Origin of the sequence: Mycobacterium sp. 852002-53434_SCH5985345 (assembly GCF_001667155.1) — a bacterium.
GTDB lineage: Bacteria > Actinomycetota > Actinomycetes > Mycobacteriales > Mycobacteriaceae > Mycobacterium.
This window is the reverse complement of sequence record NZ_LZIE01000039.1, coordinates 54235-107566: the sequence shown is the minus strand read 5'-3', so window position 1 is coordinate 107566 and position 53332 is coordinate 54235. Positions and strand designations below refer to the sequence as shown.

Here is a 53332-nt window from a genome sequence, read left to right as displayed (position 1 = left end):
CCACCGAGCCCATCGTGGTGCACCGCGGCGACCGCATCGCCCAGTTGCTCGTGCAGCGGGTCGAGCTGGTAGAGCTGGTCGAGGTGTCGTCGTTCGACGAGGCCGGCCTCGCCGACACATCCCGTGGCGACGGTGGCCACGGTTCCTCCGGCGGACATGCGAGTTTGTGATGGCACTCAACAGACGTTCCAGCAACGACGACAGCGACGAGTCGGTGGACGCAGTCGCCGATCCGATCGACGAAGAGTTCGACGAAGAACTCGACGGCCCGTTCGACATCGACGATTTCGAGGACCCGTCGGTCGCGGAGCTCGCGCGCCTGGACCTGGGCTCGGTGCTCATTCCGATGCCGGAGGCCGGCCAGCTGCAGGTCGAACTGACCGAGACCGGCGTTCCGAGCGCCGTGTGGGTCGTCACGCCCAACGGCCGCTTCACCATCGCGGCCTACGCGGCGCCGAAGACGGGCGGCCTGTGGCGCGAAGTGGCCAGTGAACTCGCGGATTCGCTGCGCAAGGACTCGGCCAAAGTCAGCATCAAGGACGGCCCCTGGGGTCGCGAAGTGGTCGGCTCCGCCTCCGGTGCGGTGCGCTTCATCGGAGTCGACGGCTACCGGTGGATGATCCGCTGCGTCATCAACGGCCCCCACGAGACCATGGAAGCCCTCGAGCAGGAGGCGCGAGCGGCGTTGGCGGACACCGTGGTTCGCCGCGGTGACACACCGCTTCCGGTGCGCACGCCGTTGACCGTGCAGCTGCCCGAGCCGATGGCGCAGCAATTGCGGGAAGCCGCGGCCACCCAGCAGGCCCAGGAGGCGGAGGCGCAACAGGCCCAACAAGGCGAGGAGCAGGAGGGGTCCAACCAGCCGGCGGCGCGCCGCAGCGTCGACGGTTCGGCCATGCAGCAGCTGCGCACCACCTCCGGGGGCTGAACCAAAGCCGCTAGCTCAGCTCGGCGAGGGCGGCCAGGCATGCCGCGCCCAGCGCGGCGGGGTCCGAGCCGATCTGGTCGAGCGTCACCGTCCGCAGCGCGGCCCGCGGCGCGGCGGCGACCCACTCCACACCGACCTGGAGTGGGTGGATGGGATCGTCGACGGCGGATGCGACAGCCAGTGGCACGGCCAGCCGGGCCAGCTCGGCGTGGTCGGGCGCCACATGGCCGGCGGCTTCGTCCATGGCGTCGGGCAGTTGTGGCCACTGGGCGCGCCACGACCGCGCCAGCTCGTCGGCCAGCCACGGCGGGCTGGACGCCCGCATCTGGTTGGTCGTCGCCTCCAGTCCGTCGGCACGGAGCTGCGATGCCGTGTGCCGCGCCGCGAGTGCCGCGGGCGCCGTTTCGGGTTCCCCGGCCCAGGCCGGCAGCGCGGCCAGGACGGCCACCGCCCTGTCCGGGTGCGCCAGTGCCCAGGCGACCGCCACCGCCGCGCCGATCGAGACGCCGCCGACGGCGATCGGGCCCGTGCGCGCGACGGCATCCAAAGCGGACAGGTAGCCGTCGATCAACCGATCCGGGTTGGGCGGCGGGGTCACCAGCAGGGCACCGGCCTCGCGCAACGGGCCCGAAAAAGCCCGGCGAACGTAGTCGTCGTCGGACCCCGTGCCGGGCAGCAAGACGGTCGTGACACCCCGCAGATCGACAGTCATCCCCTGATATTGCCCCGGCGTTCAGTTGTGCCCAACAGCGGTGTTTGAGTCGGTTGGCGCGCGGGAACCAACAGGTCTACGGTGTCCGTTGGCATAAATGGAAGCGCCAAGGCTTATCGGCATTGTCAGGAGGGGCCATGGGGGCCCAGGGATATCTGCGCCGGCTCACCCGCCGCTTGACGGAGGCTCCGGAGCAACGCGACTCGGAGGAGTTGTCCGACGAGGTCGCACTCACCGGCGCGCAACGAGTCATCGATTGCGAGCGTGGCCAAGAGGTCACCATGGTCGGCACGCTGCGCAGCGTGGAATGTAACGGCAAGGCCTGTGCGGGCGGTGTCCGCGCCGAGCTGTTCGACGGCAGCGACACCGTCACTTTGGTCTGGTTGGGCCAGCGCCGGATACCCGGCATCGACTCGGGCCGCAAGCTGCGGGTGCGGGGCCGGCTGGGCAAGCTGGAGAACGGCACCAAGGCCATCTACAACCCGCACTACGAAATTCAGCGGTGACTCGACCCGCCGATCGGGGGTCGAGTCCGGGACCGCATGAGTCGGGCTCGCCCGAACCCGCGAGCGCCAGCCGCATCACACCGGAACGTCTGCTGGGGCAGGTGGGTGGCGTCAGCGGTGTCATCTATTCGTCGCTGCCCGTTGTGATCTTCGTCATTGCTTCGAGCGTGTCCGGCTTGCTCGTGGCGATCGGGTCCGCGCTGGCCGTCGCCGCGCTGGTGTTGGTATGGCGGTTGATCCGGCGCGAATCGCCGCAGCCGGCATTCTCGGGCTTCTTCGGCGTCGCCATCTGCGCGCTCATCGCCTACATCGTGGGGGAGTCCAAGGGTTACTTCCTGCTGGGCATCTGGATGTCATTGGCGTGGGCGGTGGTGTTCGCCGTGTCGGTCGTCATCCGACGGCCTCTGGTCGGCTACGCGTGGAGCTGGGCCAGCGGGCGTGGTCGCGGATGGCGCGACGTGCCCCGGGCCGTCTACGCGTTCGACATCGCCTCGGTCTGCTGGGTGCTGGTGTTCGCCGCCCGGTTCGTCGTCCAGGGCCTGCTTTATGACGCCGACCAGACCGGTTGGCTGGCGGTCGCGAGGATCGCGATGGGGTGGCCACTGACCGTGGCGGCCGCGCTGGCGACGTACGCGGCGATCAAAGCGGTGCAGCGCGCCCTGCCGGCGGTCGGTGACACCGACGTCCAGGTCGACGCCGATCCCGTCCGCGACTAGCCCTCGAGCGGCGGGCCGTCCGGCAGCAGGAGCTTGCGCAGGTCCTCTTCGACCTCCGCGACCGCGACGAAGAGCAGCTCGTCGCCGCCCTCCAGCGGCTCATCCGCCTCGGGCACGATCACGCGCGGGCCGCGCAGGATCGTCACCAGCGAGGCGTCCCGGGGCAGTTGCAGGCGGCGCACCGGCTTGCCGCCCCAGGGCGTGTCGTCGGGCAGGGTGATCTCGACGAGGTTGGCCTGCCCCCGACGGAATTCCATGAGCCGCACCAGATCACCGACGGCGACGGCCTCTTCGATGAGCGACGCGAGCATGCGCGGCGTGGACACCGCGACATCCACGCCCCAGGCGTCGGTGAACAACCACTCGTTGCGGGGATCGTTGACCCGGGCCACGACCCGCGGCACCGCGAATTCGGTCTTCGCCAGCAAGCTGAGCACGACGTTGGCCTTGTCGTCGCCAGTCGCGGCCACCACGACGTCGAAGTCCTGTAGGTGCACCGATTCCAGCAGGCTCAGCTCGCAGGCATCGCCGAGCCGCCAGTGGGCGGCGGGGATGGCGTCGACGTCGACGTGATCGGGGTTGCGCTCGATGAGCGTCACGTCGTGGCCGTTGCCGATGAGTTCGCGACTGACGGAGCGGCCGACCGCGCCGGCCCCGGCGACAGCTACCTTCATGGTCGCCGCTCCTTAAACCCGGCTGCGCCGGCTTCTTCGTCGTCGGCGGTCTTCATATTCGCCGCTCCTTAACCGAGGTCTTCACTGGGTGGCATGGCCGCGATGGCGATGGCCTCGGCCGCGCGGCCGGAGATCGCGGCGACGTAGACCTGATCGCCGGCCTGGATGACCGTCTTCGGTTCCGGCAAGACGCCGGCACCGAACCGGATCAGGAACGCGACGCGGGCGCCGGTGGCCTGCTCGAGATCGGTGACCCGGTGCCCGATCCACTCCTCGTGCAGGACGACCTCGGCGACGACCACGGTGCCGGTCGGGTCCCGCCATTTCGCGGTCTCGGTGTCGCGGAGCAGCGCGTTGAGCAGGCGGTCGGTGGTCCAGGGCACGGTGGCGATGGTCGGGATGCCGAGGCGTTCGTAGACCTCGGCGCGCTTGGCGTCGTAGATCCGGGCGACGACGCGCTTGACGCCGAAGGTCTCCCGGGCCAGCCGCGCCGAGATGATGTTGGAGTTATCCCCGGATGACACGGCGGCGAATGCGTCGGCCTCCTCGATGCCGGCCCGCAGCAATACGTCCCGGTCAAACCCCTGCCCCAACACCCGCTCCCCGGCGTACTCGGGGCTGAGCCGGTTGAAGGCGGTGCTGTCGCGGTCGATGACCGCGACATCGTGGCCGATCCGCGATAACCCGTCGGCCACCGAGGAACCGACGCGGCCGCAGCCCATCACCACTACTCGCACTTTCCGATCCTCTCGGCTGCGTCCTGCGTCCCCGATCGGCAACCGACGTCGGCCAGCCGATTTCGGGTCGGCAAACATTCTCGAATACGAAGCTACCGCCAAACCCTTGTGGGCTTACTCTTGGCTCTCGTGTCCAAACTTTCAACCGCAGCGCGTCGGTTGCTAATTGGCCGGCCGTTTCGCAGCGACCGGCTGAGTCACACCCTGCTGCCCAAGCGGATCGCCTTGCCGGTGTTCGCCTCCGACGCGTTGTCCTCGGTGGCGTACGCGCCCGAAGAGGTCTTCCTGATGCTCTCGGTGGCCGGCCTGTCCGCGTACGCGTTGACGCCCTGGATCGGCCTCGCCGTGGCCGCGGTGATGCTGGTCGTGGTGGCCAGCTACCGGCAGAACGTGCACGCCTACCCGTCGGGCGGGGGCGACTTCGAGGTGGTCACCACCAACCTCGGTGACACCGCCGGCCTGGTGGTGGCCAGCGCTCTGATGGTGGATTACGTTCTCACCGTTGCCGTTTCGACGGCGTCGGCGATGTCTAACATCGGCTCCGCCATCCCGCTGGTGGCTCAGCACAAGGTGTGGTTCTGCGTGGCGGCCATCCTGCTGGTGATGGCGCTGAACCTGCGCGGAATCCGGGAGTCCGGGCTGGCGTTCGCCATTCCGACCTATGCGTTCATCGTCGGCGTCTTCATCATGATCGGCTGGGGCCTGGTCCGGATCTTCGTGCTGGGCAACCCGCTGCGCGCGGAGTCGGCCGGCTTCCAGATGCACGCCGAGCACGGCCAGGTCGTCGGCTTCGCGCTGGCATTCCTGGTGGCGCGGTCCTTCTCCTCGGGCTGCGCGGCGCTGACCGGTGTGGAGGCCATCAGCAACGGCGTTCCGGCCTTCGAGAAGCCCAAGTCGCGCAACGCGGCGACGACGCTGCTGATGCTGGGGGCGATCGCGGTGGCCCTGCTGATGGGCATCATCGTGTTGGCCCAGCAGATCCGCGTTCAGCTGGTCGAGGATCCCGCCACACAACTGGCCGGCGCCCCGCCGGGCTACTACCAGAAGACCCTGGTCACCCAGCTGGCGGAAACGGTGTTCGGCAGCTTCCACATCGGCTTCCTGCTGATCGCCACGGTGACCGCGCTCATCCTGGTGCTGGCGGCCAACACCGCGTTCAACGGGTTCCCGGTGCTCGGCTCGGTGCTGGCGCAGCACAGTTACCTGCCGCGCCAGCTGCACACCCGCGGGGACCGGTTGGCGTTCTCCAACGGAATCCTGTTCCTGTCCGGCGCCGCGCTGCTGGCCATCATCGCGTTCCGCGCCGAGGTCACCGCCCTGATCCAGCTGTACATCGTCGGGGTGTTCATTTCGTTCACCCTGAGCCAGATCGGCATGGTGCGGCACTGGACCCGATTGCTGCGCACCGAGACCGACCCGCGTGCGCGCCGCAAGATGATGCGCTCCCGGGTCGTCAACACGGTCGGATTGCTCTCCACCGGCGCGGTTTTGTTGGTCGTCCTGGTGACGAAGTTCGTCGCCGGCGCGTGGATCGCGCTGTTCGCGATGGGTTTGCTGTTCGGGATGATGAAGATGATCCACCGGCACTACGGCACCGTCACCCGGGAACTGGAGGAGCAGGCCGCCGCCCAGCACGACGTGGTGTTGCCCAGCCGCAATCACGCGCTGGTGCTGGTATCCAAGCTGCATCTGCCGACGCTGCGCGCGCTGGCCTACGCCCGGGCGACCCGCCCCGACGCCCTCGAGGCGGTCACCGTCAGCGTGGACGACGGGGAAACCCGCGAGTTGGTGCACCAGTGGGAGGAAAGCGACATCAGTGTGCCGCTCAAGGTCATCGCCTCGCCGTACCGCGAAATCACCCGCCCCATACTGGATTACGTCAAGCGGGTCAGCAAGGAATCGCCGCGCACCGTCGTCACCGTGTTCATCCCCGAGTACGTGGTGGGCCATTGGTGGGAGCAGGTGCTGCACAACCAAAGCGCGCTGCGGCTCAAGGGCCGGCTGTTGTTCATGCCCAACGTAATGGTGACTTCCGTTCCGTGGCAACTGAATTCGTCGGAGCGGCTGCAGACGCTGGAGCACCACGTGGCTCCGGGGGACACTCGTCGGGGAATCTTCGATTGACCCGCGAATCCCCCCGCGCACCCGCGGCGGTGCTGCCCCCGCACGAGGAGCTCACGTTGGTCACCGGCGCCCCGGCCAACGGCGGCAGCTGCGTGGCGCACCACGAGGGGCGCGTGGTGTTCGTCCGTTACGCGTTGCCGGGTGAGCGGGTGCGGGTGCGGGTCACCGCCGACCGTGGATCTTATTGGCACGCCGAGGTTGTCGAGGTGCTCGAGCCGTCGGCCGACCGCGTCGAGTCGCTGTGTCCCATCGCCGGGGTGGACGGTGCCGGGTGCTGTGACCTCGCGTTCGTCGCCCCGGAGGCGGCCCGCGCGATCAAGGCGCAAGTGGTGGTCAATCAGCTGGAGCGGCTGGGCGGACACCGCTGGAATGGCGAGGCGGAACCGCTGTCGGACTCCGGGCCGACGGGTTGGCGCACCCGGGTCCGGCTCGACGTGGGCGCCGACCGCCGCGCCGGGTTTCACCGGTATCACAGCGACGAGCTGGTGACCGACCTGCGCTGCGCGCAGTTGCCGGCCGGCATGCTCGACGGAATCGCCGAATCCGACTGGCCGCCGGCCGCCCAGCTGCACGTCGTCGTGGACGACGACGGTGCGCGCCACGTGGTGCGCACGCTGCGGCAGGGCAGGAAGACCGCGACCAAGGTCGTCGAGGGCAGCTACGAGGCGGTGCAGCGCGTCGACGGCCGCAGCTGGCAGATCCCGGTGACGGCCTTCTGGCAGGCGCACCGCGGCGCGGCGACGGTGTACAGCCGCCTGGTCGCCGACTGGGCCCAGCCCGGCACCGGCGCGACCGCGTGGGACCTGTACGGCGGCGCCGGCGTTTTCGCCGCGGCGCTCGGCGCGGCGGTCGGGGAGTCCGGTCGGGTGCTGAGCGTCGACACCTCGCGCGCGGCCACGCGCGCCGCCCGGGCCGCGCTGGGCGACCTGCCGCAGGTGCACGTCGTCACCGACTCGGTGCGGCGGGTGCTCAACGCGCAACGATCCGGCGCCGATGTGGCGGTGCTGGATCCGCCGCGCGCGGGGGCCGGGCGCGAAATCGTCGATCTACTGGCCGCCGCCGGCGTCCCGCGGATAGTGCACATCGGTTGCGAGGCAGCATCTTTCGCCCGCGACATCGGGCTCTACCTCGGCCGCGGCTATGCCGTCGAGAAGATCAAGGTGTTCGACGCGTTCCCGCTGACTCATCACACCGAATGCGTCGCGCTGCTGACCGCTGGCAATTAGAAGAAGGGCGCCGCAGCCGATAGACTCCATCGCGGTGTGCCGGGAAGTCTGGTCGGCGATGTCCCTGTCGACCAACCGAAAGGCACGAGTGCCTACCGACAAAGCGCCGTCGCGTCTGCGGGTGCCGCGATCGTGAACGATGGTCTGCGGTTCGCGCTCATCATCTTGTTCTCCAGTGCGGTAGGTCTGGTCGCTGTCTTGGCGAACCGCCTGACAGAGCGGGTCAAGGTCCCCGTTCCACTGCTCGTGCTCGTCGGGACGGCAGCGGTGGTGCACTCCGTGCCCGCGGTGCAACCACCGTCCGAGCGGATCGTGCAACAGGTAATCACCATCGCCCTGGTGCTGGTGCTGTTCGACGGCGGAATGCATATCGGGCCTTCTCGTTTCCGCGCGGCGGTGGCCCCCATCCTGTCGGCCGGCGTCGTGGGCACCGCCCTCACCGCCGCCGGCGCAGCCTTGGTCCTGCACTACGCATGCGGAATCAGCTGGTTCCCCGCGGTGCTCGTCGCAACCGCCGTAGCCCCCACCGATCCGGCCGTGGTGTTTTCTGTCCTGGGCAAACGCGAGATCAGAGGCCGCAGCAGCACCATCTTGGAGGGCGAGTCAGGCGCCAACGATCCTGTGGGCATCTCGTTGATGTCCGGCCTGATCGCTGCCGGCGGCCTCAGCGCGGCCGGATTCGCCAGCGTCGGAACTCAATTCGCTCTGCAGATGGCGATCGGCCTGGGCGTCGGGGTGATCGGCGGCCGCGCCTTGCTCGTCTTCATGCGCCGCGTGGCGCTGCCGAGCGAAGGTCTCTATCCGCTACGAACGCTGGCATCCATCCTGATGCTGTACGGCATCGCCACGCTTGCACACGGATCGGGATTTCTGGCGGTGTTCGTCGCCGGCATCGTGATCGGCGACGCTCGCGCGCCCTACAAGCCGGAGATCAAGCGATTCCACGCCGCCTTGGCCGGTCTGGCCGAGATCGTCGCGTTTGCCATTTTGGGTTTGACCGTCGACCTCAACGTGCTTACCCATCCCGATGTCTGGATTCCCGGGCTCGTCCTCGGTGTGGCCCTAACATTGGTGATTCGCCCGTTGGCGGTGGGTTCCTGCCTGGTTCCAGTCCGACTGCAGCGAAACGAACGCGTCTTCATCCTGTTCGCCGGCCTCAAAGGGGCGGTGCCGATCCTGCTCGGCGAGTTGCTGCGCGCCGCGCACATTCCCAACGCCGAACGCCTCTACGGCATCGTCGTCGTCGTCGTGATCTTCTCGGTTCTGGTGCAAGGCAGCTCGGTGCCCGGCGTCGCAAGACTGCTGGAACTGCCCATGCGCACCGTGCAGACCCAGCCATGGGAGATAGGTGTGCGGCTCGCGGACGAACCGGAGGGGGTCCATCGCTTCAGCGTTGCCGCGGGCTCTGCCGCCGAGGGGTGCACGGTCGAGGGGCTCAGTGACCGTGTCGGCGACATCTGGGTGAGCATCGTGGTCCGCACCACCGGCCTGGTGCCGGTGCGGGGCGACACCGAACTTCAGACCGGTGACGAGGTCGTCGTGCTGGCGGATCCCGAGCTGCGCGACACCCTGGCCGAGCTTTTCGGGCCCTCGTAGTCCGGCCCTCGTAGTCCGGCGACATCAGGCTCCCTGCTGTTCCGGCGCTCGCTGCGTAGACTATCGGGATGCTGGAACAGATCCGCGGGCCCGCTGATCTGCAACACCTGTCCCAACAGCAGCTGCGCGAACTGGCCGCCGAGATCCGCCAGTTCCTGATCCACAAGGTCGCTGCGACCGGGGGACACCTCGGGCCCAACCTCGGCGTCGTCGAACTGACGCTGGCGCTGCACCGGGTGTTCGACTCGCCGCATGATCCGATCGTCTTCGACACCGGTCACCAGGCATACGTCCACAAGATGCTGACCGGGCGCTCGCAGGACTTCGAAAGCCTGCGCAAAAAGGGCGGGCTGTCGGGCTATCCCTCGCGCGCGGAGAGCGAACACGACTGGGTCGAGTCCAGCCACGCCAGCGCGGCGCTGTCGTACGCCGACGGCCTGGCCAAGGCGTTCGAGCTGACCGGCCACCGCAACCGGCACGTGGTCGCCGTGGTCGGCGACGGCGCGCTCACCGGCGGCATGTGCTGGGAGGCGCTGAACAACATCGCGGCGTCGAAGCGGCCGGTGATCATCGTGGTCAACGACAACGGCCGCAGTTATGCGCCGACGATCGGCGGCGTCGCCGACCATCTGGCCACCCTGCGGCTGCAGCCGGCCTACGAGCACGCCCTGGAGAGGGGCCGCGAGGCGGTGCGCTCGATGCCGTTCTTCGGCGAGCTCGCCTACCGGTTCATGCACAGCGTCAAGGCCGGCATCAAGGACTCCCTGTCACCGCAGCTGCTGTTCACCGACCTCGGGTTGAAGTACGTGGGACCGGTCGATGGCCACGACGAACGCGCGGTGGAGATGGCGCTGCGCCACGCGCGGGGCTTCGGCCGGCCGGTGATCGTGCACGTCGTCACCCGCAAGGGCATGGGTTTCGGCCCGGCGGAGGACGACGAAGCCGAGCAGATGCATTCCTGCGGCGTCATCGATCCGGTCACCGGGCAGGCCACCAAAGTCGCCGGTCCCGGTTGGACCGCCACCTTCTCCGACGCGCTGATCGGCTACGCCAGGAAGCGCCGCGACATCGTGGCCATCACCGCGGCGATGCCCGGTCCGACCGGCCTGAGCGCCTTCGGGCAACAGTTCCCGGATCGCTTGTTCGACGTCGGAATCGCCGAGCAGCACGCGCTGACGTCGGCCGCAGGGCTGGCGATGGGCGGCATGCACCCGGTGGTGGCCATCTATTCGACGTTCCTCAACCGGGCCTTCGACCAGATCATGATGGACGTGGCGCTGCACAAGCTGCCCGTCACCATGGTGCTCGACCGGGCCGGGATCACGGGTTCGGACGGCGCCAGCCACAACGGCATGTGGGACATGTCGATGCTGGGCATCGTTCCCGGCATGCGGGTGGCCGCGCCCCGGGACGCCACCCGGTTGCGCGAGGAACTCGGCGAGGCGCTCGACGTCAACGACGGGCCGACGGCGCTTCGGTTCCCCAAAGGCGATGTGGGAGAAGACATTCCGGCCCTCGAGCGGCGCGCGGGTGTCGACGTGCTCGCCGTCCCGGCCGCCGGGCTGAACCACGACGTGCTGCTGGTGGGTGTCGGCGCGTTCGTCCCGATGGCGCTCGAGGTCGCCAAGCGGCTACACAACCAGGGGATCGGCGTTACGGTGATCGACCCGCGTTGGGTGCTGCCGGTGTCCGAGGGCGTGATCGAGCTCGCCGGGCAGCACAAGCTGGTCGTCACGTGCGAGGACAACGGCGTCAACGGCGGCGTGGGGTCGGCGGTATCGGCGGCCCTGCGGCGCGCGGAGATCGACGTGCCGTGCCGCGACGTCGGCCTGCCGCAGCGGTTCTACGAGCACGCCTCGCGGGGTGAGCTGCTGGCCGACCTGGGGCTTACGGATCAGGACGTGGCCCGCCGCATCACCGGATGGGTGGCCGCGCTGGGTAACGCCGTCACCGAAGCGGAGATCCGCGAGCACCTCGACTAGCGGCGATCGGGAGCGCGGCGGAGCCGGGCGAACCGGGTCGCCGCTATCGGGACTAGTCGCTTTCGGCCTCCGGCTCGTCGGGCGGTTGCAGCGCCCGGGCCAGAGCGGGATCCACCAATTCGCGCTGCCAGCGCCGGGCCTGCCCGGCCCGCAGAAACGTCTCGACGGCCTCGAAAGGGTCGGGGGCGGGCTCCCAGTCCCAGCACAGCCGTCGCACCAGGTCGGGCGAGACCAGGTTCTCGGTGGGGACGTGCACCTGCTCGGACACCTCCGACAACGCCGCCCGCGCCGCCTCCAGCCGTGCGGCCGCCTCCGGTTTGCGCCTGCTCCACCGCGCCGCCGGCGGGGGCCCGTTTGGCGGTTCGGCATCGACGGGCGGGTTCTTGGTTTGCCGGGCCGACTCCAGCGCCCCCAACCACGTGGCGGCGCTGCGACGTTGATTGCGCCCACCGAACACCGGCAAGGCGGTGAGGTCCTCGATGGTCTTCGGGTCGGCGATGGCGGCCTCGATGATGGCCGAGTCCGGCAGGATGCGTCGCGGTGCGATGTCGCGGCGCTCGGCGATGCGGTCGCGCGTCAGCCACAGCTCGCGGACGGCGGCCAGGGCGCGCTGGTCGCGCACCCGATGGATTCCCGACGTCCGCCGCCACCGGTCCCGCCGTGTGGCCGCGCTGGGCTCCCTGGCACCTGCCACCCGTAGGAAATCGAATTCCTCTGCGGCCCAACCGGTTTTGCCTTGATCGGCCAGCACATCGGCGATCGCGGCGCGCAGCTCGATGAGCAGTTCCACATCCAGCGCCGCGTAATTGAGCCATTCGGCGGGCAGCGGGCGTTTGGACCAATCGGCCGCCCCGTGCCCCTTGGCCAACCCGGAACCGAGCAGCCGCTCCACCATGGTCGCCAGGTTCACCCGTTCGAAGCCGGCCAGCCGCCCGGCGAGCTCGGTGTCGTACAGCGCGGGGGGCCGCAAGCCGACCTCCGCGAGGCAGGGCAGGTCCTGGTCGGCTGAATGCAGGATCCATTCGTCTTCGCTGAGCACCTCGGCGACGGGCCGCAGGGCCTCGAGCGGCTCGGCGCCGTGACTGACGGGGTCGATGAGCACGGTGCCTGCGCCGGCCCGCCGGATCTGAATCAGGTAGGCCCGGTTGGAGTACCGGAAACCCGAGGCCCGCTCGGCGTCCACCGCAAACGGTCCGCGACCACGGTCGAGCAGCTCCGCCGCCTCCTGGATCTGGCGGACGGTCACCGAGAGGTCCGGGATCCCTTCGGCCGGGTGCAGCAGGGGCGTGGGCGCGGATTCGGTGTCGTCGGGCGCCGTGCTGCCGGCCCCATGGGCCGCCGGTTCGCACATGTCAGGCGCGTGACCGCGAGCTCAGATCGGTTACGCCGGTCGGCGGGAGACCCGCCGCGTGTTCCAGTACCTCGCAGAAGGCCTCGACATGGACGCCGACTTGCGGCGTGGTCGCCGTCCACGACGCCCGCAGCTCCAACTGGTGGGCGCGCGGGGGTCCCGAAATGTCGCCGTAGCGCACCGAGGTGGTGGCGGTGACCGTGCCGCCGAGGGCGGTGACCTGCTCCATCCGCGACTCGAGCGCGTCGACCAGCCAACTCCACGCCACCTCCGGGAGCAGGGGGTCGACGGCCTCGCTGGGGTCCAGGTCGGCCTGGATGTAGGCGACCAGGCGGATGGTGCCGTCCCACGCGTCGGCGCCTTCCGGGTCGTACAGCAGGATCAGGCGACCGAAGGCGTCGCCGTCGGATCGCTCGGGGACGATTTCGCGGTCGGGATGCTTGACCTCGGCCCCCAGCGCGTAGCTGTAGGGCGCCAGTCGTTGCGGCGGGCGGATGGGGCCCAGCTCGATTTCCGGGCGGACGGTGACGCCGTTCATCGCCGCTACCGCCTCGCGGAATGGCTCCGGTTCAGCTGAGGTCACTTGGCGCCGCTCCTGTTCATCCCGGCCACTCTGCGTCGTCGCGGCCCGGGTCATCTGTGCCGCTCCTCCACATCGCTGCCGTCCCCCGCAAGCGGGAGGTGCCCCCACTGCGTCGTCGCGGCGCGGGTCACAGGGTCCGACGGTAGCGCTATCGGGCGACACGCGGAACCAGGCGCGCCGACCGCTACCAACCCGTTACCCGACCTCAACGGCCGGTATCTCCCCTGCTCAGGAGCCATTTCCGCCGGTAAATCGGGCCGGCCGCTTCTCGCGGTGCGCCGCGAGCCCTTCCTGCACGTCGGGGCCGCTGAAGCTGAGGAATTCCAGGCCGAGCGAGGTCTCGAAGGTGGGCGCGAACATGCGGTACCAGGAGTTGAGGCTGTGCTTGGTCCAGCGGATGGCGTCCTGTGCGCCGCGGGCCAGATCCTCGGCGATCCGCGTCGCCGTGGACAGCACGTCATCGTCGTCGACGCAGGTGGACACCAGCCCGATGCGCTCGGCTTCCTCACCGAGCAGCGTCTCGCAGGTGAGCAGGTAGTACTTGGCCTTGGCCATGCCGACCAGCAGCGGCCAGCAGATCGCTGCGTGGTCGCCCGCGGCCACGCCCAGCTTGGTGTGCCCGTCGATGAGTTTCGCGGTGCGGCCCGCCACCGAGACGTCGGCGAGCAGGGCCACCACCAGGCCCGCCCCGACGGCCGGGCCGCGGATGGCCGAGACGACCGGCTTGTCGAAGTTGACCATGTTGAGCACCAGGTCGCGCGCTTCCCGCATGATGCGCATCCGGCCCTCGTAGTCGCCGATGGTTTCGGCGATCAGGTCGAAGCTGCCGCCGGAGGAGAAGGCCTTGCCCTCGCCGCGGACCAGCACGACGCGCACGTCGGGGTCGCGGGCGATCGCCGGCCAGATGTCGGCCAGGTCCCGGTGCATCTGCGGCCCGACCGAATTGAGGCCGGGGGCGTCGAGAACCAGCGTCAGGATGCCTTCGAGACCGGTTGCGTCGCCGACCTCGCAGCGCAGGCTGGGGAACTCGTCGTAATTCACGGGCGGGTGGCTGACTGGCACGGTCGTCGATATTACGCAGCAGCGCCCTCGTGGCAGCATTGAGGACAATGAGTACTCGCCGCGACCTCCCCGAGTCGCCGTATCTGGCCGCCGTCACCGGTGGCAAACCCGGCCGGATCCCGGTGTGGTTCATGCGGCAGGCGGGTCGTTCGCTGCCCGAATACCGGGCGCTGCGGGCCCAGACCGACATGTTGTCGGCCTGCTTCGACGCCGAGCTGGTCTGCGAGATCACCCTGCAGCCGGTGCGCCGGCACGACGTCGACGCGGCGATATTGTTCTCCGACATCGTGGTGCCGCTGCTCGGCGCGGGCGTCGACCTGGACATCGTCGCGGGTGTGGGGCCGGTGATCGCGTCACCGGTGCGCACCGCGGCTGACGTCGATGCGATGAAACCCCTTGACCGCCAACGGATTCAGCCGGTGTCCGACGCTGTCACGCTGCTGGTGGCCGCGCTCGGCAGCGTCCCGCTGATCGGGTTCGCCGGCGCGCCGTTCACCCTGGCGTCTTATCTGATCGAGGGCGGCCCCAGCCGTCACCACGCCCGCACCAAGGCGATGATGCTGGCCGAACCGGATTGCTGGCATGCGCTGATGGAAAAGCTGACCGACATCACCGTGGGCTTCCTGCGGGCGCAGCTGGAGGCCGGGGTGGACGCCATTCAGGTGTTCGACTCGTGGGCGGGCGCGCTGTCGCTCGCCGACTACCGCACCTACGTGCAACCGCACAGCGCCCGGGTTTTCGGCGCGCTGGCCGACTATGGCGTGCCGATGACGCACTTCGGGGTCGGCACCGCCGAACTGCTGGGGGCCATGTCAACGGTAGGCACGACGGTGGTGGGCGTGGACTGGCGGACCTCGCTCACCGACGCGGCCACCCGGGTGGCACCGGGTAACGCGCTGCAGGGCAACCTCGATCCGGTGGTGTTGCTAGCGGGCTGGCCGGCCGTCGAACGGGCTGCCCGGGCCGTGGTCGACGATGGGCGCCGCGCCGTCGACGCGGGAGTGACCGGTCACGTGTTCAACCTCGGCCACGGCGTGCTGCCTGAGACCGACCCCGGTGTGCTGACCGATCTGGTGTCACTGGTCCACTCCCTATGAGTTCGTATTGCGTTGTCGGGGGCGGTATTTCGGGTCTGACGGCGGCATACCGGCTGCGCACGGCGGTGGGTGACGACGCGGCCATCACCCTGTTCGATCCCGGGGACCGGGTGGGCGGGATCTTGCGCACCGAGCAGGTCGGCGGGCAGACCATGGACCTGGGTGCCGAGGCGTTCATCCTGCGCCGGCCCGAGATGCCCGCGCTGCTGGCCGAGCTGGGCCTGTCGGGGCGCCAGCTGGTGTCCACCGGCGCCCGGCCGTTGATCTACAGCCAGCAGACGCTGCACCCGTTGCCCACCGGCACGGTGGTCGGGATTCCGTCGTCGGCCGCCTCCGTGGCGGGGTTGGTCGACGAAGCGACCGTCGCGCGCATCGAAGCCGAACCCGGGCGTCCTTTCAGCTGGCGACCCGGCAGCGATCCCGCGACCGCCGAACTGGTGGGCGAGCGGTTCGGCGATCAGGTCGTGGCGCGGTCGGTGGATCCGCTGCTGAGCGGGGTGTACGCCGGTTCGGCGGCCACCATCGGGCTGCGCGCGGCGGCCCCCGGCGTCGCGGCCGCCTTGGACCGCGGGGCCACCAGCCTGACGGACGCGGTCCGGCAGGCGCTGCCGCCGGTGAACGGCGCACCCGTGTTCGGGGCGCTGGACGGCGGGTACCAGGTGCTGCTCGACGCGCTCGTCGAGCGCGGCCGGCCGCACCGGGTCCGGGCCGCGGTGCAACGGCTCGAACCGGCCGGCCCCGGGTGGTCGGTGCTGGATGACACCGGCGCCCGATGGCACGCCGACGCGGTGATCCTGGCCGTCCCGGCCCCGCGGGTGGCGCGCCTGCTCGCCGATGTCGCCCCCACGAGCGCCGCTGCCGCGGGCCGGATCACCAGCGCGTCGTCGGTGGTGGTGGCGCTGGCGGTGCCGGGCGACACGCCGTTCCCGCGGTGTTCCGGCGTGCTGGTCGCCACCGGCGAGCCGTTGCGGAGCAAGGCGATTACGCTTTCGTCGCGCAAATGGGGCGCCCGCGGGGACACCCAGCTGCTTCGGCTGTCGGTCGGGCGCTGCGGCGACGACGTGGCTGTCAGCATCTCGGACGACGAACTGCTGGGCTGGGCGTTGAGCGACCTGGTCGACGTGTTCGACCTGGCCGTGGACCCCGTCGATGCCCGCGTGCAGCGCTGGATCGAGGCCATGCCGCAGTACGGACCCGGCCACGCCGAACTGGCGGCCGAGATCCGCGCGGGTCTGCCCCCGACGCTCGCCGTGGCCGGCAGCTACCTCGACGGCATCGGCGTGCCGGCATGCATCGGGGCGGCCGGCCGCGCGATCGAGGCCCTCGACGTGGAAGTGGCACGATAGGTTCCATGGCCAAGCTCGACTACGACACCCTCAACGCGACGATCCGCTACCTGATGTTCTCGGTCTTCTCCGTGCGGCCGGGCGAGCTCGGAGAAGAGCGCGATGCCGTCATCGATGACGCGTCGCGGTTTTTCAAGCAGCAGGAGGAGCGCGGGGTCGTGGTGCGCGGCCTCTACGACGTGGCGGGTCTGCGGGCCGACGCCGACTTCATGATCTGGACCCACGCCGAAACCATCGAGGCGCTGCAGGCCACCTATGCCGACTTCCGGCGCACCACCGCGCTGGGACGGGCCTGCTCGCCGGTGTGGAGCAGCGTGGCGCTGCACCGGCCGGCCGAGTTCAACAAGAGCCACGTCCCCGCATTCTTGGCCGGTGAGGAGCCCGGCAACTACATCTGCGTGTATCCGTTCGTGCGGTCCTACGAGTGGTACCTACTGCCCGACGAGGAGCGGCGCCGCATGCTCGCCGAACACGGCATGGCCGCCCGCGAGTACAAGGACGTTCGCGCCAACACGGTGCCGGCGTTCGCGCTCGGTGACTACGAATGGATCCTGGCCTTCGAGGCCCCCGAACTGCACCGCATCGTCGACTTGATGCGCGAGCTGCGCGCCACCGACGCCCGCCGGCACACCCGCGAGGAGACGCCGTTCTTCACCGGCCCGCGCGTGCCGGTCGAGCAGTTGGTGAACGCGCTGCCGTGACAACCGCACCGTCCGACCCCACCGACCCGGCCCGTTTCGAGGAGATGTACCGCGACGAGCGGACGTCGCACGGACTGCCGGCCGCCACGCCGTGGGACATCGGCGGCCCGCAGCCGGTGGTTCAGCGACTGGTCGCCCTGGGCGCGATCAAAGGTGAGGTGCTCGACCCGGGCACCGGCCCGGGCCACCACGCGATCTACTACGCGTCAAAGGGGTATGCGGCCACCGGCATCGACGGGTCGGCAGCCGCGCTGGCGCGGGCCCGCGAAAACGCCCGCAGGGCAGGGGTTTCGGTCAACTTCGAGCTGGCCGACGCCACCAAGCTCGAAGGCATGGAAGGCCGGTTCGACACCGTCGTCGACTGCGCCTTCTACCACACCTTCAGCACCGATCCCGAGCTGCAGAGGTCCTACGTGCAGGCCCTGCACCGGGCCACCAAGCCCGGTGCGCGGCTGTACATGTTCGAGTTCGGCGAGCACAACGTCAACGGATTCAAGATGCTGCGGACGTTGTCCGATCGGGCTTTTCGCGACGTGCTTCCCCTCGGCGGCTGGGAGATCACCTACCTCGGCCCGACGACCTACCTGGTCAACATGAGCGTCGAGCAGATCGAGATGATGGCCGCGCGCAATCCCGACATGGCCGATCAGGTCCATGAATTGCTGGAACAGTTCCGCTTGATGGAACCCTGGCTGGTGAACGGCCGGGTGCACGCCCCATTCTGGGAAGTGCACGCCACCCGGGTGGACTAGCCCCACCCGCCTTATCGCAACTGGTCAAGTGTCGCGAAACGCAGGAGTAGCTACTCGCCCTTAGGCACCAGGCGCAGCGAGATGGAGTTGATGCAGTAGCGCTGATCGGTCGGGGTGGGGTAGCCCTCGCCGGCGAAGACGTGGCCCAGGTGGCTGTGGCAGTTCGCGCACAGCACCTCGGTGCGCGTCGTGCCCATCGAGTGGTCGGGCCGCAGGATCACCGCATCGGAGTTCGTGGGGTCGAAGAACGACGGCCAGCCGCAATGCGACTCGAACTTCTCTGTGCTGCGGAACAATTCGGCCCCGCAGGCGCGGCACTGGTAGACACCTTCGGTCTTGGTGTCGGTGTACTCACCGGTGAAGGGCCGCTCGGTGCCCGCCTGGCGCAACACGTGAAACTCTTCGGGCGTGAGCTTCTGGCGCCACTCGGCATCGGTCAGCTGGAGCTTGGGATTCATGCATCCACGCTAGCGCGCCGACGCCCGGTCGTCAGCCAGGCCGGATCGATGCCCTCGTCCAGCCGGTTCTCGGCCTTCGCGTCCAGATACCGGAACAGCAGCACCGTAAACACCACGATGAGCAACAGCGACCAGCCGTAGGTGATCTTCAGATAGTGCAAGGCGCGGCCGTACCTCATCCACCGGTAGATCAGCCAGTCGTCCAGCGCCAAGAAGCCGTAGATCCCGAGCCACGCCGGCCAGTTGCGGATCAGCGAGTTGGGCAACACCACGGTCATCAGGAACGGGAACAGCATCATCGAGTAGTAGCCCTGGGCCAGCGACAGGACCAGCCACGACCACAGCAACAGCACGCCCGACGAGCTGGTGAACCAGAACAGTGGGTCGCGGGTGCGGTAGTAGCGATAGAGCAGCCACATCGCGCCGATCGCAATGACGGTGAACAGCAGCCGCAGGAACACGATCAGCCACGTGGGCAGGCCGAAGTAGACGCCGTTGCCCTCGATCGAGCTGTTGAAGTAGTCACGCGTGCCAAGGATGTACGGCACCGTCTTGGTGACGAAGTCCATCGGATCGCTGACCAGAGGCCACGCCGCCAGGTTGACCACGACGGGTACGACGATCGCGGGAACCAGCGCCCGCCACTGGCGGTTCAGCAGCGGCAACAACAGCAGCGGCCCGAGCAACGGTTTGAGCGTCAGCGTCAGCCCGATCGCGACGCCGGCCCACCACTGACGGCTGACGCGGCCGTCGAGCAGCCAGCGCAGGAACAGCATCTCCGCCAGCAGCACGCAGCCGTTGATGTTGGTGAACACCAGAGTGCTGGTGACGCTTTCGGTGCAGAACATGGCCAGCAGCAAGGCGGGCGCGGCCACCGACGACAGGGCGAATTTGAACATCCGCAGCAGGAGGTACCAGGCCAGCAGGATCGCGACGGTGTTGATCAAAACGAACAGATACCGCGACGGCGTGAAGGACAGGTACCCGAACGGCGCCATCAGCAGCGTGCCGCCGGGCGGGTACAGGTAGTGCGGGTCGACGTAGTCGAAGTGCTCGTTGTAGATGTCCCAGCCGCGCCGGAAGTTCAGCACCGCCCGGTAGACCGGCTTGAAGTCGTCGGTGATGTTGCCGTTGAGGGTGAGGATGATGCTGCGGTGCAGCACCGACATAATCGCCAGGGGCCACAACGCGGACCGCACGATGGTCGCCGCGCTCGGGGGGCCGCTGCGTGAACGAAAGGCGGCCAGGATCCAATCGCGAGAGCCGGCTCGGCTCGATTCAGCTGCCGTCACCAGCGCACCGTACACCGGCAGCTGGCCGGAAAATCAGGCGGGACAGTACGTGTCGGTGCCGGGCAATTTGCCGCTGTTGACGTAGCCGATCAGCGGGGGGACGGCGCAGCTCGAGTAGATGCTGGCGCCGTGTCCGATGCCCTGCCACATCACCCGCTTGCTGGCCGCGTTGGCGTTGATGACGGTGGCCGCCGTCGCCGCGACCCCTTCGGTGCCGACGATCGGGTCGTTCTGTACACCCAGCAACAGGACGTCGACCTTCAACGATTTCGGCGGTGCCGGTGGCGAGCCGGTGGGCCAGTGCACGCATTTGACCATGTTGAGCGCCGCGACGGTGCCGAACTGGGGGTACAGCTTGGCCCACGCCACGACCAGTTCGCGCACGCGGTCCGGGGTGGGGCGGTTGACGGCGTCGCTGCAGGTGTTGACGAACTGGCCGTCGGAGTCCTCGGTGGCGTCGGCGTGGTTGATCAGGTTGGTCAGCTGATTGGTGTCGCCGGATCGGGCGGACGCCAGAGCGTTGGCCAGGCCGGTGGTGGCGTTGACGCGGCCGCCCGAGGGAAAGCCCAGCGCGACGGTGATGGCGCTCGCCAGCTGGGCCACCGACGCCCCGGCGGGTCCCTTGCCGGCGCGGGCGTCGGCCAGCAACCCGCTGACGGCGCCCTTGGGGTCGGGGCCCAGCGCGCAGTTCACCGCGAGGCACTGGGCGGCGAACGCATCGAGCGCGGCCTGCTGGCCCTTGGCCTGTTGCTCGGCGGCGGCTTCGGCGCTGGCGCCCAACGCAACTGGCGAGTCGAGTATCAGCCGGGCGACCTTGTCGGGGCGCGCCGCGGCATAGGCCAGCGCCACCTGCGCGCCGTTGCCGATCCCGACCAGCGCGACCGCCGGCACGTCCCACAGCGACCGCAGTCGCTCGATGTCCGAGGCGGCGTGGGCGTTGTCGTAGGCGGACGCGCCGGGCGCGATGGCGTCGGTGCAGTTGGTGGTGGCGTTGTTCGCGACGTCCGACAGGTTGGCGACGGGGTCGTCCCCGGTCTGGAACTGCGCCTGATCGCGCATGATCTGCCGGTCGGAGGTGTCCCGGCAGTCGATCGGGTTCGACATGCCCATGCCGCGACGGTCGACGGCGACGATCGGGTGGGTCTGCAGCACGTCGGCGCCGCCCCGGGACAGCCAGACCGGCAACTGCGCCGAAGACGGCAGGTCCGAGCCGGTGGTGAAGACCAGCGGGCCCGCGTCGCGCGGCGTCTGGTTCGAGCGGGCGCGGACCACGCCCACGCTCACGGTGCCGGTTCCGCCGCCGTTCGGGTCCAGGTCGGCGTCGTAGTTCGCGCAATCCAGCTGGACCCCGGCCGCGGGCGGCACCGCGGCGTCACCGAACACCCGCGACGTGCAGTCGTGCCACGGCAGGTCGTTCTTGGGGGCGGCGAGCGGCGGCGGGCCGCTGGGGGGCGGCTTGGCGGTGGCCGCACCCTGGGGTTTGGCGCCGGAATTGGTGGCGAAGCGCGGGTCGGCGGCCAGGCCCGGGACGCAGCCGGCCACCACGGTGGTCGCCGCAATCAAGATCGTGGCGAACGTGATCTGCCGACTCATGCCGACCACAGTAGCTAGCGGCGATCGCAAGCGCGGCGAAGCCGGGCGCAGCCGGGTCGCCGTAAAGCTAGGCCTTGACGTAGCGGGTGTACAGGTAACCGGCGTCGTCGGTCAAAACGTGGGCACAGCGCATCCGGGTGAGCAGCTGGCTGGGGCCCGTCGCGATGCGCCGGGCCAGCCCGCCGACGATGTAGGGCGCGATGGTCAGGCAGAGCTCGTCGAGCATGTCGCGCTGGATCAACGAATCGAGCAGCATCGGCCCGCCCTCGGTCAGGACGCGGCGCATGCCGCGAGCGCCGAGGGTGGCCAGCATGACGTCCTCGTCGACCTCGCCGGGGTCGCTGCCGGAGCAGTCGATCACTTCGCACAGGTCGGCGAGCAGGCGGCGCGCCGGGGCGGCGGCCGCCGCACAGGTGAGGATCAGCGGCGGCACCTCGGTCCTGGTGAACACCGCCATGTCGCGGTCCAGCCGACCCGACTTGGTGACGATCGCCAGCGGCGGTACCTCGCTTTGCCCGCGGGCCTGCCGCTGCTGGCGTTGGGCGACGCTCAGCTGCGCACCGGAATAGCCCTCGACCCGCACGGTCCCCGCGCCGACCAGGATGACGTCGGCGAGCTCACGCAGCAGGTTGAAGACGAATCGGTCGCCGGGACCTCCCATCGTTCCGCTGCTGCCGCCGGAGGTGGCCCCGCCGTCCACGCTGGTGATGAAATTGGCCCGCACCCATGTCCCGTCGTGTTCGGGGTAGCCGTAGAGCCGGGGGAGTTCACCGTCGTCGACTTCGCGTATCGATCCGAGCAGCGACAGCGGCGTCTCGGGAAGGGACATGAGGTCGATTGCAGCACGTCGTTACAGTTCTGGCATGCACGGGTCCCCGTCCACGCGAGTCGCGCACCTGGTGGATCGGCATCCGACCGTCTCACCGGAGCGGTTGATCGCTCAATTGAGGCCGCCCCCAACATTCGCCGACGTGAGCTTCGCGACGTACCAGCCCGATCCAGCCGAGCCGACGCAGGCCGCCGCCGTCGTGGCATGCCGCGACTTCTGCCGACAGGCCGTGGAACGGCGCGCGGGCCGGCGAAAACTGTTGGGCCGACGGGCGGTTCTGCCCGGTGTCGGGCTATACCTGGACGGCGGCTTCGGCGTGGGCAAGACCCACCTGCTCGCGTCGGCCTACTACGAGCTGCCCGGCGAGGGGCCGGAGTCGTCAAATCCCAAGGCGTTCGCAACCTTTGGGGAGCTGACACAGTTGGCCGGGGTGTTCGGGTTCGCCGAATGCGTCGACCTGCTGGCCCACTACACGGCCGTGTGCATCGATGAGTTCGAGCTCGACGACCCCGGCAACACCACACTGATATCCCGGCTGCTCTCGTCACTGGTCGAGCGGGGGGTGTCGGTGGCAGCCACCTCCAATACGCTGCCCGAGCAGCTCGGCGAGGGCCGATTTGCCGCCCAGGACTTTCTGCGGGAAATCAACACGCTGGCAAGCATTTTCACCACCGTGCGGATCGAGGGTCCCGACTATCGGCACCGTGGCCTGCCGCCGGCGCCGCAGCCGCTGTCGGACGAAGAGGTGGCCGAGCGCGCCGCACGGGTCGACGGCGCGACGCTCGATGATTTCGACGCGTTGTGCGCGCACCTGGCCACCATGCACCCGTCTCGGTATCTGACCCTCATCGAGGGAGTGACCGCCGTGTTTCTGACTGGCGTGCACGGCATCGATGACCAGAACGTCGCGCTGCGGCTGGTGGCGCTGACCGACCGGCTCTATGACGCCGGTATCCCGGTGGTGGCCTCCGGCGCGAAGCTGGACACCATCTTCAGCGAGGAGATGCTGGCCGGCGGGTACCGAAAGAAGTATCTGCGGGCCATGTCTCGGCTCCTGGCGCTGACGGCCGGGGTCAACGAAGCACGCGGGTCATGATGAAGTCGTTCTCGCGTCCGGCGCCGACCTGAAAAGTCCGGGTGCCACTAACCGTGAATCCGCTCTTGGTGTAGAACCGCTGTGCGCGTTGGTTTGCCTGATTGACGCCCAGCCACACGCGCCGCACGTCCCATTCGCGGGCCGTGGCCAGCGCGAGGTCCATCAGCCCGGTGGCGACCCCGGTGCCGTGGTGCTCGGGTGCAACGTAGATCTTGGACAGCTCGGCGGCGTCGCCGTCGCGAATCAGCATGGCATAACCGATGATTCGGTTGTCATCCGCCGCGGTCAGGACGGCGCGTTGCGGATCGGCCAGGTATTCGGCGAAGCGATCGGGCGACAGGTTGGCCTCGACGAACGCTGCGATGTTCGCCGGCGCCATCGAGGCGGGGCAGGCCAACGGGAATGTGCGAGCGGCGATATCGGCAAGCTGCTGAACGTCAACCGAGTTCGTTGTTGCGATGCGTGTCAGAGGTTCCACTGCGCGAGGTGGTAGCCCGTCTTCTTGTCCAGCAGCACCACGGTGGAAACGGGATCACGGTAGGCGTCCCAATACACTTCGCCGCGCACGATCGCGCCGTTCGGCGCGTTGGTGAGCACGTTGTCCAGGGCGTCGGGCGCATCGGTGGCTCGTGGCTTGTAGGCGTCGGCGAACGGGGTCACGCCGTCGAAGCTGAAGTTGGTCGCCATGATGAACGGGTTGGGTACCCGGACCGCGCGGACGACCACGTCGGCCCGCTCAACCGAGCTGCCTGGAAAGCCGCGGAAGGTACCTTCGCGCGTGTAGCCGAATCCGGGGGGTGGGTCACAGGGCGACACGCCAGTGACGGTGACGTCGGCGACGTAGGTGCCGGTGTCCACCCGCAGCGTGTCCCCGATGTGGCCGATCGGTGCGTCACCGGCCCACGCGCGGGGAGCGGGAAGCCCGGCGACGGCGGTGGCGCTCGCCGCGGCGACGAGGAACGCGGACAGGACGACCAGCCAGCGGTGCATCTTCGCCTCCTAGCACCCTTGGAAGGGGACCATCGAATGATCGCACACGCGGTGAGGCGGCCGGGAGGGGTCAGACCACACCCGATCAGCCGTCCGCGTGGTCGGTCTTGCCGCCGGCGAGCGATTCCAGCGCCTTGATCAAATCGGCCTCCACACGGGCCTTGTCGACACCGCATCGGCGCAGCGGTCCCTCGTCGGAGGAGGCTTCCTCCAACTCGAGCAGGGCCAGCAGCAGATGCTCGGTCCCAATGTAGTTGTGGCCCAAACGAAGTGCTTCCCGGAAGGTCAGCTCGAGGGCTTTGCGCGCCGGGCCGCTGAACGGGATGAGGTCGGGAGTCCCGCTGCTGGGCGGGGGCAGCTCGACCGCGGCGCGCAGTGCTTCGGTGTCGACCTTTTGCAGGTGCAGCAACACGGTGGCCAGGGCGGCCGGATCGTCGAGGAGACCGAGGAGCAGGTGCTCGGGGGTGATCTCGTTGTTGGCCGCCTCGTGCGCGGCGTTCTGGGCGGCCACCACTGCGCCGCGCGCCCGCGGGGTGAAGCGGCCGAAGCCCTGTTCGGGGTCCAGGGTGGCCGGCTCGGCGCGCGGCACGAACCGCTTCTGGGCGGCCTGTTTGGTGACGCCCATGCTCTTGCCGATGTCGGTCCACGACGCCCCGGATCGGCGGGCCTGATCGACGAAGTGCCCGATGAGGTGGTCGGCGACCTCGCCCAGGTGCTCGGCGGCCAGCACGGCGTCGGCCAGTTGATCCAGCGCGTCGGTGTGCACCGATTTGATGGCGTCGATCAGCTCGTCGAGGCGGACGGGATAGGCGATGTGGGTAGGGTCCGGCATGCCGTCAACGATAGGTTGACGGCCGTGAAGCTGTCAACCAGTGGTTGACGATTGTTAAAAATTGTTTCGCCAGCGGCGAACCGCCCGCGCGTCTGGGACGATTTCGAATTTATGAAGCTTGTTCTGACGATTTCCAGTGTTGCGGCCGTGATTGGCTTGGCCGTTCCCGCGCACGCCGATGACACCGACGACGCGTTCCTCGCGTCGCTGAATTCGGCCGGCTTCACCTATAACGATCCGGCGCAGGTGATCCAGGCCGCCCACTACGTGTGCTCGGCGGCCGGCGGCGGCACGGCGATGGCGGATATCGCGAAGGCGATGACATCGAAGGCGGCAGCACTGACCGAGGAGAAGGCGGAGAAATTCACCGCGATCGCGGCGAGCGCCTACTGTCCGGACGCGATCTCGTCGACCACCACGACGACCGCGGCCGCGAGCTCCTAAGCGACCGATCCGCTCCACGAGATGCGGACCGTCGCCAGCTCTGGAACGATCTGTGAGCCGTGAGGCTACTTCTGACTCTGCTCGGCCTTGCGGCCGCGATCGGCCTGGCCGGCCCCGCGCGCGCCGACAGCAACGACGACGCCTTCCTCGCCACGGTGCACGCGGCCGGCCTGACCTATTCGGATTCCGAACAGGCGATAACCTCCGGAAGGTCGGTGTGCAAGTTGGTGAGCGAAGGCTCGAATCTGGCCGACGTCGTCCGGATGATCCAGATGCTCAATCGGGGGCTTCAGGGGGACGACGCCACCCGGTTCGCCGCTATCGCCGCCAACTCCTATTGCCCCCAAGCGCTCTCGGCGCCCACCGCCGCCTCCTAGGGGTGGGCCCGGTGGGAAAATGTGATGCGCTTTTTACATATCCGCCCGCTAACGGCGGGTGAACGAAACCTGTAATCAACAATTCGCCCATACCATTTCGGCGACGGATCGCGGCCGTAGTCGAAAGGAAGCAGGGGTTTGGACTTCCTTCAGCAGCAGTTGGTCGAACCCCTTAGCAACATCCTCAATACGCACATCTTGATCTATTTGCTGATCGGCGGCGGCATCTATTTCACGGTGCGCACCCGGTTCATTCAGATCCGCTACTTCGGCCGCATGCTTCGCCAGCTCCGGAGAGCGCACCACCACGACGGCGGGATCTCGTCCTTCCAGGCGTTCTGCGTGGGCCTCGCGTCGCGCGTGGGTACCGGCAATATCGCCGGTGTCGCAATCGCGCTGACCGTCGGCGGGCCCGGTGCCGTCTTCTGGATGTGGGTGGTGGCAGCGGTCGGCATGGCCACCGCGGTGATCGAGGCCACCCTGGCCCAGATCTTCAAAGTCCGCTCGGACGACGGCGCCTTCCGTGGCGGTCCCGCGTTCTACATCCAGCGCGGGCTGCGGTCACGCGCGGGCGGCGTCGTGTTCGCCATGCTGTTGGTGCTCACGTTCTCCACCGCGTTCAACATGGTGGAGACCAACGCGATCAGCGGGGTCTTGCAATCGTCACACGGCATCGGGGTCGGTTGGACGACAGCCATTTTGGCGGTGCTGGCGGCGCCCGTGCTCTTCGGTGGCGTGCGACGGGTCGCCCAGTTCGCCGGGTCGGTCCTTCCGGTGGTGGCGCTGGTGTACACGGTGCTCGCGCTGGGAATCGTGGCGGTCAACATCACCGAACTGCCGACGGTGGTCAAGGAGATCATCGGCGGGGCGTTCGGAATCCGGCAAATGGCAGGCGGTTTCGCGGGGGGTGCGCTCGCCGCGATGTTCACCGGCGTCAAGCGCGGCCTGTTCGCCTGTGAGGCAGGGATGGGCAGCTCACCCAATATCGCCGGCGCCGCGACCGTGGCACATCCGGTGGAACAGGGGCTGATTCAGTCGCTCGCCGTGTTCGTCGACACGATGGTGATTTGCACGGCGACGGCATTCATCGTGCTGCTGTCGGGTCCCGAAACCTACAACCCGGCCCGGCTGGGAGCGATTGCCGGTGCGAGCCTGACGGAGTCGGCGGTGGCCGCCGATCTCGGTTCGTGGACCACGGTGTTGATGACCGCGGTGGTGTTCGTCTTCGCGTTCGCCTCGGTGCTGAGCAATTACGTGGTCGCCGAGGCCAATCTGTTCTACCTGGGTGGCCGGCGCCTGGCGGCCAATCTGTTGAAGGTGGTCACGCTGCTGTCGATCATCTTCGGGGCCCTGGCCAAGCTCACGTTGGTGTGGGCGCTTGCCGACCTGACGATGGCGGTGATGGCCATCGCGAACCTGCTCACCATCTGCCTGCTGGGGAAGTGGGCGTTCGCGGCGCTCAAGGATTACCACCGACAGTTCGTGCAAGGCGTCGCGCCTGTTTTCATTGCCAGCCAGGCCGGCCTGCCCGGCGTCCTCGACGGCGACATCTGGGAACCCGCGGAGCGCCGGCAGGTCGGGGCGCTGCCCGAGTCGTTGACGTTGCGCCGCCCCGCGCTGCGCTTCTCCCGCGCGCCCGCGGCATAGCCGCGGGGCCGGGGGAGAGTTCACCCGCCGTTTGCCCGGCGAGGTGCCATTCCCCAACAGGTCTGCGACAATCGCTGCGTTATGCGATTTCTACTGGTGCTGGCGAGCGTCGCCGCAATCGGCCTGGCCGCGCCCGCGTATGCCGACATCGACAACGATCAGGACTTCCTCAAAGACCTGCGAGACGCCGGTCTCACCTACCAGGACGGCGGCAACGCGGTCACCATCGCCAAGTCGGTGTGTGAACTGCTCGACGACGGTCAGTCGTCCGCCGAGATCGTGACGCAACTCCGCAACCAGAATCCGGCTTTCCAGGGTGCCAGCGCGGCCAAGTTCACGTACCTGGCTTCTGCCCACTACTGCCCGAAGTACATAACCGGCGAAGACCGTGGTCCCAAGCCCGAGGGGCAACCCGGCAACTGATTACGCGGAGTTGTTCCGCCGTGGCTGAGCGCGCTCAGGCTGCCCGCGCCGTCCAGGTGAAGTTGTGCATCTCGGGGATCTTCGGCGCCAGGGCGGCGGCAACCAGACGGCCTGTCCGTTCGGCCACTGCCAGCGGAGTCTCGGGGGAGAGGAAGCCCTCCACCTCGACCCGCAAAGTCCGGCCGGTCCACCGGGCCCGGGCGTGCGCGTGCGTGACGCCCGGCACCGTGGCGGCGAGGGCCTCGGCGGTCGTAATGATGTCGGGGTCCACGCCGTCGAGCAGGCGGTGAGCAATGTCGGCGGTCACCTCCCAGCCGACGTGGCAGATGAATCCGGTGACGACGATCCCGGCGACCGCGTCGGCCCAGGCCCAGCCGAGCGCCACCCCGATCAGCCCCAGCATTGCCCCGGCCGACGACAGCGCGTCCAGCCAGGAATGTTTGGCGTCGGCCACCATGGTCGCCGAGCGAATCCGCTTGCCCACCGCCAACTTGTAGCGTGCCACCAGCTGATTGCCCGCGATTCCCACGATGGCCGCGGCGATGCCCCAGCCCACGTATTCGGTGCCGCCGTGCCGGAGCAGCTTGTTGATGCTCTCGTAGGCGGCGACGGCGGCGCTGCCCCAGATGACCAGTGCCACACCGATTCCGGCGAGGTCCTCGGCGCGTTCGTAGCCGTAGGGGTAGCGCTCGGTGGGCAGTTTGCGCGACGCCCGAAAGCCGACGAACACCAGGACGCTGGTGGAGACGTCCGACAGGTTGTGCAACGCGTCGCCGAGCAATGCCACCGAGCCGGACAGCAGCGCGATGGCCAATTCGATGAGCCCGGTCAGCGCCAGGCCGACGGCGCTGACGGCGACAGCCCGGTTGGCCTGCCGGCGCTCGGCCGCATCGTCGGTGACGGTGTCGAGGGGAAAACTTGCCGCGGGGTCACGGACGCCGTTGACGAGGTGCATAGGGCAAGCATGCCCGATCGAGAGCCGGCACCGCATCCCTCGCTGGCGCCCTGGGTCACTTGTCCTGATCGAGGCGGGGGGTTTGTTCCCGCGGTGAGCGATTACGCCTCGGCAGCAGCATGAGCATGACCGGGAACCGCAGCCGCGCGTCACGGTGGGAGATTTCGAGGAACACGGTTTCTATCTCGACGTTTCTTATCGGTTGTCGTTCCATCATCAAACGCGTCCGCAGATAGTGCGGGGTCCTCAGCCACTCCACCAAATTCATGCCCGTGACTGTACTCCTCTGACGAAAGCCGTTGCAGCGCAGAATGGTTGAGTGTGCGTGGCCCCGAGTGGCGTATGTCATCGCGCATTCAGCCGGCCGGTAGGCGTAGGGGTTGGTTCCCATTGACTTCGGCTCGCGTCACCGCCGATTGTCAGGAATTCTCCAGGTCTTTAGCAGGACCGCACGGCTAGAATTCATAGCGTGAACGCGCAGGCCGAAGGCTAGCGACAATCGCCTTGGTGGATCCCCATTCACCGGAATCGCGATGAGGAAGTCGGCAGCGATATTTGTGGCCGTTGGGGCACTAATGCTCAGCGGGGCCACCGCTCACGCTGACAAGCCGTCGCCGGGTCCCACGCCGCCGCCCGGCACGCCCAAATGCCTGACGTTCGATGGCCCCCAGCTGAACTGGCTGCCCTGCGGGTGGACCACCGACGGACGGCGATGGACGCCGCCACCGCCTCCGCCGCCCGCACCGTGACCAGTGGCCCACTAATCGGGGGCCCGGCGATTGGCATCCGCAAATCCGATTATTCAGCTTCCCATAAGCTGGATTTTTCCTGCACTTCCTATTCTTCGTATTCCTCCCGCATTGGAGCCGGCCCTGACGGCCTCGTCGCCGGCGTGAGAAAGGAAGTGGATCCATGCCGCTACCTCGTTGGCGTGCGCGACTGGTCGCCCCCGTCATGGCAATCGCGGCCTTGTTCGCGAGCGCTGCGATTGCCGTCGCGGATCCCGCCGACGACGCCTACCTCGCCCAACTGCGCGCCGCGGGATTTAGTTGGCCGCCGGACCACGACGCCGCGCTGACCGGGATGGGGCGCCTCGTCTGTGACGATCTCGGGTGGGGCTGGACCTACGAGCAGATCGCTCAGAATGTGCATGCCGACTTGGATCCGAGGAACGTGACGCTGGGCGACGTCCAGTCCATGGTGAGCATCGCGCATGCGACCTATTGTCCGCTTCAGCGGTGCTGGGCCGCGCACTGCTGAGGGCTTCCCGGGTCGGGGTGTGGCCCGACTCGTTACGAAGGCGCCGGCTGGCAAAAGCGCGAAATCGCTTGCCTGAGAAGTAGGTTCACGCGGTGCGCCGCCGACGCCGTGTTCGCGGAGGGAAACCCGCGGAGCTGAAGTCAGTCGGCCCTGGGCCGTGGTTGGAGACTAGGGGCTGCTGGCCGCTCGCGCGATCGCCCCTTTCGGAGAAGGGCAGGGCGGAATGGCGGCCGTTGGTCGCCGAGATTTAACTCCCTTGAGGTTCGTTCGGGATAACGTCGCCGGTTGCTCGCTGATGAGCGCTAGTTTCCTTAAGGAATTACGCTCGAGTTCTTATTACCATTTCAAACACATAACGTTTGCTGCTGGTGTAGCGTCCCGATCAATTTCATAGGGACGTGGCAGAAAGACCGGGCAATGAAAGCAGCAATCGCGGTCGCGACGGCAGCCGTTTTTGCGTTAGGTCTGCCCGCTGCCGCGCCGGCTCACGCGGAGACGACTGCGACCGTCAAAGCGCAGACCACCAACCGCATGAACGGCCCCAACTTGAAGGCGGGCCAGGAAGGCGTTTACAACGCCGGCCAGGTCCTCACTCTCGTGTGTCACGCCGCGGGCGACCCGGTGAAGGGCTTCTTCAGCTACCAGATTGCTAATGGGGGCTGGGACAGCCTCTGGTACAAGACAACCGACGGCCATTACGTCGCCGATGTCGACGTGGACACGCGCACGCTCGACGCCCTCGGTCCGGACTGCGGCGGGGGCGGGGGAGCGCCCGCTTCCGCTGCCGGCGACGACAAGGCCGCCCATGCTCTGGCGTGGGCTCGCGACCAAATGGCGGCTGACCCCAATAACACGGTCCAATGCGAGGCATTCGTCGAGCAGGCCTACAACCGTGCGTTCAGATATCCGTCGGCGATGGATGCTTTCAACGACTTCAACCGTAAAGGGCAGATCCATACCAACGCCGACAACATTCCGGAAGGGGCGCTCGTTTTTACGAGCAATCCGGGATTCGACCACGGCACCGGGCACGTCATGCTTAGCGAGGGCAACGGTCAGTACCTCACCGCCAACTACTTCACTCCGCCGCACATTCGGGAAATAAGGCCAAGCCCCAACGATCCGCAAAACATCTTTCTCGGCTGGGCGTATGCCCCGTAGGCGCTGAGGCCGAGGCGCACCGGCATTTGGACTCCGCCGGGGACAACACCCGTTCCGGAGACGCCGCGGTCTGTGGTACTCACGACCCCATGAACAATCCTTCGCCGGGCCCTGGCTGGTGGCTGGCCGCCGACGGCAAGTGGTATCCGCAGCAGTGGGAATACACGTGGGATTACCGGGAGGGGGACACCGCCATGGACGAGATGAAGCTGAGGGCCGACGAGCTGGGGCGGCTGGGGTGGGAGATGGTCGGACTCGACGCCGACCACCGCGGAGCCTTCTCTGTCGCATGCTTCTTCAAGCGGCCGATCGCACCGTAAGAACGATGCACTAGGTCGATTTGGGCCCCCACGAGTGAGGCGTTACCGGCACAAGTGGGTAAACAACGCAGTAACGCGCCGGGACGCGTCGGTTGTGCGATCAGGTCACTAGTCGGAAGGCGGCAGCAAATGGTTCGTCAAGAGGGCGGCCGGTGGGACGTCGGCATCAAAGACAACGCGGTTTACCTCCAGCGCGTCTCGGAGGGCGACGAGCAATTATTCGACGACTCGCTGGACTCTGATGAGGCCCGCAAACTTGCGGGGCTCTTGACGAAATTCGCCGACAAGCTCGACGACTCAGACAAGTCCGACGATTCCGACGAGGACAAGGACTCGAAGGACAAGGGCTCGAAGGACAAGGACTCCAAGGACAAGGACTCCAAGGACAAGGACTCGAAGGACAAGGACTCCAAGGACAAGGAGTCGAAGAAGTCGAAGGAGTCGAAAAACTCCGATGACGACGAAGATGAGGATGAAGACGACGATGAAGACGACGATGAAGACGACGATGAAGACGACGATGAGTCCGATGAGTCCGACGACTCCGACAAGTCCTCGGATTAGGTGCCGCTAGACGCTGCGAGCCCATCCCGACCTGGTGGAGAACTGAGGGATGCGCGCCGGGAAAACCGGAGGTCACCGACAGGTCAGGCCTCCCAATTTCCTTAGCTGGACACGCCTTCCGCGCGGCCGTGGGCGTCCTGCGGACCGTGGGAGGATGGCGGTGATGGCCACGGTATCCGCGGGGTTTCCAGTTTCAATGCCGCTGACAGGTCGAGCATGCCCCTGAAGCGTGTCGACGAATTGGAGCCCGGGGACAAGATCCGGATGAAGATCGGGCATGCCACCGTCGTCGCGACTGAGCCGCTTGACGACGGCCGCACCCTGCTCACCTTTGCCTACGGGACCAAAGCCCCCGCTGACAACGATCTCACGGTGGATGTCCTGAATCCTGACGAGTGGGGTTGGTAAGGCGAGGATCCACGGGGACGCCTAGACAATCGGCCAAAATGCTTGTCGCCGATAACTCTGGGTACGACCATTGGGGAAATGGTCACGGACTCAGAGGAGAAACGATGACCTCGGACCGCTTGAAAATGTTCGTCGGTTTATCCGCGGCGTCGCTCCCGATCGCCCTGTCACTTTCCCCGACAGCCTTCGCCGACAACCCGTCCTGGAACGGCCAGTACGCGATCACGTTCATGGTTGGGCCGAAGGCCGGGACCAGCATGGCGGTCGGCGACCCTGAGGGGCAGCACACCGAGACCTACGGTCTCCGCTCGAGCTGCACGAACGGAAAATGCGTCGCCACAATCATCAGTGGCCCTCCGCCCAGCAACCCGACTGTTCCACAGCCGGTTCAGTTCACGTGGGATGGAACGGCCTGGTCGCAGACCAATGATTTTCAGTGGGACTGCATGATGCCCGACACGACGATCCAATGGAGTCCGGCGCGAGCCACCGTGCGCTACACGCCGCAACCCGACGGGTCGCTTGACGGGGTCATGCACACCGACATCTTGAGCGGGCCGTGCCAGGGCACCATCGACATGGACATGAAGGCCGAGCGCGTGTGAAGTTCAAATTCGCCCAAAAGCATTGACGCACAACGTATTTCAAACGGTGAGTCGTGTTTTGCCGGCGATTTCGGCGGGCGCGCTAATGCGGCCGGTTGGCCATGAAGCACTGCACTCGTTTAACGGCGTCGGCCGGCGCGACTCCCATTTCCACTAATCTCGCCTCTACCTGGTTAGAAGGCACTCCACCATCGATATCCGTCGCTATGACATGAATGCTGGGAAACCAATCTTCTGCATTTACCCCCGGCGGCGGGGGCTTCGCATCGCCTCCCACGCATTGAACGTAACCATTGACCCCGGTGTCAGCGTGAGCCGGCGACGCCCCCATCGGCACGGCGATGATTATGCCGACCGCCGCGGCGACATAGATGAAACGCATGCTGCATTATCGCTGCGTTCGCGCGTTCGCGGAAGACCTGAATTGAGACATCAGGCCGTCTAGCGCCGGTTTATCTGGCGCTTGCCGAACCAGGCTCGGTAGGCGAGGTAGCTCATCAACACGGCGAGGCCCCCGTTACTGATCAGGCCCAGCGTCGTGCCGTGGGTGCAGACATTCAGCACGAAGAGGGTCAAGAACAGCACAGCCATCAGTGTGCAGAGGGCCCGGGCGCAGCCGGAGTTCGCGTTCACGCGCGCATTCTGCCTGTCGTGGGCGTGTCTGGGATCAGCTTGTCAATCATCATCCAGCGTCAGCCGCACCATCAGGGCGAGAAGCTCACTGCCCCTGAGAACGTGGTTCAAGGATGGGACCGCAGACGCACGTGCCAGCCGCGAACGCCGCTGGAGGCGATGAGACCATGAGCGGATGACCACCCAAACCTGCATGGGTTGTGGCCTCAAAACCCGCTACTCGTACGGGCGCACCTGCATGGGTTGCGGCCTACAAACCCGTTACTCGTACGGTCGGCGTCCGGATCATGCGCCGCGCGCGGCAGAGGCGCTCGCGGCGCTGACGAGAATTGTGAACCTGAGCGGCCGGCATCCCACGGCCGCGCTGGCGCTGACGGTGCCGAGCGTGATCATCGGGTTGGCCGCGGTCGCCGCGTACCCGTTCGTGTTCGTGCCATCGCTGGTTTTGCTCAGCGTGGCTTTGGTGGCCTCAGCCCGCTACGAGGAAGCCCGCAACCACCCGAAGTAGTGGGTTGGCCGCAGGGTGCAAGCGAAGGCCAGCAGGCGGCCGAGCGGTGACGCGAGCCCCCGAACCTCTCGGGGGCGGCTCACCGCACACGTCAAACCCGGCTGCACCTCGATCTACCTGCCGCCACGGCCAGACCGATACCGCGAAGGGGCGCTACGCGGGCTCAGATAAGCCGTCTCAGAGGACTTCCCGGCTCAAGGGCCAGTGCATTGACCCAACCCAAATGTCCTCATCGCAAGCGCCACATGCAGTTTCGCGGCGGCGACAGTCCCATGAACCCGGCCAGGAAAGAAGCCCGCAACGTCGAGAACCGACTTGGTGCATGAGGTCAGCGCTCGGGAGGACGGCGCCACGTAACACTCGTCGTTGCGTCGGCGTATCACCAACAGGGCATAGCGGGCCGACACCGACGACGCTGGTGTCGAAAGGTGGTCGTCCGCCCTCCCACGTCGGCACGTGATCGACTGGGGCTGACGGCGAACAAATCCTTCGCTGACATCGTGTCTTTGGTATGAAGTTCGCAATGATCGCCGCGCTGGTGTTCGCACCGCTGGCGCCGTCGCCGGGTGACCAGTGCCCGCTGGGCGCACCACCCGCCACAGACGGGCAGGGCAAGCAGATGGTGTGCGTGCATCATCACGAGTTGAACCACACAAACATCTGGGAATACCCACCCGATAACTGAAGAAGTTGTCCGTCCTTGATGATGCACAGCCCATCTGGCTCGTTGTCGCCGGCGACAGAACACACGGCTACTGCTGCCCGAAACGCTGGGCTAATTAATGACGGCCTTAGTGTGTTTGCGAGGCTTGCACTTTCCGGGTCAGAACCGGAGCATGATTGGGCGGTGCGACCGGCCGGTGGGGATTCGTGCGTGCCGGCGCAGCACTGACGACGATTTTCCCGCCGGTGCAGGTGACGAGCTTGCCTCCGACGATGACGCCCTGGCCCTCGTCGATCGGGATGTCGTAGCCGTCAGGGTCGGTGTAGTGGCATCCGCTGCTCGAGCCGGTTGACCCGTTGGGCTCGGCGTAGGCGGTGGCAGGGGCCAATGCGGCTATGGCCAGCGCGCCAAACAGCGTGGCGGCGTAGTGGATGCGAGTCGGTTTGCGGGTGGTGTTCTTCATGATGATCTCCTTTAGGTCGTCGCGGCCCGTCCTTTGGGCTGCATTCATAGACCTGGAGCAACCAGGAACACCGAAAAGGGACACTTTCCCTTGTGCGGGGGTGGATGGCATGCCATAACTGGTCGGCAGGGGGCGCCTGCTCACTATTGACGCCGCCCTCAAGCAGCCGTCACTGATCGCGAAGCTCGCCGAGCGGCCAGGGCATAGCCCTAAAATAGATCCTGACCTGCAAAAACTCTGGTGCGCGATACTGGGATTGAACCAGTGACCTCTTCCGTGTCAGGGAAGCGCTCTCCCGCTGAGCTAATCGCGCCGGGGTCAAAAGCTGGAGGTGGAGACGGGAATCGAACCCGTGTGCACGGCTTTGCAGGCCGTTGCCTCACCACTCGGCCACTCCACCGCTGGATTGATGCCACTTGCACCTTCGAGCGGATGACGGGATTCGAACCCGCGACCCTCACCTTGGCAAGGTGATGCGCTACCAACTGCGCTACATCCGCGCGCCCCGGACGAGATCGTCGCCCGGTGCGAAGCACGACGATAGTCGACGTGAGCGGGCACATACAAATTTCTTGGTACGGACCGCGTCTAGGCTATCGCGGCGTACCGATGACGCGCAGGCGGCCGGTACTGTCGAGGCCAGGCTCGTGCTAATCTTCGACGTCGTTCGCCTCTCGGCGCCGGTCCCGTGGCTCAGTGGGAGAGCGTCCGCTTCACACGCGGAAGGTCGCTGGTTCGATCCCAGCCGGGACCACAAGTAAAGACGCAGGCACAGCGGGCGCGAATGGTGCTCAACCCCGCAGCCGCAAAACCTCGCTGAGCGGTCGACGCGGCGTTGGCTTGGGTGGTTCGGCCGCCGCGGGCGCCACACCCACACGGACCAGGACCTGCGGCCGCCTGCCCTCTTCCAGCAGGTCCGCAATCATCTCGCGCGTGACTTTGAGCTCTGTGACGTGAGTGACCGGGCACGTGGCCAGGTTCGCCACCGTGCATTCCAGTAGCACCGCGGAGAGCGCCTCGCCGGACAACAACGCGCCAAGCTGACTGTCGTCGTCGGTGGACAGCATCAGAATCGTCGACTCGTCGGCGGGGATGTCGGTGCGCCGTTCAAGGTTATGCGTCATCGGGAACGTCCGCCCCACGTCGACGCGCTCCCTTTCGGCCGGCGACACCAGCGCACTGTACGGAATGCCCTCAGCGGCCTCGAAAGGCGCTGTCCACCAACGAAGTTCCTCCTGATAGGCGGTGTCATAGAGGCGCACCGATTCGGCCACCCACGACGCCTGTGCCAGCCTGCCGCGCGCGTCGTCGGCCATCACGTCCAGATGGACGGCATCGTTGTCGATGGCACCCCGCAGCGACGGCTCGAACGCCTCCCAGTTCATCGGCGCGATGAACGGCAATCGGTCGGTCCGGCGGGCCCAGATCGCGGAGGCGCGACGCCGTTCTTCGTCGGTGACGTTCTCCGCCGGGGTGAAGTCGACGGACGCCAGATGGTTCGGATCCTTCGGGTCGGGGAATCGCGAGATCCGGGCTCGCCACCCCGCAGCGGCGAGTGCCACTCGAAGGTGATCGAGCGCGGCGCCACAGCTGATCAGCGCCTCCCGGCCGGACCGGTCGGACACCATCGCCCTGCTTGCATCGAGAAAAAGATCCAGCTGACGGCCGCCGGCCACCCACTGCCAGGGTTGGCTGTTGTGCAGTGACGGCGCGCGGCATGCTGACCGCACCGCGTCCTCGAGGAGTTCGGTGTCCGCCATGGCGGCTGGCATTTCGACCTCAATTCTTGTCCTGGCACCGAGCATTCCACTTCTCAAGCCTATTGTCGGCCGAGTTTCGATATGACGATTGCGAACGGTCCAGATGACCGCGGGGACGCCGCCGTAAAGACGCGGTGGCGCCTCGTCTGGATGGTTGGCCACGCGCTCATGGGAGGAGCCGAGCGGCTATTCGCCAGGGCTTACGGGTGCTCCTGGACAACGCACTCCACAATCCGATTGGCCAAGCGCGGGTCGAACCCCATACGCGACACCTTCTGCGCTTCGGCAGCGGGCGATACACCAGAATTGAGGTCCTGCTCAACAACGCCAATGAGCTGCTGGTTTTGGGAGTCGTGTTCCCACAACGGGACTTCCGTAACGCTTCCCACGCAATTTCCGTAACCGCTCAAGTCGGCGCGAGCCGGTGCGGCCAACAGAGTGGCGATGGCTATGCCGACCGCCGCAGCAACCGAAAAGAAACGCACGGTCACCTGGGTACCCGGGTACAACGCAAAATAATCAGCAAACCTTTGCACGGCCGGCCTCTCGCTCGAAGACGTGTTGCCCTCAGCTATGAACGATGCTGGGATTCAAGAGAACTCCGCAAAGGATGGTGGACGATGATCGGCAATCAAGAGGGCGTCGGCACGCTGAAACTCGAGTGTCCGCAAGGCCATCCCGTGGGCAGGATCCTCAAGGACGCCCCGCACCAGGCTGTTCAGTACGATCCCGGCGCCATGGTGGGGGCGCGCCGGTTCTGGCCGGACGAGGATGACCAGCCGCAATTCAAAACGAGCTGCCGATTCTGCGACAAGCCGGTCGGGGATGCCACGGCCACGCTGCAGGTGAAACTGGCCGAAGTGATCGCCGACGCGTCCGTGACCACCGGGACGGCCACGCTGGCGTATCTCTAAGCGGCCGCCGCCGCTACTGTAAGTGCGACAGTAGCGACCGACGTTGAGGAGTCCCGTGGCCCAGGTTCCCCCGAACTCGCACGATGCCCCCCGCCCGCCCGAGGGGGATTGGCTCGGCACGCCATACCTCACCTTCGAGCGTCAGGGGTCGATCGCGGTGTGCACCATCGACCGTCCCGAAGCGCGTAACGCGCTGACACCCGCGATGTACTTCGGAATCCGTTACGCCGTCGGGCGTCTCAACGAGGATCCCGATCTGGCCGGGCTGCTGATCACCGGGACCGGAGACGTGTTCGCGCCCGGAGGTGACATGGGCGGCGGGGGAGCCGCCGACAACTGGATCACCTTCGGCGGCGCGCTGGGCATGGACGTCACCCCGTTCGACACCGTGCGCACGTCGGCCAAGCCGATCGTCTCGGCGGTCAACGGCCTGTGCCAGGGCGGCGGGTTCCAGATCGCGCTGTGCAGCGACCTGTCGGTGGTCAGCGACCGGGCCACCTTCCGCGTGCCCGAGCTGTTCCGCGGGTACGCCGACACCTACTACAGCCAGATGCTCACCCGGGTCATCGGGCCGGTGCGCACCCGCGACCTGATGTTCACCGGACGGGTGTTGACCGCCGTCGAGGCCCTGGACTGGGGCCTGGTCGCCCGCGTCGTGCCGCACGAAAGCCTGCTCGACGCGGCCAAAGACCTGCTCGCGCAGTGCTGCCGCACCGCGCCGCGCGCCCGCGGCGTCATCAAGTCCAGCATCGACAGCTACCTGGGCCTCTACGACCGCATCGGCATGACCAGCAGCCTGAGCGACGCCGAGGCGCGGGAAGGCTTCCGCGCCTTCAAGGAGCGCCGCTCGCCCGACTGGGTGCACCCGGACCTGCGCGCCGAGGGGCGGCTATAAGTCGATCCACTCCCCGTGGGCAGCGACCCGCAACCGGTCGCCGATCCCGGCCTGATCGAACGCCGCGGCGAACTCGTCGACGCCCTCGCTGAAGTGCGCCCAGCCGTCGACGTGGGCCGGTATCACCACCCGGACGCCCAGGACCTCGGCGGCGGCGGCCGCGCGCGCCGCGGTCAGCGTCAGCGGCCGCCCGCGCTCCTTGGTCGGCACGCTGGCCGCCCCGGCGAACAGCACCGCCACGTCGATGGCGCCCACCCGGTCGGCCACGTCCTTGACCGCCGCCATCGAGGCGTTGTCGCCGCTGAGGTACACAGTGGGCAGCCCGGCCCCGGACAGCACGAAGCCGGTCACCTCGCAGTTGATGTGGCCGCCTTCGTCGCGCTGCCCGTCGGCCGGGCCGTGCACCGCCGGAACAGCTTGCACCGCAAGCGATCCGGAGAGCTCATGCGTCTGCCAGGGCGCAACCCCCACCGCCGGCGGTCCCAACCGGCCGGCACCGCCGGGATGGGTGAGTACCAGCGGCGCGGCCAGGGCCATCCGGCGGCCGTCGTCGTCGAGGTTGTCGGGATGCTGGTCGTGGCTGATCAACACCGCGTCCACCGGGCCGAGCGCCTCGGCGCGCACGGCGGGCCCGGTGAGCTTGGTCAGGTACGCGTGCACCCCGGGCGGGTCGAACGTCGGGTCCATCACGATCCGGCGGCCCGCAATGTCGACGACCGTGGTCGGGCCGCCCAGCACACTGATCGCGCAGGCGCGCCGCTGCGCGTCCACCAAGGCGCTCATATCCCCCGGGCCCGGTCGCGCCAATACGGTTCGCGCAGCTCGGTTTTGAGGATCTTTCCGCTGGCATTGCGGGGCAGCGATTCCACGAAGTCCACGGTTCGCGGGCATTTGTAGCCGGCCAGGTGCTCACGGCAGAATGCGATGACGTCGTCGGGATCGATCTCGCCGGTGGCCACCACGATCGCCTTGACCGATTCCCCCCAGAAGTCGTCGGGCACGCCGATCACCGCGGCGTCGGCGATGGCGGGATGCTCGATGAGCACGCTTTCCACCTCGGGCCCATACACGTTCTCACCGCCGGTGATGATCATGTCCTTGAGCCGGTCTTCGATGTACACATAGCCGTCGGCGTCCAGGCGGCCGATGTCACCGGTGCGCACCCAGTCGTCGTCGGTGATCGTCTCGGCGGTCGCCTCCGGCCGGTTCAGGTAACCGCTCATGTTCTGGTTGCTCCGCACCCAGATCTCGCCCGGCTCCCCGGCCGGCAGCTCGGCACCCGTCTCCGGATCGACCACGCGAATCTCGGTGCCCAGCACCGCCTTTCCGGCCGCCAGCTGCAGGTGCGGGCGGGCGGAATCGCGATGATCGGCGTCACTGAGCGCGGTGACCGCGCCGCACAGTTCCGTCTGCCCGTACACCTGCACGAAACGCGTTTCGGGCCAGGTGGACAGCGCCCGATGCAGCAGGGGCAACGGCATGGGCGCGGCCCCGTACACGATGTAGCGCAGGCCCGCGAACATGGCGTGCGCCGCTTCGCCGGCGTCGAGGAACCGGGCGATCACCGGCGGGACGAAGAACGCGTGGGTCGCGCCGGACCGCACCGCGCCCATCAGGGCGGCGGCGTCGGGCTCGCGGGTCATGATCGTCGGCACGCCGGCCCGAATACCGAAGAGCGCGTAGCCGATTCCGCCCACGTGGAAGAGGGGCATGGCGACGAGATTCGCGTCCCCGTCATCAAACGGGAACGCCGGCGCCAGGTTCGCCGCGTGATTGACCAGCGCGCGCTGGCTCAGCAGCACGCCCTTCGGCCGCCCCGTGGTGCCGGAGCTGTAGATCACCAGCGCGGTCTCGCTCCCGTCGACCTGAGCGTCGCTGTCCGTGGGCGCCGCCGCGTCCAGCAGCGATTCGTACTCGTCGCCCACCACGACGATGCGCTGCACGCCCGGCGCTCGTTGGGCGGCCGCCTCGGCCGCGGCCTGCAGCTCCGCGCCGACGAAAAGCAGCCGCGCGCCGCTGTCCTCGAGCACGTGGACGAGTTCATCGCCGACGATGCGCCAGTTGACGACGGTCGTCACCGCGCCGATCGACGCCGCGGCGAACAGCACCTCGAGGCAGGCGGGGTGGTTCTTGTCCAGAACGGCCACGCACTGCCCGCGCTGCACACCGGCATCGCGCAGCGCGCCGGCCGCGCGCCGGATCCGCGCGGCCCAGTCCGCCCAGGACCACTGCCCTTCGCCGTAGCGGATCGCGATGGCGTCGGGCTGCTGGCGCGCGTGCCGGTCGACGAATCCGGCGAGCGTCTCCGTCGTGTTCGCCGTGGTGTCGGCTGGTGGCATGAACTCCTCCGAGGTCGATTTGCTCCAGTCTGTGATACGCGGTCGCGGCCGCGCACGCCACGGCGGCCCTCATTCCATCGATCGGATCATCATCGCGCCGTCGTCGACGGCCTGAGGAGTCGCGTTGTTGTTCTGTCGGAAGTCGATGAAGGCCGACCGTTGGTTGGATGTGTTCAGCAGCTCGGTGAAGGTGCCGAGGACGGGAATCGGTCCCTCTGCTGCCGGCACATCGGCGGTGTAATCCACCGAAGCCTGTTGCTGAAAGCTGGCGCTCTGGAGCGGTCGCGTATCGGGCGCGGCCAAGTTCCTCAGATTGTCCAGGCCGGACGCGGATGCGTATTGATTCATGTCGTCCTGCAGGACCGCGCCGACATCCGTACTGCCGGCCTGCTTGACCGCCACTCGTAGTTGCGCGCTGCCGTCGGTATTGCTGAGTGCCACCCAATTCGGACCGCGGTGCCCGAGAACCCACCCGGGTGCCGGAGCGACCGAGACGCCGTCGGCAACAGCGATCGGCTCGGCCGATGCGAGCCGCACAGCAGGCGGTTCGGCGGAGGCGATCAGGACGATCGCCGCCGTTATTGCGGTGGCCACGGCCATCGCGGCGGCGACCCGCTTGGGATGTACTGGCCCGAGTATCGACGAACGCATGCGCTGGCTCCTGGTCCGGGGGCAAAAAGGGGATTCGCCCGCTGGTTCTACGATCTCCCCGGAAGGCGCGCGGTGTCCAAGATTGGGCCGCTATTTGCTGATCGCCCTTCCTTATCAAGGAAAGCCGGGAAAAGCGCCGCGCCGGAGTTCCCCCTCGCGCGGGGGCGCGGTGTGCCAACATGACTGCCATGGTGAACCCCGACCGGGCCGGCTCGCGCACCTTCGTCGTGACGGGCGCCGCGTCGGGAATCGGCCTGGCGACCGCGAGGCGCCTACTGGCCGAGGGCGGCACGGTGATCGGCGCCGACCTGGTCGCAGCGCCGGACCTCGGTCCCCGGTTCCAATTCGTCACCGCCGACGTGACCGACGAAGCCGCGATCGCCGAGGTGCTGGCCGCCGTGCCCGGCCGCCTCGACGGCGTCCTGCACGCCGCCGGGGTCGCCGGGGGAGGCCCGGTGCACCTGCTCGACCGGACCGAGTGGGATCGGGTGATCGGGATCAACCTCACCGGCACCTTCCTGGTCGCGAAGGCGGCGTTGGCCCGGATGATCGAGCAACCCCGCGTCGGCGGGGAACGCGGTTCGCTGGTGACCGTCGCGAGCGTCGAGGGATTGGAAGGCACCGCGGGCGGAAGTTCGTACAACGCGGCCAAGGGTGGCGTCGTGCTGCTCACCAAGAACATCGCGCTCGACTACGGGCCGAGCGGCATCAGGGCGAACGCCATCTGCCCGGGCTTCATCGAAACACCAATGGCGCAAAGCGTGTTCGGTCTCCCGGGGATGGAGGGCCCGCTGCAATCCATCACCTCCGAACACGCCCTGCAACGGTTGGGCCAGCCGGAGGAGGTGGCGGCCATGGCGGCATTCCTGCTGTCGCCCGACGCCTCGTTCGTCAGCGGCCAGGCGATCGCCGTCGACGGCGGCTACACCGCCGGTCGCGATCACGGTGTGGTCAAACTCTTCGGCTTTCCCTCCTAGCGCCTTAAGATTCGCGCATGGTCACTCCCGATGAGGCGATCGAGGCGATCCGAGGCACCGGCGGTGCGCAGCCGGGCTGCCGCGCGCTCCACGCCAAAGGCACGCTCTACCGCGGCACGTTCACCGCGACGCCCGACGCCCTCATGCTCACGCGCGCAAAGCATCTCGACGGCTCGACGGTCCCGGCGCTGATCCGCTTCTCCAACGGCGCAGGCAATCCCAAACAGCGCGACAACGTGCCGGGCATCCGCGGGATGGCGGTGAAGTTCACCCTGCCCGACGGCTCCACCACCGACGTGTCGACGCAGACCGCACGCCTGTTCGTTTCCAGCACACCCGACGGGTTCGTCGATCTGCTCAAGGCGATGCGACCCGGCCTGACCACACCCCTGCGCATGGCCAAATACTTCCTCACCCATCCGAAGCTGCTGGGCGCGCTGCCGGTGGTGCGGGACGCCAACAGGATTCCGGCGAGCTACGCCACCGTCGAGTACCACGGCCTGCACGCCTTCCGCTGGGTCGCCGCCGACGGCAGCGCCAGATTCGTTCGCTATCACCTGGTTCCGGCCGCCGCGGAGAACTTCCTATCGGCGTCGGCCGCCCACGGCAACGGGGCGGACTTCCTCACCGACGAGCTGAACACGCGCCTGGAGAGCGGGCCGGTGCGGTTCGGATATCGCGTGCAGATCGCCGGGCCCACCGACTCGACGGTCGATCCGTCGGCGCCCTGGCAGAGCACGCAGATCGCGACCGTCGGCACCATCGAGATCGCCGGGCTGGAGACCGAGCGCGAGCACGGCGGCGACATCGTCGTTTTCGACCCGATGCGTGTCACCGACGGCATCGAGCCCTCCGACGACCCGGTGCTGCACTTCCGGACGCTGGCCTATTCGGCGTCGGTCAAGCTGCGCACCGGCGTCGGTCGCGGGGCCGAAGCGCCGCCCGCCTGACGGGGGAGCGCAACCGGCGGTCGCCCGCCTGCCGAAACCTGCGGCAGGCTAAGGTTTTTCTTCAGTGTCGCCTTCCCACATGATTCTCATTTGCTTGGCCGGGTTCTGCGCCGGCGCCATCAACGCGCTGGTCGGGTCCGGGACGCTGATCACGTTCCCCACGCTGGTCGCCCTCGGCTTCCCGCCGGTGACGGCCACCATGTCGAACGCGATCGGTCTGGTCGCCGGCAGCGTGTCGGGCACCTGGGGCTACCGCGCCGAGCTGCGCGGCCAATGGGATCGGCTGCGCTGGCAGCTTCCGGCGTCGCTGTGCGGCGCGATGCTGGGTGCGTTCCTGCTGCTGCATCTGCCGGAGAAGGTCTTCGCCGAAGTGGTGCCGGTACTGTTGGTCCTGGCGCTGGTCCTGGTGGTCGCCGGGCCGCGGATTCAGGCGTGGACGGGCCGGCGCGCCGAGGCCGCGGGCCGCTCGCCCGAGCACATCACGCCCCGCCGCATGGCCGTCCTGGTGTTCGGGACATTCGCCGTCGGCGTCTATGGCGGTTATTTCACCGCCGCTCAAGGCATCCTGTTGGTCGGCCTGATGGGCGCGCTGCTGCCGGAGTCGGTACAGCGGATGAACGCCGCCAAGAACCTGCTGGCGCTCGTGGTGAATGTCGTTGCCGCGATTGCCTATACGTTGGTCGCCTTCGGCCGCATCAGCTGGCCGGCCGCCGGGCTGATCGCCGCGGGGTCGCTGATCGGCGGGCTGATCGGGGCGCGCTACGGCCGCCGGCTGTCGGGAAACGCGCTGCGCGCGACGATCGTGGTGGTCGGCCTGATCGGGCTGTATCGACTCCTCGCCGTGGCCTGACGGGCGTGGCTGCGCCCCAAGGGGTTCAGCTCAGCGTGGCGGTGGCCACTTCGTCGATGACGTCCATCACCTCGCCCCGCCTGCGCCACGCCCGCAGCTGACGCATCGCCCCGTTGCCCTGCGTGGCGACACGGTCGAGTTCGCCCACCACGCGGTCATATTCGCCGAGCGTCTCCAGCGCCGGCCGCACGCGCTGTACGAGGGCGCCCAACTGCTCGCGCGCGGACACCGCTCCGCGGCCGTGGACAAGGTCGAGCGTGCGTCCGGCGACCCCGTCGTGGGCGGCCTTCCAGTACGCCGCGCGCAGGGCCGCCGGCGGAAGCCGCCCGGGCTGGTCGTCGTCCAGCGCCGTCATCACCGCGGCCCGGACCAGCGTGGCGAGCAACACCGTTTCCGCGACGGTCGCCGGCACGTCGGCCACCCGCACCTCGATCGTCGGGAAGTTCTCCGACGGGCGCACGTCCCAATAGACCATCTTCTCGTCCAGGATCACTTCGCTGTCGATCAGCATCCGCACTGTGCGGTCGTATTCGTCGGGCGACGGGAAGAAGGGCGGCGGCCCGGCCACCGGCCAGCGTCGCCACAGGACACTGCGCCAGCTCGCGTAGCCGCTGTCGGCGCCGCGGTACACCGCCGAATTAGCCGCCAGCGCAAGCAAATTCGGCAGCCACGGCCGCAGCCAGTTGCTGACATGGATGGCGGCCGCGCGGTCGGGAACCTCGACGTGCACATGGCATCCGCAGATCCCTTGCTCGTGCGCGACCATCCCGTACTCCGCGCCGATCCGGCGATAGCGGGGGGTGTCGGTGACGGGAAACTCATGCGGTGTGGCCGGCGGAAGACCGGCGGCGAGCAGCCGAAGCCCCACAGCCTCGGCCGCCTGTGCCGCGGTGCGCCGCAGCCGGGCCAGCTCCTCGCCGAGTTCCGTGCTGGTCGACACGACGCTGGAGGTGGTTTCCACTTGGCAGCTGCTGAGTTCCAGCTGCAGCTCAACACCCCGGCGCTTGGCCTCGGCGGCCACATCGGCGTTTTGCGGAGCCGGTTCGCCGGTTCGCGGGTCGACAAGGAGGAATTCTTCCTCCGCGCCGAAGGTGGGAGGGTCGTTCATCCAGCCGCAGGGGCCCTATCGGTGTCCGTGCCGCGCCGTCACCAACGGGCCGCGGATGCCAGCGCGGAATCGGCGGTCGGGTAGATGGGCAGCAGGGCCGACAGGCCGCACGCGTCGACGATACGGGCGACGATCGGCTCGCGGCTCACCAGGCGCAACTCGACGCCGCGCTCCTTGCAGCGCTTCGCCTCGTCGGCCAGCACCGCGAACGCGCAGCAGGCCATGAAATCCAGCCCCGTGACGTCGACGACCAGGGACCCCGGCGCGATGACGATGCCGGCGACTTCGCTGACCAGCTGGCGCCAGGTGTGCTCGTTGCAGGCGTCGACCTCCCCGCCGGCGTAGATCAGTACCGCCGGGCCGCTGCGATCGGCTGACGCGCGCAGCGTGCTGTTGGGGTCGCCAAGCTCGTAGACCAGCTTCGTGCTCAGCATCAGGTGGGTAGTTGTCATGGGTTCTGCAATGACCGAGCTCAACATCGTGGACTCCTAATCGACCGGCGTCTACGACGCTGCGATGGATGCCCGTCCTGCCGTCTGAAGACAGACTTTTCGCGGAATGCGAATCTCATTTCTATAACAAGACAGGTCTGTCTGTCTACCTATGCCAGCTAAGAGTATGTTGTGGGTTGCTATGACAACCTCCGATGTCGGAACGCCCGCCGCGTCGGCTCGTGAACGTATCCTGTCCGCGGCATATGAGCTGTTCAGTCGGCGTGGAATCCGTGCGGTCGGCACCGAAGAGGTGATCGACCGGGCCGGTGTCGCCAGGGCCACGTTGTACCGGCATTTCGCCACCAAGAACGACCTTGTGCTGGCCGTGCTGCAGCGGCGCGAGGAACTGTGGACCCACGGCCTGATCGAGGAGCAGTCACGGCAGCGGGGCGAGACGCCCGAGCAACAGTTGCTCGCGATCTTCGACGTCATGCACGACTGGATTCAGCTGCGTGACGGCTACGAGGGCTGCTCGTTCATCAACGTGCTGCTCGAACTCGGGCCCGATTCGCCTGCGGGACGGGCCTGCATCACCCACATCGAGCACGTACGCGACATCGTGCGTCAGCGCGCCGTGGCGGCGGGCCTGACCGACGTCGAGGACTTCGCCTCGTCCTGGCACATCTTGATGAAGGGCGCCATCATCCTGGCGGCCGTGGGCGACATTGATGCGGCGTTGCGTGCCCGCAGGATGGCCGTTGCCCTCATCGAAGAGCACCGTCCGGCTGCGCCCGAGGATCTCGGCGAGGCGGCCAGCTAACCGCTGTCTCAAGCTGCGTCGGCCGCGGTGCTGTCGGCGTTGCGGTAATGCTCGGCCTCGAGCTCGGCGATGGCCCGGGAGGTGCGTTCTCGCAGCGCGAAGGCGGCGATCAGCCCGAACACGATCGCGATGACCAGCGCTATCCAGGAGAACCGCTCCAGCCAGCGTTCCGCGGCCATTCCGGCGTAGTACACCAGCGCGGTCGTGCCGCCGGCCCAGCAGATGGCGCCCGAGACGTTCGCCGCCAAGAAGCGCGGGTAGTGCATCTTCAGGGCGCCGGCCAGCGGCCCGGCGAAGATCCGCAGCAGCGCGATGAACCGGCCGAGGAAGACCGCCCGAACTCCCCAGCGGTTGAACAGCTTTTCGGCCAACGCGACGTGTCCGGGACCGAAATGTTTGGGGAACCGCCGGCCCAGGCGGTCGAAGAGCGGCATGCCGAACCGGCGTCCGATCGCGTACCCGATCGAGTCGCCGACCACGGCGCCGATCACCGCCGCGACGCCGACGCCGACGGGGTTGACGGGCAGATCGTCGTGCGACGACATCAGCGCGGCGCTGACCAGGATGATCTCCCCGGGAAGCGGAATGCCCAGGCTTTCCAGCCCGACCACACCGCCTACCACCAGGTAGACCGCGAGCGGCGGGATCGCGTGCAGCAAAGCCTCCACATCCATGCGTCCAGGATGCCTGACCGTCCGGCGATACGCGCCCTAAACCCTCCGGGTCGCGTCGGCCGGTCGGCTCGGCGCGCTGAGGCTCTCCAGCTGGGGCCGTTTGGGCTCGCGGCCGTCGGCCGACGACAGGCCGCGCAGGCGCCGCCAGATCCACGGGAAGAAACTGTCCTGCGTCCAGCGCAATTGCTCGTAGGTGCCCGTGGTCAGCGACCGGCGCCTCGCATCGGGGCTCCCGTGGGCCCAATCATGGTTGCTGCCGGGCAGATTCAATGCCTCGGCGGCCGCGGCGGCGAACAACATGTGCCCCTTGGTGGAGGCGTGCACCCGGTCGATGGCCCAGGTGTCCAGCTCGCGCATCGACGGCGCGTTGTACAGGTCGACGAGCCGGAAACCGTAGCGATCGGCGGCGGCCGTGATCGCCGCATTGATGCGGGCGAGACGCCCGGACACCAGCCGACCGAGCGGCAGGAACTGCGCGACGTTCGGGAAGGTCGTCGTCACCACCGTCGCGCCGGATCTGGCCAGCGCGGCGTAGACGTTTTCGAGGTCGGCCAGGGCCGGACCGAACGACCGCCCCGGCTGGATGACGTCGTTCATCCCCGCGCAGACGGTGATCAGGTCGGGCCGCATCGCCAGGGCCAGCGGGACCTGCTCGGACAAGACGTCGGCGACCCGTTTGCCGCGGATCGCCAGGTTGGCGTAGTGCAGTCCCGGATACAACGAGTCGATCGTGACGGCGAGCCGGTCGGCGAATCCGAGGAGACCGACGACGTCGTCGCCGTCCCACAAGCCCTCGGTCTGACTGTCCCCGATGGCGACGTAACGGCGATATCCAGACGGAATAGCCCCGAACACGAAGCCGAGAGTAATAGCGATCGCGATCGCGGTGTGGTAGGCATGGCCGCCACTTGCCGCGCGCGGCCGTGCTCAGCTTGCTGTGAGTCGCAACCGGCGCGAGTACCTTCGCTGTCATGGCGAGAAAGAGCGAGCGGGCCACGGCCGCGCCGGCCGCCGATTCGCTTGCGCCGCAGTATCCGATCGAGTCGGTCGACAACGCACTCAAGCTGCTGCTGCTGCTGGGCGAACAACCCCAGATCCGGTTGAGCGAGGCCACCCGCTACCTGGGCGTGGCGTCGTCCACCGCGCATCGGTTGCTGGCGATGCTGGCCTACCGCGGGTTCGTCCGGCAGGACCCGGTGTCGAAGGCGTACCTGCCCGGACCGGCGTTGACCGGTGTGGCGTTCGCGATCTTCGGCCGCATCGACATCCAGCGATCGGCCGCCCCGATCATGCGAAGCCTCGGTGAGCAACTGCGCGAAACCATCCACGTCGGGATGTTGGACGGCGCCAGCGTCCGCTTCATCGCCGCCGTCGAAGGCCCGGCCGCGGTCCGGGTGGCTTCGCGGCTGGGCCGCACCATGCCGGCGCATTGCACGTCCACGGGCAAGGTCATGCTGGCGCAGCTGCCCGAACCGGAGCTGCGTCAGCTGCTGCCGCACGAGCGGTTGGAACGCATCACGGCCGCGTCGATCGGCAGCCGGACCGAGTTGGAGGCCGAGCTCGCCGCTATCCGCGAGCGCGGCTACGCCATCAACCGCGAGGAAAGCGAGGAAGGCGTGGCTTCGGTCGCGGTGCCCATACCGACGCGGGCGCCGGGCCTGCGCCTCGCGCTCAACGCCGCCGCCCCGCAGTATCGGCTGGACGCCTCCCGCTACGGCGCGGTGGCCGCGGCTCTTGGCAAGGCGGCCAAGGAGATTGGCGACCAACTCGGCTGAGACGGCGCCCCGAACGCTGCCCGGCGACCGCGGCATTGTCATGGCCGTGCGGGGGATGGCGCGGGGTTTGATACCGTCCGCGCTACCAGCGCTCTCCGCAAGGATGTGTGCACTCCCGTTTTTGATAGCGCCCGCGCTATCAAATTCCGCGTGAGCCATATGGTCCGGAGAGCCGCGCCTCCCCGGGACATGAGAGACTCCCGATCTTGATAGCGCCGGTGCTATCAAATCCGGCGTGAGCCGCCATCGACCACGTGACAGCTGCTGGTGCCCGAATGATTTGAGTATTCTTACGGATTCCGGCGAGCAGCGCGCTGCCGCAGGCTCTTTGGCATGACCGTTCCCAATAGCATCTCCAAAACCACAGCCGCATTCTTCGTTCAGGCCGCCGTCGCGTTCGCGATCAGCCTCGTGGCAGCGCTGGGCGGGATCTACTTCCTTCCGCTCGATGGGTGGCAGCGATCGTTTCTCGGCATCACCTTCCTGTTCTTGGTGTCGAGCGCGTTCACCCTGGCCAAGGCGATCCGCGACCAACAGGAAGCCGCGACGGTGCGCGTGCGCCTGGACGAAGCACGCATCGAGAAACTGCTGGCCGACTACGACCCGCTCAACGCCGCCTCGAATTGAGTAGTACTACTCACGCCTGACGCGTAGAACTGCGCGGGCGCGGGCCCTGCGCGATCGGCGATGCTCTTCATGACAGCCCGCCGATTAATCCCCTTGTTCACCAACAGATTCCCCGAAAGGGCCGGTACATCCCCATGGCAGCTCTCGCAAGATTCCCCGACGTCGCCGAGGTGGCGGCGGCCACCCCGGCCGACCGCGATCGCGTACTGGACGTCATCCGCATCACGTCGCTGATCGGTGTGGTGCTCGGCCACACCGTGATGGCCATCAGCATCATCGAAAACCACGTCTTGATCTGGGATAACCTGCTGACCACCTCGGTGGTGTTTCAGGCAGCGACCTGGCTCCTACAGATCGTGCCGCTGTTCTTCTTCGCCGGCGCCGCGGCCTGCCTATCGTCGTGGTCTGCCGGCACAAACTGGGGTGACTGGCTGATGAAACGCTGCACCAGACTGTTCCGGCCGGTGTTCTATTACCTGGCGTTTTGGGCGGTCGCGCTGACGGTGCTGTATCGAACTCTGCCGCAACACATCTACGAGCCGGTCGCCGGTGTCAGTACGCAGCTGCTGTGGTTCTTGGGCGCCTACGTGCTGGTGCTGGCCGCCATGCCGGTGTTGTACCGCATCAACAGCGCCGGGCGCCTCGCCGCCGCTGTGGCCGGCGTCTACGCGGCGATCGCGGCGATCGACGCCATCCGGCTGCACTGGCCGGCCATGATGCCGCTGGGCTACCTCAACCTGGCCGTCTGGCTCATCCCCGCCATGTTCGGCATCGCCTACCGCCGCCGGCTGCTCACCGGGCGCGCCGCACTCGTCATCGCGGCCATCGGGTTCGCCGTCGACGTCGCGCTCGTGCACTGGGGTCCGTATCAGATCAGCATGGTGGGCACCGGTGATCACCAGCTGTCCAACACCAGCCCGCCGTCGCTGCTGTTGGCCGGGCACGCAATCATCCTGAGCGCCTTGGCTATTGCCGCCGCGCCGGCGATCGCACGCTGGGCCCAGCGACCGAGGGTGTGGTGGTGGACCGCCATTGGTAACTCCGGCGCCATGACGCTGTACTTGTGGCACATGCCCGTGCTGCTCGGCGCGCATTTGGTCTTCGACTGCCTCGGCTGCCCTCGTTACCCGGGCTCGCGGGATTTCCTCGCCGTCAGCCTCGCGCAACTGCTCGTCGTGGCGGTCGCCGTGGCGGTGCTTTTCGTGACGCTGCGGCCGCTGGAGAACAACCCACTGTCGGGCTGGGACGGCGCCCCGACCGTGAGAGGGCGCGGGCGGGGAGCGGCCATCGGCGCCCTGTTGTGCGTGGCGGGCGTGGCCATCCTTGCCGCCATCAGGTGGGGGCTCAAAGACGACGGCCTGGTGTGCATGGCCGTAATGGTGACCGCGTTGGTGGGCGCCCGCGTGGTGGCCGCCGCTTCGGCCAAGCGCCCCAACACGGTTCGCGGGTAGAAGCAGAATTCGTTGACCCGCAGGGCAGTCAGCTGGCTGCTCTGCGGGTCACGGCTCCTCGTCGAGGCCGTGCTCGATGGCGTAGCGCGCCAACTCGACCCGGTTGGCAACCTGAAGTTTGCGGAAGGTCGTCTGCACGTGGTTTTCCACCGTGCGGTGGCTGAGCGACAGCTTCTGGGCGATCTGCTTGGCGGACAGGCCCTTTGCCACATAGCGCAAAACCTCGGTTTCGCGTTCGGTGAGCGTGGGCCGAGCGGGACCGTCGCCCTTGCTCTGCGCCATCCGCCGGTATTCACCCAACACCAGCCCCGCCAGACTCGGAGTGAACACGGCGCGGCCTTCAGCGGTCGCTGTCACGGCTTGCGCCAGTTCTGATTTGGATGCGCTCTTGACCAGATACCCGGTCGCACCGGCCTTGACGGCTTCCAACACGTCGTCTCGCTCATCCGAGGCCGAGAGCACCAGCACTCGAGACGAGGGAGAGACCGCGAGCACCCCCGCGGTCGCTTGTGCGCCATCGCCGTCGGGCAGCTGCATGTCCATCACGACGACGTCGGGCTTGACCACGGCCGCCCGCCGCCCCGCCGCGGCAACGCCATCGGCGGTGGCGACCACGGTGAACCCCGCGTCGGCCAGGTCGCGGGCGACCGCGTCACGCCAGATGGGATGGTCGTCGACGACCATCACGGTCGTGGGGGTCTCATCGGCCATGGGGCGCCTTTCCGCGTGGCACGCACAACTCCCATTCGGCGCCTTCTCCCGGTTCGCTTCGCAGGTGGGCGCTGCCGCCCAGCGAAGTCAACCGCCCGACGATCGATTGCGAGATGCCCAAGCGCCCCTGCCCGGCCGCTTCCTCGAGCCGGCCGGCGGCGATTCCCACCCCGTCGTCGCGGATGCTCACCACAACGGAATCGCCGAGGTCTTCGACGAGCACGAACGCGTGCGCACCGGGCCCGGCATGTGCTTCCACGTTGTCCAGCGCGTTGCCCACCGCCGCGTCGAGCTCGGTGCCCACCCGGCGAACCACGGGCACCGGTGTCGCGGGCAGGCTCAGCGACACCCGGTCGGATTCCCGGCAGCGCAGCAGGGTGCGCAGATCGATGGTGGCGCCGTCGGTGTCATGGTCGATGTCCGTGCTGGCGAGCCATCGTCGTAGCGTGCGTTCCTGCTCGCTGGCCAGGTCGGCGAGTTCTGCTGTGGCGCCGCCGATTTCGTGGCCTTTCTTGGCCACCAGCGCCAGCACCTGGATGGCCCCGTCATGGACTTGGCGGGACAAGCGTTCCCGTTCCTGCACCGCGGCCGTCAATCGGGCCGCCTGTTGGAGCTCATCGTGGGCGCGCCGCGCGGTTTGGGCGGCCATGCCGATCGCCATGCCGATCGCCAGCTCGATGATGACGGTGGCGTTATGCCCAAGGTTGAGGGCGAGATAGTTCTTGACCGCGAAATTGGTGGCCATCACCACCAGGCCCGTGAGCATGCCACCGGCGGGGCC

At 67.8% G+C, this 53332-nt stretch carries 63 protein-coding genes, 4 tRNA genes and 1 pseudogene (2 of these 68 running past the window's edge); 35 read left to right on the top strand and 33 right to left on the bottom strand.

Annotation, left to right across the window (positions count from 1 at the left end):
* A protein-coding gene (gene dut / locus A5756_RS08300; RefSeq protein WP_066950303.1) for a dUTP diphosphatase crosses the window boundary here: on the top strand, nt 1–170 show its 3' portion. It extends 295 nt beyond the left edge of the window; only the last 170 of its 465 coding nucleotides appear in the window; its start codon lies beyond the left edge, outside the window; the stop codon is at nt 168–170.
* On the top strand, nt 167–928 hold the full coding sequence (locus tag A5756_RS08295) for a DUF3710 domain-containing protein (RefSeq protein WP_066950300.1): 762 nt from the start codon (nt 167–169) through the stop codon (nt 926–928). Before dut ends, A5756_RS08295 begins: the two co-directional genes overlap by 4 nt.
* Nucleotides 929–938: 10 nt before the next feature.
* On the opposite strand, the gene A5756_RS08290 is transcribed toward A5756_RS08295, so the two are convergent.
* The gene (locus A5756_RS08290; protein WP_066950297.1) at nt 939–1640 is read right to left on the bottom strand and encodes an alpha/beta fold hydrolase; all 702 of its coding nucleotides are present in this window, start codon (nt 1638–1640) and stop codon (nt 939–941) included.
* A 137-nt stretch (nt 1641–1777) separates the two neighbouring features.
* Here A5756_RS08290 and A5756_RS08285 point away from each other — a divergent pair, with 137 nt between their 5' ends.
* Nucleotides 1778–2146, top strand: coding sequence for an OB-fold nucleic acid binding domain-containing protein (locus tag A5756_RS08285; protein WP_066950294.1), 369 nt, complete (start codon nt 1778–1780; stop codon nt 2144–2146).
* Nucleotides 2147–2220: 74 nt separating this feature from the next.
* Complete coding sequence (locus A5756_RS08280; protein ID WP_066950614.1) at nt 2221–2862, top strand: DUF3159 domain-containing protein; 642 nt, start codon at nt 2221–2223, stop codon at nt 2860–2862.
* Here the strand turns inward: A5756_RS08280 and A5756_RS08275 are convergent.
* Entirely contained in the window at nt 2859–3536 is a 678-nt protein-coding gene (locus A5756_RS08275; protein ID WP_066950292.1) for a TrkA family potassium uptake protein, read from the bottom strand. The two genes, A5756_RS08280 and A5756_RS08275, sit on opposite strands and share 4 nt — an antisense overlap.
* A 68-nt stretch (nt 3537–3604) precedes the next feature.
* Nucleotides 3605–4273: a TrkA family potassium uptake protein gene (locus tag A5756_RS08270; RefSeq protein WP_156659340.1), complete on the bottom strand. Its 669-nt coding sequence runs from the start codon at nt 4271–4273 to the stop codon at nt 3605–3607.
* 129 nt (nt 4274–4402) lie between these two features.
* Here A5756_RS08270 and A5756_RS08265 point away from each other — a divergent pair, with 129 nt between their 5' ends.
* From A5756_RS08265 to dxs, 4 genes are all read left to right on the top strand, one after another.
* Nucleotides 4403–6397: an APC family permease gene (locus A5756_RS08265; protein ID WP_066950286.1), complete on the top strand. Its 1995-nt coding sequence runs from the start codon at nt 4403–4405 to the stop codon at nt 6395–6397.
* 29 nt (nt 6398–6426) lie between these two features.
* Entirely contained in the window at nt 6427–7623 is a 1197-nt protein-coding gene (locus A5756_RS08260) for a class I SAM-dependent RNA methyltransferase (RefSeq protein WP_066950283.1), read from the top strand.
* Between the two features lie 132 nt (nt 7624–7755).
* On the top strand, nt 7756–9219 hold the full coding sequence (locus A5756_RS08255) for a potassium/proton antiporter (protein ID WP_082948096.1): 1464 nt from the start codon (nt 7756–7758) through the stop codon (nt 9217–9219).
* A 68-nt stretch (nt 9220–9287) separates the two neighbouring features.
* On the top strand, nt 9288–11201 hold the full coding sequence (gene dxs / locus A5756_RS08250) for a 1-deoxy-D-xylulose-5-phosphate synthase (protein ID WP_066950280.1): 1914 nt from the start codon (nt 9288–9290) through the stop codon (nt 11199–11201).
* A 52-nt stretch (nt 11202–11253) separates the two neighbouring features.
* Here dxs and A5756_RS08245 read toward each other — a convergent pair whose 3' ends face one another.
* From A5756_RS08245 to A5756_RS08235, 4 genes and pseudogenes are all read right to left on the bottom strand, one after another.
* Nucleotides 11254–12552, bottom strand: a complete 1299-nt coding sequence (locus A5756_RS08245) for a ribonuclease D (RefSeq protein WP_066950277.1) — start codon at nt 12550–12552, stop codon at nt 11254–11256.
* A gap of 1 nt (nt 12553) precedes the next feature.
* Entirely contained in the window at nt 12554–13189 is a 636-nt protein-coding gene (locus tag A5756_RS08240) for a DUF3000 domain-containing protein (RefSeq protein WP_066950274.1), read from the bottom strand.
* A pseudogene (locus A5756_RS26695) lies at nt 13186–13264 on the bottom strand (hypothetical protein); the annotation flags it as partial. The pseudogene A5756_RS26695 and the gene A5756_RS08240, both read right to left, overlap by 4 nt.
* Nucleotides 13265–13363: 99 nt before the next feature.
* Nucleotides 13364–14236: an enoyl-CoA hydratase/isomerase family protein gene (locus tag A5756_RS08235; RefSeq protein ID WP_156659338.1), complete on the bottom strand. Its 873-nt coding sequence runs from the start codon at nt 14234–14236 to the stop codon at nt 13364–13366.
* Between the two features lie 8 nt (nt 14237–14244).
* On the opposite strand from A5756_RS08235, the gene hemE reads away from it, so the two are divergent.
* The 4 genes from hemE to A5756_RS08215 are packed head-to-tail and all read left to right on the top strand — an operon-like array spanning nt 14245 to nt 18093.
* The gene (gene hemE, locus A5756_RS08230) at nt 14245–15294 is read left to right on the top strand and encodes a uroporphyrinogen decarboxylase (protein WP_066950268.1); all 1050 of its coding nucleotides are present in this window, start codon (nt 14245–14247) and stop codon (nt 15292–15294) included.
* A complete protein-coding gene (locus A5756_RS08225; protein WP_066950265.1) occupies nt 15291–16640 on the top strand; it encodes a protoporphyrinogen oxidase in 1350 nt (449 codons plus the stop codon). The genes hemE and A5756_RS08225 overlap by 4 nt, the downstream gene beginning before the upstream one ends.
* A 5-nt stretch (nt 16641–16645) precedes the next feature.
* The gene (gene hemQ, locus A5756_RS08220) at nt 16646–17341 is read left to right on the top strand and encodes a hydrogen peroxide-dependent heme synthase (RefSeq protein ID WP_066950264.1); all 696 of its coding nucleotides are present in this window, start codon (nt 16646–16648) and stop codon (nt 17339–17341) included.
* 44 nt (nt 17342–17385) lie between these two features.
* Nucleotides 17386–18093 (top strand): class I SAM-dependent methyltransferase, encoded by a 708-nt coding sequence (locus A5756_RS08215; protein WP_066950606.1) that lies wholly within the window; start codon nt 17386–17388, stop codon nt 18091–18093.
* 50 nt (nt 18094–18143) lie between these two features.
* On the opposite strand, the gene msrB is transcribed toward A5756_RS08215, so the two are convergent.
* The 4 genes from msrB to A5756_RS08195 all read right to left on the bottom strand — a co-directional run bounded on the left by msrB (nt 18144) and on the right by A5756_RS08195 (nt 22265).
* Nucleotides 18144–18551: a peptide-methionine (R)-S-oxide reductase MsrB gene (msrB, locus tag A5756_RS08210; RefSeq protein WP_066950260.1), complete on the bottom strand. Its 408-nt coding sequence runs from the start codon at nt 18549–18551 to the stop codon at nt 18144–18146.
* Entirely contained in the window at nt 18548–19858 is a 1311-nt protein-coding gene (gene aftC / locus A5756_RS08205) for an arabinofuranan 3-O-arabinosyltransferase (protein ID WP_066950257.1), read from the bottom strand. The genes msrB and aftC overlap by 4 nt, the downstream gene beginning before the upstream one ends.
* Before the next feature lie 18 nt (nt 19859–19876).
* On the bottom strand, nt 19877–21436 hold the full coding sequence (locus A5756_RS08200) for an alpha/beta hydrolase (RefSeq protein ID WP_066950254.1): 1560 nt from the start codon (nt 21434–21436) through the stop codon (nt 19877–19879).
* Between the two features lie 67 nt (nt 21437–21503).
* Complete coding sequence (locus A5756_RS08195) at nt 21504–22265, bottom strand: pyrimidine reductase family protein (protein WP_066950251.1); 762 nt, start codon at nt 22263–22265, stop codon at nt 21504–21506.
* Here A5756_RS08195 and zapE point away from each other — a divergent pair.
* A complete protein-coding gene (gene zapE, locus A5756_RS08190; protein ID WP_156659336.1) occupies nt 22264–23361 on the top strand; it encodes a cell division protein ZapE in 1098 nt (365 codons plus the stop codon). The genes A5756_RS08195 and zapE overlap by 2 nt on opposite strands.
* Here zapE and A5756_RS08185 read toward each other — a convergent pair.
* The 3 genes from A5756_RS08185 to A5756_RS08175 form a co-directional block, all read right to left on the bottom strand.
* The gene (locus A5756_RS08185) at nt 23339–23839 is read right to left on the bottom strand and encodes an N-acetyltransferase (protein ID WP_066950246.1); all 501 of its coding nucleotides are present in this window, start codon (nt 23837–23839) and stop codon (nt 23339–23341) included. The genes zapE and A5756_RS08185 overlap by 23 nt on opposite strands.
* Nucleotides 23827–24351, bottom strand: a complete 525-nt coding sequence (locus A5756_RS08180) for a hypothetical protein (RefSeq protein ID WP_066950243.1) — start codon at nt 24349–24351, stop codon at nt 23827–23829. Before A5756_RS08180 ends, A5756_RS08185 begins: the two co-directional genes overlap by 13 nt.
* An 85-nt stretch (nt 24352–24436) precedes the next feature.
* Nucleotides 24437–25183, bottom strand: a complete 747-nt coding sequence (locus tag A5756_RS08175) for a Clp protease N-terminal domain-containing protein (RefSeq protein WP_066950240.1) — start codon at nt 25181–25183, stop codon at nt 24437–24439.
* A 111-nt stretch (nt 25184–25294) separates the two neighbouring features.
* Here A5756_RS08175 and A5756_RS08170 point away from each other — a divergent pair, with 111 nt between their 5' ends.
* The 4 genes from A5756_RS08170 to A5756_RS08155 all read left to right on the top strand — a co-directional run bounded on the left by A5756_RS08170 (nt 25295) and on the right by A5756_RS08155 (nt 28074).
* The gene (locus tag A5756_RS08170; protein ID WP_066950237.1) at nt 25295–25627 is read left to right on the top strand and encodes a DUF732 domain-containing protein; all 333 of its coding nucleotides are present in this window, start codon (nt 25295–25297) and stop codon (nt 25625–25627) included.
* A gap of 59 nt (nt 25628–25686) precedes the next feature.
* A complete protein-coding gene (locus tag A5756_RS08165; RefSeq protein WP_066950234.1) occupies nt 25687–26004 on the top strand; it encodes a DUF732 domain-containing protein in 318 nt (105 codons plus the stop codon).
* Nucleotides 26005–26142: 138 nt separating this feature from the next.
* A complete protein-coding gene (locus A5756_RS08160) occupies nt 26143–27651 on the top strand; it encodes a sodium:alanine symporter family protein (RefSeq protein WP_066950231.1) in 1509 nt (502 codons plus the stop codon).
* An 81-nt stretch (nt 27652–27732) separates the two neighbouring features.
* Nucleotides 27733–28074: a DUF732 domain-containing protein gene (locus A5756_RS08155; RefSeq protein WP_066950229.1), complete on the top strand. Its 342-nt coding sequence runs from the start codon at nt 27733–27735 to the stop codon at nt 28072–28074.
* A gap of 34 nt (nt 28075–28108) precedes the next feature.
* On the opposite strand, the gene A5756_RS08150 is transcribed toward A5756_RS08155, so the two are convergent.
* Entirely contained in the window at nt 28109–29029 is a 921-nt protein-coding gene (locus A5756_RS08150) for a cation diffusion facilitator family transporter (RefSeq protein ID WP_066950226.1), read from the bottom strand.
* A gap of 55 nt (nt 29030–29084) precedes the next feature.
* Nucleotides 29085–29297 carry a hypothetical protein gene (locus A5756_RS08145; RefSeq protein WP_066950223.1) on the bottom strand — a complete coding sequence of 71 codons (213 nt, stop codon included), beginning with the start codon at nt 29295–29297 and terminating at the stop codon, nt 29085–29087.
* A 644-nt stretch (nt 29298–29941) separates the two neighbouring features.
* Between A5756_RS08145 and A5756_RS08140 the strand changes: the two genes are divergently transcribed.
* The 6 genes from A5756_RS08140 (at nt 29942) to A5756_RS08115 (ending at nt 33347) form a co-directional block, all read left to right on the top strand.
* Nucleotides 29942–30289 carry a DUF732 domain-containing protein gene (locus A5756_RS08140; RefSeq protein ID WP_066950220.1) on the top strand — a complete coding sequence of 116 codons (348 nt, stop codon included), beginning with the start codon at nt 29942–29944 and terminating at the stop codon, nt 30287–30289.
* A 417-nt stretch (nt 30290–30706) separates the two neighbouring features.
* On the top strand, nt 30707–31450 hold the full coding sequence (locus A5756_RS08135; protein ID WP_066950217.1) for a hypothetical protein: 744 nt from the start codon (nt 30707–30709) through the stop codon (nt 31448–31450).
* Between the two features lie 89 nt (nt 31451–31539).
* Nucleotides 31540–31770 (top strand): hypothetical protein, encoded by a 231-nt coding sequence (locus A5756_RS08130; RefSeq protein WP_066950214.1) that lies wholly within the window; start codon nt 31540–31542, stop codon nt 31768–31770.
* A gap of 129 nt (nt 31771–31899) precedes the next feature.
* Nucleotides 31900–32334 (top strand): hypothetical protein, encoded by a 435-nt coding sequence (locus tag A5756_RS08125; RefSeq protein WP_066950210.1) that lies wholly within the window; start codon nt 31900–31902, stop codon nt 32332–32334.
* Between the two features lie 216 nt (nt 32335–32550).
* The gene (locus A5756_RS08120) at nt 32551–32742 is read left to right on the top strand and encodes a hypothetical protein (RefSeq protein ID WP_066950207.1); all 192 of its coding nucleotides are present in this window, start codon (nt 32551–32553) and stop codon (nt 32740–32742) included.
* A gap of 104 nt (nt 32743–32846) precedes the next feature.
* Nucleotides 32847–33347, top strand: a complete 501-nt coding sequence (locus A5756_RS08115; RefSeq protein WP_082948090.1) for a hypothetical protein — start codon at nt 32847–32849, stop codon at nt 33345–33347.
* 82 nt (nt 33348–33429) lie between these two features.
* Here the strand turns inward: A5756_RS08115 and A5756_RS26690 are convergent, their stop codons facing one another.
* Entirely contained in the window at nt 33430–33729 is a 300-nt protein-coding gene (locus A5756_RS26690; RefSeq protein ID WP_082960002.1) for a hypothetical protein, read from the bottom strand.
* 59 nt (nt 33730–33788) lie between these two features.
* Nucleotides 33789–33938, bottom strand: coding sequence for a hypothetical protein (locus tag A5756_RS08110; protein ID WP_231989164.1), 150 nt, complete (start codon nt 33936–33938; stop codon nt 33789–33791).
* Nucleotides 33939–34155: 217 nt separating this feature from the next.
* Here A5756_RS08110 and A5756_RS25830 point away from each other — a divergent pair, with 217 nt between their 5' ends.
* Both A5756_RS25830 and A5756_RS25825 read left to right on the top strand, forming a co-directional pair.
* On the top strand, nt 34156–34488 hold the full coding sequence (locus A5756_RS25830; protein WP_156659334.1) for a hypothetical protein: 333 nt from the start codon (nt 34156–34158) through the stop codon (nt 34486–34488).
* Between the two features lie 511 nt (nt 34489–34999).
* A complete protein-coding gene (locus tag A5756_RS25825; protein ID WP_156624693.1) occupies nt 35000–35173 on the top strand; it encodes a hypothetical protein in 174 nt (57 codons plus the stop codon).
* Nucleotides 35174–35279: 106 nt separating this feature from the next.
* On the opposite strand, the gene A5756_RS08105 is transcribed toward A5756_RS25825, so the two are convergent.
* The 4 genes from A5756_RS08105 to A5756_RS08090 form a co-directional block, all read right to left on the bottom strand.
* A complete protein-coding gene (locus tag A5756_RS08105) occupies nt 35280–35615 on the bottom strand; it encodes a hypothetical protein (protein ID WP_197505393.1) in 336 nt (111 codons plus the stop codon).
* Between the two features lie 238 nt (nt 35616–35853).
* Nucleotides 35854–35928 (bottom strand) — tRNA-Val (locus tag A5756_RS08100).
* A gap of 13 nt (nt 35929–35941) precedes the next feature.
* Nucleotides 35942–36015 (bottom strand) — tRNA-Cys (locus tag A5756_RS08095).
* Between the two features lie 27 nt (nt 36016–36042).
* Nucleotides 36043–36115, bottom strand: a tRNA-Gly gene (locus A5756_RS08090).
* Nucleotides 36116–36297: 182 nt separating this feature from the next.
* On the opposite strand from A5756_RS08090, the gene A5756_RS08085 reads away from it, so the two are divergent.
* Nucleotides 36298–36369 (top strand) — tRNA-Val (locus tag A5756_RS08085).
* Between the two features lie 37 nt (nt 36370–36406).
* Here A5756_RS08085 and A5756_RS08080 read toward each other — a convergent pair.
* Nucleotides 36407–37387 (bottom strand): NAD(P)H nitroreductase, encoded by a 981-nt coding sequence (locus A5756_RS08080; RefSeq protein WP_066950197.1) that lies wholly within the window; start codon nt 37385–37387, stop codon nt 36407–36409.
* Nucleotides 37388–37575: 188 nt separating this feature from the next.
* Nucleotides 37576–37866 carry a hypothetical protein gene (locus tag A5756_RS08075; protein WP_156659330.1) on the bottom strand — a complete coding sequence of 97 codons (291 nt, stop codon included), beginning with the start codon at nt 37864–37866 and terminating at the stop codon, nt 37576–37578.
* A gap of 129 nt (nt 37867–37995) precedes the next feature.
* On the opposite strand from A5756_RS08075, the gene A5756_RS08070 reads away from it, so the two are divergent.
* Both A5756_RS08070 and A5756_RS08065 read left to right on the top strand, forming a co-directional pair.
* The gene (locus A5756_RS08070) at nt 37996–38289 is read left to right on the top strand and encodes a hypothetical protein (RefSeq protein WP_066950191.1); all 294 of its coding nucleotides are present in this window, start codon (nt 37996–37998) and stop codon (nt 38287–38289) included.
* 55 nt (nt 38290–38344) lie between these two features.
* Entirely contained in the window at nt 38345–39184 is an 840-nt protein-coding gene (locus tag A5756_RS08065) for an enoyl-CoA hydratase/isomerase family protein (RefSeq protein ID WP_066950188.1), read from the top strand.
* On the opposite strand, the gene A5756_RS08060 is transcribed toward A5756_RS08065, so the two are convergent.
* The 3 genes from A5756_RS08060 to A5756_RS08050 all read right to left on the bottom strand — a co-directional run bounded on the left by A5756_RS08060 (nt 39179) and on the right by A5756_RS08050 (nt 42174).
* Nucleotides 39179–39955 (bottom strand): MBL fold metallo-hydrolase, encoded by a 777-nt coding sequence (locus tag A5756_RS08060; protein WP_066950601.1) that lies wholly within the window; start codon nt 39953–39955, stop codon nt 39179–39181. The genes A5756_RS08065 and A5756_RS08060 overlap by 6 nt on opposite strands.
* An 8-nt stretch (nt 39956–39963) precedes the next feature.
* The gene (locus tag A5756_RS08055) at nt 39964–41523 is read right to left on the bottom strand and encodes a long-chain-fatty-acid--CoA ligase (protein WP_066950185.1); all 1560 of its coding nucleotides are present in this window, start codon (nt 41521–41523) and stop codon (nt 39964–39966) included.
* A gap of 69 nt (nt 41524–41592) precedes the next feature.
* The gene (locus A5756_RS08050; protein WP_369828591.1) at nt 41593–42174 is read right to left on the bottom strand and encodes a hypothetical protein; all 582 of its coding nucleotides are present in this window, start codon (nt 42172–42174) and stop codon (nt 41593–41595) included.
* Nucleotides 42175–42353: 179 nt separating this feature from the next.
* On the opposite strand from A5756_RS08050, the gene A5756_RS08045 reads away from it, so the two are divergent.
* The 3 genes from A5756_RS08045 (at nt 42354) to A5756_RS08035 (ending at nt 44951) form a co-directional block, all read left to right on the top strand.
* Entirely contained in the window at nt 42354–43151 is a 798-nt protein-coding gene (locus A5756_RS08045; protein WP_197505392.1) for an SDR family NAD(P)-dependent oxidoreductase, read from the top strand.
* A 17-nt stretch (nt 43152–43168) separates the two neighbouring features.
* Complete coding sequence (locus A5756_RS08040; protein ID WP_066950180.1) at nt 43169–44101, top strand: catalase family peroxidase; 933 nt, start codon at nt 43169–43171, stop codon at nt 44099–44101.
* Nucleotides 44102–44165: 64 nt separating this feature from the next.
* The gene (locus tag A5756_RS08035; protein ID WP_066950177.1) at nt 44166–44951 is read left to right on the top strand and encodes a sulfite exporter TauE/SafE family protein; all 786 of its coding nucleotides are present in this window, start codon (nt 44166–44168) and stop codon (nt 44949–44951) included.
* Nucleotides 44952–44976: 25 nt separating this feature from the next.
* Here the strand turns inward: A5756_RS08035 and A5756_RS08030 are convergent, their stop codons facing one another.
* Both A5756_RS08030 and A5756_RS08025 read right to left on the bottom strand, forming a co-directional pair.
* Entirely contained in the window at nt 44977–46059 is a 1083-nt protein-coding gene (locus tag A5756_RS08030; RefSeq protein ID WP_066950173.1) for a glutamate--cysteine ligase, read from the bottom strand.
* A gap of 38 nt (nt 46060–46097) precedes the next feature.
* Nucleotides 46098–46493: an anti-sigma factor antagonist gene (locus A5756_RS08025; RefSeq protein WP_066950170.1), complete on the bottom strand. Its 396-nt coding sequence runs from the start codon at nt 46491–46493 to the stop codon at nt 46098–46100.
* A 199-nt stretch (nt 46494–46692) separates the two neighbouring features.
* Here A5756_RS08025 and A5756_RS08020 point away from each other — a divergent pair, with 199 nt between their 5' ends.
* Nucleotides 46693–47313: a TetR/AcrR family transcriptional regulator gene (locus tag A5756_RS08020; RefSeq protein ID WP_066950167.1), complete on the top strand. Its 621-nt coding sequence runs from the start codon at nt 46693–46695 to the stop codon at nt 47311–47313.
* Nucleotides 47314–47321: 8 nt separating this feature from the next.
* Here the strand turns inward: A5756_RS08020 and A5756_RS08015 are convergent, their stop codons facing one another.
* Nucleotides 47322–47987: a DedA family protein gene (locus tag A5756_RS08015; protein ID WP_066950164.1), complete on the bottom strand. Its 666-nt coding sequence runs from the start codon at nt 47985–47987 to the stop codon at nt 47322–47324.
* Nucleotides 47988–48023: 36 nt separating this feature from the next.
* Complete coding sequence (locus A5756_RS08010) at nt 48024–48842, bottom strand: SGNH/GDSL hydrolase family protein (protein ID WP_082948092.1); 819 nt, start codon at nt 48840–48842, stop codon at nt 48024–48026.
* Between the two features lie 116 nt (nt 48843–48958).
* Here A5756_RS08010 and A5756_RS08005 point away from each other — a divergent pair, with 116 nt between their 5' ends.
* From A5756_RS08005 to A5756_RS07995, 3 genes are all read left to right on the top strand, one after another.
* Complete coding sequence (locus tag A5756_RS08005) at nt 48959–49762, top strand: IclR family transcriptional regulator (protein WP_066950162.1); 804 nt, start codon at nt 48959–48961, stop codon at nt 49760–49762.
* 333 nt (nt 49763–50095) lie between these two features.
* Nucleotides 50096–50389 carry a YiaA/YiaB family inner membrane protein gene (locus A5756_RS08000; RefSeq protein ID WP_066950159.1) on the top strand — a complete coding sequence of 98 codons (294 nt, stop codon included), beginning with the start codon at nt 50096–50098 and terminating at the stop codon, nt 50387–50389.
* A 134-nt stretch (nt 50390–50523) separates the two neighbouring features.
* Nucleotides 50524–51840: an acyltransferase gene (locus tag A5756_RS07995; protein ID WP_066950157.1), complete on the top strand. Its 1317-nt coding sequence runs from the start codon at nt 50524–50526 to the stop codon at nt 51838–51840.
* Between the two features lie 48 nt (nt 51841–51888).
* Here A5756_RS07995 and A5756_RS07990 read toward each other — a convergent pair whose 3' ends face one another.
* Nucleotides 51889–52551 (bottom strand): response regulator transcription factor, encoded by a 663-nt coding sequence (locus A5756_RS07990; RefSeq protein WP_066950153.1) that lies wholly within the window; start codon nt 52549–52551, stop codon nt 51889–51891.
* Nucleotides 52541–53332 carry the 3' portion of a MacS family sensor histidine kinase gene (gene macS, locus A5756_RS07985; RefSeq protein WP_066950150.1) on the bottom strand. The gene runs 369 nt beyond the window's last position, so 792 of the gene's 1161 nt are visible here — the last part of the coding sequence; the start codon falls outside the window, past its right edge; its stop codon occupies nt 52541–52543. Before macS ends, A5756_RS07990 begins: the two co-directional genes overlap by 11 nt.

What these genes read in the sequence shown, in the direction of transcription:
- A5756_RS08050 (WP_369828591.1), bottom strand. Translation starts at nt 42,174, where the DNA reads ATGCGTTCGTCGATACTCGGGCCAGTACATCCCAAGCGGGTCGCCGCC.
- A5756_RS08120 (WP_066950207.1), top strand. Translation starts at nt 32,551, where the DNA reads ATGCCCCTGAAGCGTGTCGACGAATTGGAGCCCGGGGACAAGATCCGG.
- A5756_RS08175 (WP_066950240.1), bottom strand. Translation starts at nt 25,183, where the DNA reads ATGCCGGACCCTACCCACATCGCCTATCCCGTCCGCCTCGACGAGCTG.
- A5756_RS08170 (WP_066950237.1), top strand. Translation starts at nt 25,295, where the DNA reads ATGAAGCTTGTTCTGACGATTTCCAGTGTTGCGGCCGTGATTGGCTTG.
- A5756_RS08245 (WP_066950277.1), bottom strand. Translation starts at nt 12,552, where the DNA reads ATGTGCGAACCGGCGGCCCATGGGGCCGGCAGCACGGCGCCCGACGAC.
- A5756_RS08200 (WP_066950254.1), bottom strand. Translation starts at nt 21,436, where the DNA reads ATGAGTCGGCAGATCACGTTCGCCACGATCTTGATTGCGGCGACCACC.
- A5756_RS08000 (WP_066950159.1), top strand. Translation starts at nt 50,096, where the DNA reads ATGACCGTTCCCAATAGCATCTCCAAAACCACAGCCGCATTCTTCGTT.
- A5756_RS08125 (WP_066950210.1), top strand. Translation starts at nt 31,900, where the DNA reads ATGGTTCGTCAAGAGGGCGGCCGGTGGGACGTCGGCATCAAAGACAAC.
- A5756_RS08145 (WP_066950223.1), bottom strand. Translation starts at nt 29,297, where the DNA reads ATGAATTTGGTGGAGTGGCTGAGGACCCCGCACTATCTGCGGACGCGT.
- A5756_RS08055 (WP_066950185.1), bottom strand. Translation starts at nt 41,523, where the DNA reads ATGCCACCAGCCGACACCACGGCGAACACGACGGAGACGCTCGCCGGA.
- A5756_RS08155 (WP_066950229.1), top strand. Translation starts at nt 27,733, where the DNA reads ATGCGATTTCTACTGGTGCTGGCGAGCGTCGCCGCAATCGGCCTGGCC.
- A5756_RS08080 (WP_066950197.1), bottom strand. Translation starts at nt 37,387, where the DNA reads ATGCCAGCCGCCATGGCGGACACCGAACTCCTCGAGGACGCGGTGCGG.
- A5756_RS08115 (WP_082948090.1), top strand. Translation starts at nt 32,847, where the DNA reads ATGACCTCGGACCGCTTGAAAATGTTCGTCGGTTTATCCGCGGCGTCG.
- A5756_RS08150 (WP_066950226.1), bottom strand. Translation starts at nt 29,029, where the DNA reads ATGCACCTCGTCAACGGCGTCCGTGACCCCGCGGCAAGTTTTCCCCTC.
- A5756_RS08225 (WP_066950265.1), top strand. Translation starts at nt 15,291, where the DNA reads ATGAGTTCGTATTGCGTTGTCGGGGGCGGTATTTCGGGTCTGACGGCG.
- A5756_RS07990 (WP_066950153.1), bottom strand. Translation starts at nt 52,551, where the DNA reads ATGGCCGATGAGACCCCCACGACCGTGATGGTCGTCGACGACCATCCC.
- A5756_RS08275 (WP_066950292.1), bottom strand. Translation starts at nt 3,536, where the DNA reads ATGAAGGTAGCTGTCGCCGGGGCCGGCGCGGTCGGCCGCTCCGTCAGT.
- A5756_RS07995 (WP_066950157.1), top strand. Translation starts at nt 50,524, where the DNA reads ATGGCAGCTCTCGCAAGATTCCCCGACGTCGCCGAGGTGGCGGCGGCC.
- A5756_RS08240 (WP_066950274.1), bottom strand. Translation starts at nt 13,189, where the DNA reads ATGACCCGGGCCGCGACGACGCAGAGTGGCCGGGATGAACAGGAGCGG.
- A5756_RS08020 (WP_066950167.1), top strand. Translation starts at nt 46,693, where the DNA reads ATGACAACCTCCGATGTCGGAACGCCCGCCGCGTCGGCTCGTGAACGT.
- hemQ (WP_066950264.1), top strand. Translation starts at nt 16,646, where the DNA reads ATGGCCAAGCTCGACTACGACACCCTCAACGCGACGATCCGCTACCTG.
- A5756_RS08130 (WP_066950214.1), top strand. Translation starts at nt 31,540, where the DNA reads ATGAACAATCCTTCGCCGGGCCCTGGCTGGTGGCTGGCCGCCGACGGC.
- A5756_RS08195 (WP_066950251.1), bottom strand. Translation starts at nt 22,265, where the DNA reads ATGTCCCTTCCCGAGACGCCGCTGTCGCTGCTCGGATCGATACGCGAA.
- A5756_RS08215 (WP_066950606.1), top strand. Translation starts at nt 17,386, where the DNA reads ATGTACCGCGACGAGCGGACGTCGCACGGACTGCCGGCCGCCACGCCG.
- dxs (WP_066950280.1), top strand. Translation starts at nt 9,288, where the DNA reads ATGCTGGAACAGATCCGCGGGCCCGCTGATCTGCAACACCTGTCCCAA.
- A5756_RS08045 (WP_197505392.1), top strand. Translation starts at nt 42,354, where the DNA reads ATGACTGCCATGGTGAACCCCGACCGGGCCGGCTCGCGCACCTTCGTC.
- A5756_RS08040 (WP_066950180.1), top strand. Translation starts at nt 43,169, where the DNA reads ATGGTCACTCCCGATGAGGCGATCGAGGCGATCCGAGGCACCGGCGGT.
- A5756_RS08285 (WP_066950294.1), top strand. Translation starts at nt 1,778, where the DNA reads ATGGGGGCCCAGGGATATCTGCGCCGGCTCACCCGCCGCTTGACGGAG.
- A5756_RS08005 (WP_066950162.1), top strand. Translation starts at nt 48,959, where the DNA reads ATGGCGAGAAAGAGCGAGCGGGCCACGGCCGCGCCGGCCGCCGATTCG.
- A5756_RS08135 (WP_066950217.1), top strand. Translation starts at nt 30,707, where the DNA reads ATGAAAGCAGCAATCGCGGTCGCGACGGCAGCCGTTTTTGCGTTAGGT.
- A5756_RS08110 (WP_231989164.1), bottom strand. Translation starts at nt 33,938, where the DNA reads ATGGCTGTGCTGTTCTTGACCCTCTTCGTGCTGAATGTCTGCACCCAC.
- A5756_RS08180 (WP_066950243.1), bottom strand. Translation starts at nt 24,351, where the DNA reads ATGCACCGCTGGCTGGTCGTCCTGTCCGCGTTCCTCGTCGCCGCGGCG.
- A5756_RS08070 (WP_066950191.1), top strand. Translation starts at nt 37,996, where the DNA reads ATGATCGGCAATCAAGAGGGCGTCGGCACGCTGAAACTCGAGTGTCCG.
- A5756_RS08235 (WP_156659338.1), bottom strand. Translation starts at nt 14,236, where the DNA reads ATGCTGCCACGAGGGCGCTGCTGCGTAATATCGACGACCGTGCCAGTC.
- zapE (WP_156659336.1), top strand. Translation starts at nt 22,264, where the DNA reads ATGAGGTCGATTGCAGCACGTCGTTACAGTTCTGGCATGCACGGGTCC.
- A5756_RS08105 (WP_197505393.1), bottom strand. Translation starts at nt 35,615, where the DNA reads ATGAAGAACACCACCCGCAAACCGACTCGCATCCACTACGCCGCCACG.
- A5756_RS08140 (WP_066950220.1), top strand. Translation starts at nt 29,942, where the DNA reads ATGCCGCTACCTCGTTGGCGTGCGCGACTGGTCGCCCCCGTCATGGCA.
- msrB (WP_066950260.1), bottom strand. Translation starts at nt 18,551, where the DNA reads ATGAATCCCAAGCTCCAGCTGACCGATGCCGAGTGGCGCCAGAAGCTC.
- A5756_RS08015 (WP_066950164.1), bottom strand. Translation starts at nt 47,987, where the DNA reads ATGGATGTGGAGGCTTTGCTGCACGCGATCCCGCCGCTCGCGGTCTAC.
- A5756_RS26690 (WP_082960002.1), bottom strand. Translation starts at nt 33,729, where the DNA reads ATGCGTTTCATCTATGTCGCCGCGGCGGTCGGCATAATCATCGCCGTG.
- A5756_RS08030 (WP_066950173.1), bottom strand. Translation starts at nt 46,059, where the DNA reads ATGAACGACCCTCCCACCTTCGGCGCGGAGGAAGAATTCCTCCTTGTC.
- A5756_RS08290 (WP_066950297.1), bottom strand. Translation starts at nt 1,640, where the DNA reads ATGACTGTCGATCTGCGGGGTGTCACGACCGTCTTGCTGCCCGGCACG.
- hemE (WP_066950268.1), top strand. Translation starts at nt 14,245, where the DNA reads ATGAGTACTCGCCGCGACCTCCCCGAGTCGCCGTATCTGGCCGCCGTC.
- A5756_RS25825 (WP_156624693.1), top strand. Translation starts at nt 35,000, where the DNA reads ATGAAGTTCGCAATGATCGCCGCGCTGGTGTTCGCACCGCTGGCGCCG.
- A5756_RS25830 (WP_156659334.1), top strand. Translation starts at nt 34,156, where the DNA reads ATGACCACCCAAACCTGCATGGGTTGTGGCCTCAAAACCCGCTACTCG.
- A5756_RS08025 (WP_066950170.1), bottom strand. Translation starts at nt 46,493, where the DNA reads ATGCTGAGCACGAAGCTGGTCTACGAGCTTGGCGACCCCAACAGCACG.